Consider the following 55893-nt stretch of genomic DNA (forward strand, 5'->3'; position numbering starts at 1 on the left):
CGCGAAGTTCCAGGCATGGACCACACCGTCCGCCTCGCCGACATACTTGCGGCGTTGCGCCAGCTCGACGGCGATGATGACCCACCAGCGCCCGGCGGCGTTCCGATGAGGCTGCGGCGGCCTTGGGCCGCCGCAGCGGAGTGCCAGGCCATGCCGAGGGAAAGCCGGGATTGCGCTCGTCCTGCTCGGCCACGCATCAGCCGCGTGGACCATTCCCTTCCTCGCATCACGAGGCCTACGCGCCCACCCGTCGAATCCAGCAGCGCATCGGCCGCCAGAAGCCGCGTGGTGTGGTGAGTAGCCATGCGCCCTAACCCCCTCGGGGCCTGAAATTCTCGATCAGCCGCAGCAGCACGCGCGCGCCGGCATCGGCGTCTGCGGTGTCGACATGCTCGCTCGGGTTATGGCTGATGCCGCCACGACAGCGCACGACGACCATGCCGATGTCGGCGACATCGATCATCGCCATGCCGTCATGCCCGGCGCCGCTCGGCAATTCGAACACGCGGAACCCCTCGCCCGCAACGGCTTCTGCGATCTGCGCCGTCAGCCACGGCGCGCAGGGTGCGGTGCGGTTCTCGTGGGTGACATCGAGTTGCAGCGACAATTCCCGACGCGCGGCGATAGCCTCGATCCGCCGCATCATGGCGGTGACCGCGCGCTGGCGATGGACATCGGTCGGCGCGCGCATGTCGATCGTAAACGAGGCCTGTCCCGGAATCACATTTGCTGCGCCCGGCTCCGCGTCAATGCAGCCGACGGTCCCGACCAGGCCGTCCTCGTCGGCGCGGCAAAGCTCCTCCACCATGCCGATGCATTCGGCGGCTCCCGTCAGCGCATCGCGCCGCAATGCCATCGGCACCGTACCGGCGTGGCCGGCCATTCCCGTCAGCCTGGCGGTAAGACGGGTGGCACCGGCGATGGCGCTGACAACGCCGACCGGCAGGCCTTCCGCCTCAAGCACCGGCCCCTGCTCGATGTGCAGTTCGACGTAGGCGAGCAGTTCTCCGCGCGTCCGCGCGGCAGTACCGATGCGGTCCGGATTAAGACCGAACCGGGTGAGCGCCTCGCGCATCGAGATGCCATCCTTGTCCCGCGCATCGAGAACGCGCCGATCGAAGGTGCCGGCGACCGCACGGCTGCCGAGCAGCGTGGAAGAATAACGAACGCCCTCCTCGTCGGCAAAGCCGACGACCTCGACCGCAAACGGAAGCCGCTTTCCCCGGCGCCTGAGATCGGCGACGCAGGAGATCGCCGTGATCAGTCCGAGCGGGCCGTCCCATTTGCCGGCATCGCGAACCGTGTCGTAATGCGATCCGAGCATCAGGCAGGGCAGGTCCGGCCGCTCGCCCTCATAGCGGGCGCACACGTTTCCGATCGCGTCGAGATGCGCGCGCATGCCCGCTTCGCGCATCCAGGTGAGGATCAGATCGGCCGCCGCACGATGTTCCCTGGTGAGAAAGATGCGCGTGAGGTAGTCGGGGCTCTCCGAGATGGCGGCGAGTTCATTGATGCGACGAACGATTGCCTCGCCCAACGCGGAGCTCTGCACACCGGCGATAGCAGCCACCATTTGCTCTTGCTTTCCAATCCTTGAGCCACGCCTACCGCAGCTTCTTCGACTAGTCGATCAAGCCTCGCGCCGACACAATCTAGCACACGGGTTCGCGTCGACCATGACCCCGCGCGCAGCATTGCCAGCCAGGATAGTCAGCGGGTCCTAATCCAGATTGGCTTCGCCTGCCGCATGCCCCGCCGCCACTGCCTAGCCGATCACATGAGCGTCTTCGGCAAGGTGCGCGAGATTGTCATGCCAATGCCGGGCGATCTCGATACGCGTCGGCACCCAGACGCGTTCGTGCTTTCCGATGTAGTCGAGGAAGCGAATCAGCCCCGCCGCGCGGCCCGGACGACCGGCCAGCCGGCAGTGCAGCCCGACCGACATCATCCTGGGCGATGTCTCCCCTTCCTCATAGAGCACGTCAAAACTGTCCTTGAGGTAAGTGAAGAACTGGTCGCCATCGCCAAAGCCCTGCGGATTGATGAAGCGCATGTCGTTGGCGTCGAGCGCATATGGGATGATGAGCTGCTTGCAGTGCGGTCCCTTCACCCAGTACGGCAGATCGTCGGCATAGGAATCGCACAGATAGAGGAAGCCGCCTTCCTCCATCAGCAGCCTGATGGTGTTGATGGAGGAGCGGCCGGTGTACCAGCCGAGCGGACGCTCGCCGGTGGCCTCGACATGCACGCGGATCGCTTCCGCGATTTCGGCACGCTCCTGCGCCTCCGTCATTTCCTTGTGCTCGATCCACTTGAGGCTGTGGCTGGCGATGTCCCAACCCGCTTCCTTCATCGCGGCAACGATTTCGGGATTGCGCTTCAAGGCAGTGGCAACACCGAACACGGTCGTCGGCCACTTGCGTTCGGTAAAGATCCGCCATAGCCGCCAGAAGCCCGCACGCGAGCCGTATTCGAACATCGATTCCACGTTGGCGTGACGCTGACCCGGCCAGGGCTGCGCACCGAGCACATCGGTCAGGAACGCCTCGGACGCATGGTCGCCGTGGAGGATGTTGTTCTCGCCACCCTCTTCGAAGTTGACCACGAACTGCACCGCGATCCTGGCATGGCCGGGCCAGCGCGGATCGGGCGGGTTGCGGCCATAGCCGCGGAGGTCGCGCGGATAGTTCGTCTCGGCCATTTCTTACGCCATTTCGAAGCGGATCTTCTGAGCTCCTTGCCACAGCACCGTCTTGCCGAGCCTCGGCAGGTTCTCAAGACCCGAGGTCAGGGTGATGAAGTGGTTGCCGGCAAGCTGGCCCACCTTGCTGGCGAAGTGTACCCCGCCATAGGCGAGCAGGATTTCGGTTTCGCTGATGCCCCCCGGATAGAGGATGACCTGGCCCGGGGCGGGGTAGCTGGTGTGGTTCTCATAGCCGACGCCGAAATCGAGATCACCGAGCGGCATCCACACGGCCTCGCCGCTCCAGCGCACGTGAATGACCTGGCTGTCGAACGGCATGGCCTTGCGGAAGGCGGCGCAGGTCCTGGGCGCCAGTTCCTCCTCGAAGCGGGCATTGAAGGTGAAGTCACCGGCGTGGATAACGAATTGGCTCATCCATTCCTCTCATCATCGAAATTTCCCGCTTATCCATTGCAGCCGGAGCATTCGGAGGCAAGCAACATTCCAGCCCTGCGAGTGGAGACTTCCGTCGGCGAGAGGTCGGATCGCATGTTCCACGATATACCGTGACCCTTATCGCTTCGGCGCGACCTTCTCGGCGTATGGGGACGGATTGGAGCGCGCGGCTCTCCGCTCTCTTCCTTGCGAGCGAAGCGAAGCAATCCAGAGTCCATCGGCGGTGACAGTCTGGATTGCTTCGGAGCTTACGCTCCTCGCAATGACGCATGAGGCACAAGCCTACGTTCTCGCGGCATGTTCTGCCCGAGTTTTGCTCGTCCTCTTCACCCTCTTATCTAACCGAGGGCGCAGGGAAGGCCGGGTGCCGGCTGGCACCCGTGGTCCGTGCGCAGAACGCACACGGGTTGGACCACAGGGCAGCCGAGACATCCCGGCCTTCCCTGCGCGAATGGTTTTAACGGCTTATGTCGTGATCTCCCCGGTGAGACGAGCTCTATTGCCACCGTCGCCGCGCGGATTTCTTGGCGCCTCACACCCGGTCGGGGTGAATCGCCTCCGCGCCGCTTGACGCCAGCTTCGGGCGCCAGGACCACACGATTTGGCCGTCCGCGCACGTCCCCGCCAGGCGTTCGACGGCTGGCGTGTGCTCACCCTCGAAGCCTTGAGCGAAGACGCTTTCAGCGCCGTTCGTCCACGCGAAAGCCTTGCTCACGGACTTGAGGCCCGCCCTGCAACGCCACTTCGCGCACGACGCAGTCGCGTCCACCGCATCCCAAGCCCGCGTTTCGTGACGACGTACGACCGCCCCTCGTGCCGGGTGAGACGAGCGACCTATACGCCATTTCCGAATTCGGTAAAAGCGAAATATTTTCGTCGGCAGGGCTTGACAGGTTTTATGGTGATTTGCCCGGCAGGCAGAATTGCGGAGCTAACGCGCCAAGACTTCCCCGACTCCATATTTCGGCATTCGACCGAACATGTGAGGTAGCGGAGATGGCGCATTTACGCGAATAGAGGAGGTCAGCGACTTGCCCGATCTGGCGCGCGGACTCTTAAGATTGATCGAATTCGCTTACTCGATGTCCGCTATGCCCCGATAGCGACCAATTCCGCATCGCAACGAAAAGCAGAAGTGCTGCGTTCGGTATCGCACTAACGACCAAAGCCGCCTTTCGGATCGAAGACCGGCTGTGTTTCTCTCCTTTTGATCGTAGGCAATGCGCTGAGCCACGCCTGGGCCGAGCGAAACCAGTACTGATCACTCGGGACCATCTGGTCGCGCTGGCGGATAGTGCCGACGCGCAAGCTCACCACTTTTGCGCCGTTGCCGATGGGCCCCGAATAGATTGGTGTACCGCAGTTGGGGCAGAATGTCTGCTCCCGCTTGTTGCCACTTTCGCCGGTCTTGACGTAGACCTTCGGCGTGCCCGACAGCAATCTAAAGCTTCCCTCCCTTGTAGGCACGACAGTGCGGAAGGCCGAGCCGGACAGCGTCTGGCAATCGGTGCAGTGACAAATCACCACCGCGGCAGGATCAACCTCAGCCTCGAATGTGATGATGCCGCAGTGGCATCGTCCATCGATCTTCATTTGCCTAACCCCATTTGCAAGTACTGAATCAAGTCTATGGAGTATGACTTGAATTGGATAGAGCCCCGAATGGTCTGCGTCGAAGGACACCCCACCCTCGCCAGCAATGAACGCTGGCAAACATTTCGCCGAAACGAAATCGCAGGATTCCTGGCTGCTTCAGCCCGTATGTGTCGCACGCGCAACTTGATCGTAACGGCTCATTTCCCCGCGACCTGGGCGGGGGCTGCGGCGCCAAATACGGGTCGCGTGCTTTGGGATCGACGAGGCGGTAGGTCCGCCCGTTGGGGTGGATCAGATTTTGCCTGGCACTCAACGTCCTTGTGGCGCACCGAGCGTGTCGGCCATTGTCGCCCGGCGCGCGCCCATGGGCTTTGGAGAGCCGGTGGTCGTGTCACGCGCAGTCTGGTGCTCCATCTCCGCGTCGAGTTCAGCTCCGATCAGGATCACGATCGCGGATAACCAGATCCATGTCATGAAGCCAATCACGGCCCCAAGCGATCCGTAGGTCTCGTTGAACTTGCCGAAGTTCGCCGCGTACCACGAGAAGAGGATAGAGGCGACGAGCCATCCGAAAGCGGCAAAGGCGCTTCCCCAGGTGATCCAACGCCATTGCGGCTTGTCGCGCGAAGGCCCGTAGCGATAAATGAGCGCGAGCGCCAAAGTCACGATGACGAACAGCGCCGGCCACCGGGCGACCTGCACAACGAACTCGGTGATGTCCGACAGGCCGAAATATCTGAGGGCTGGTGGCAGTACGACCATGGCGCCGAGCGCGAGGAGCACGAAAAGGATTCCGCCTGCCGTAAAGACGAGCGAGACTGCGTTCAAGGCGATAAATCCGCGTTTCTCTCGCTCCGAATAGACGATGTTGAGCATATCGAAGAGCGATTTCATTGCGGCATTCGCGCTCCACAACGATACCCCAAGGCTCACGGCGAATGTCAATCCCAGTGTGCCTCCGGGCTGCGATGCGACCCGCGTGAGCTGATCCCTGATGATGTCGATCGCGCCGCTCGGCAGCATCCCGGACATCGCCTGAAGACGGACGCCGAGTGTCGCCGGGTCAGCGAACAGGCCGTAAATGGCAACGAGCGCGGCGATAGCAGGAAATATCGCAAGCAGGACATAGAACGTCACACCGGCGGCGAGCGAGACGACGCGGTGTTCGGGGATGTTCTGGTAGACCCGGAGCAGAATGTCCTTCCAACCGCGCGCGGGAATTTCGGAGGGCGAGTTCGCCAGCCGGCCGCGGCCGTCATCGGACATTGGACGGCCTGGCGCTGGGCTTCGGTTTGCTTCCATTGTCACTCCCTTTGCGTGGATCTGCCCTGAAGCAGGACAACGAGCGCGGGAACCAGCAGCACGGCCCCGCCGACAATAAGTCCGAGGCCACGCGCGATGCTCGCCATGTTATCCGACAGTTCTGTGCGGGCGAGTTGCGCTTCCTTGCGCAGCAGGGTGGTCAATTGCCCAAAGAGATCGCTCACGATCTCTGGCACGGAACGCTGTTGGTTTGGAACGGCCATGACTGGTTTCCTCAGCGTGGGTTGTGGGACGCGCTGCGCCTGGGGCTTCTTCAGTGAAAGCAAACAGAAATGGGGGCGACGATGTTCCGGAGCCCGTCAAAAAACCCACGTTGAATGTGCGGAAACGTGCGGAGAGGCTGAGAATAATGAACGCACCGAGGGGCGGAAGCAGCTTGGGACCTTGCAAACCCAGAGCGTTCTGCAGTGTGTAGAGAGGCCGTGCCCAGCCCCGGCCGGTCGATGCCCGGCCGCGCCACGTTAGCGCCACAAGCGGCTACGGATGCGTTCGTGGGACCACGATCAGCCCGATGAACCGCACCGGTCCCGGCTCAACGCCTACTCACAATACGTTCTGCCGCTGAAGGTGAAGCATCGACCGCTCCCGCGCCCGCCCGTGCGTGCCTTTGGCGCGGATTCGGTGCGTTTTTCGCAGGCGCCGCTGGAGTTGAGGAAGTGGCCGGTTGGACAGCTGATCTGGACGCAGCGATTGTCTTCGGCCCGTTGTCCCGTAGCACAGATCAACGGACAGACGCGATCCGTCTTGCCGCGCACTGCATCAAGCGCATCGAGACTTGCCACTTTCGCATTCACACGGGTCCTCGCATTCCGGTTGAAGAGGTCAAGTGCCTTCTTCGAACTGTCGTCCCAGTTTCCATCGGTATTGCCCGGGTCGCACCCGACGCGCTTGAGATGAGCCTGCAACAGGCGCGCGACGTCCCTGGAGTCCATCTGCGGCGGCTGTTGTGCCGGCTCCGCCGGCTCGGTCGGCGTGCTTAGGGCCAGCCGTTCGGCCTCCAGTTTCGCCCGGCGCTTTGCCTCCTCAACCCGCGCCCGGGCATCCGCCGCCGCCTGGCGCTGGACACGCTCGAGTTCCGCACGCGCTGCCTGCGCCTTTTGCTCCGATAACCTCGCCTGCTCCTTGGCCGCATCAAGTTCTTTCCTGGCCTGCTCGGCAGCCTGAAGGCGCGCCTCTTCGAGGTCCTTCTTCGCTTGCCCGGAGAGCTTCTGCTTTGCCTCCGCGGGCTGACGGGCGATCTGCTCCTCCACCTTCTTGCGAAACTCCTGAGCCTTCTGCGCAGCCTGCTCCTCCGCCTTTGTCCGCATCTCGTCGGCGCTTGCCAGAGACTGTTCGGCCGTCAGCAACTTGGCGTTCTGCGCGCGGGCCAGGTCCGCGTAGAAACCGGATTGATGGAGCTTCAGGAACGACTCCCACGCCTCTCTGGTCCCGACCTGAGCTGCGAGTTCGTAATCGACGCGCGCCGTTGCTTCCGGGTCGGCCGGCTTCGCCGTCTGAGGCACGAGCGCCATCGTGTCCCCGCCCAGCGAGCCGTACACGAACGGCTCCTGGCGGTTTCCGGTCGTCCGGAGAACCTCATCGCGCACCCGCCCGAAGGCAATACGCAAGTCAAGTCCGGGCTCGGCAATGTGTTTGACGAGCGCCGCCGCGAACGGACTGTTCGCGCCCTCCCCGTCATTGGCGAGCGCGCCCGCCTTCGCGGCAAACGCGATCAGCGTGTTCGCCACGTCGGGCTCGACCTTGGCGAGGCCGCGGCCGATTGCGCGGCTTGCGATCGTCCGCTTCATCGTCTTGGCAAAGGGATTGTCGCGGCACGCATCAAGAATGACGAGCCTCAGCCGCTTCACCGCGGAGAGCGCCCACATCACCCGATCGAGCGATATTGTCTCATCCTCGATATCGAAATCGCTGAGCAGCCTGGCGTCGGCCGGGATCAGATAGTTGGTTCCGTTGACCTCGATGCCATGGCCGGCGAAATAGACCACAGCGACGTCGGCATCTGCCGCCGTCAGGGAAAAATCCCTGATCGCCCGGCGCAACGCGGCGACGCCCAGATCATGCTGAATGGTGACGACGTCAAAGCCCGCCCTCTTGAGAAGACCCGCAACCAGGTCGGCGTCGTGCGCCGGATTTTCAAGGCGCGGCACATGCTGATATTCAGACATGCCAATGACGAGGGCGACGCGCTTGTCCGCGAAGGCCGCGTCCGCACACAGGCAGAACCACATACCCAAGAGCACCAGGAGAATGGGCCGCGCGAACGCCCGCATCATGCGATGTCCAAAGGCGCGGTCTTGTCGAGAACCCGTCACGTGCGCGGTCTCGCCGCTATTGGGCGCTGCAGCTCGTCTGCAGGACGCGGACGGCGCTGCAGTAATAGAACTTGTTGCCGTTCCACAGCGTATATTCCCTATGGCCCCGCTTCAGGGCGACCCTGATCGAAGCCGAACAGCTCGACCCGGAGGTGTTGATATCGATCATCAGGTCGTTGTTCGGCAGCGACCAGATGCCGCGCAAGGCATGCGGGTTCAGGACGCGCAGTTGTGAGCTGCCGCCGGGCGCGGGCTGGCTGCCACGCCCAAGGCGGGCATCGAAATGGACGACCGCAGAAAGACCGAACCCGCTGAATGTCAGATCCGCATTGGCCGAGCCGTCGCCGTTGAGGACACCGTCGAAGTTCACCCGGGCACTATAATTCCGCACCTGCATGGGGCGTTCGCAGTCCAGCGAGACCCGAATGTCGGAACGAATCCTGGTGCTCTGGGATTGAGCGGCCACAGCCATGGCCGGACTCAGCGTGATTGCAATGAGCGACAATAAGACAAGGCGAGATGCGCGCATTCCGGCCCCCAAGATAACCGGTCAAGAGAACGGATCACGGCAACCGACGTTCGTGAAAACGGAAAAACTCACCGGTCGCCGCAAGCTTGACCTTTCGGGAACGGCAGCCGCCCTTCCCCCGACACGCGCAGGCTAGAGGCGTTGGCCAATCCGCGTTTTGCGCGAAATCAAATGTTTGCGATCGTCACGAAGATCTCATCCACATTTCACCCGCGCGCAGTGGGGAGCGCACCCGAGGCACGGTCCCCACGCGGAGAGCCTAGTACGGCGAATAGTAATATCGGGGACCGTAATAATATGGCCGGGGCGCATAATAGGGACGCGGGCCATAATAATAGCCGTAGTTCTCGTAGTACTCGCGCCTCTGCTGCTCCGCGATCGCACCGGCCACCAGCCCCATCGCCATGCCCATGAAAGCCGCCCCGGCGGCATTGCCTCCTCGACGGTAGTACCGCCGGCGGACCGAGCTGAAATCCGTGACGTCATGTGAGGCGATGGCTACCGAGGTGTCCTTGGCCGCTGGCGCCGGGGAGGCAGCGAGTACCGGCGTCTGCGGTGTGACGAGGGCCAGAGTCGCGATCGTGGCCAGTACGACGCGACGGCCGGCCGGAGAGATCAAGCACTTGCACGTCAACATCTGAATCTCCTCTGGTAGCCAAAGTAGAAGTCTACAATCAACTGTCTACTTCGGGTTGATCAAGGTCAACTCCCCCGCGAGCTTCGGTTTCGAGGGCGCGATTTGTCGCATCGCCACAAACGACATCTGCAGGAGCCGCTTCGGCCCTACGACAGCGCGCCGAGCACGCCACGCGTTGCCTTGTCCATTTCCTCGACATAGCGCCGGCGGGCGAAGGACTCGGTCAAAAAGCCGATCACTTTGCGGCTGTCCGCCGATTCGACAACGGCAAGCACCTCCGCTTCCGCCTCGTCGAACACGCTCATGGCGGTCTTCACGTTCATTTCCGGCAGCAGCACGACGTCGGTAAACGTGGCGAGCTCCACCACCTGGATGTCGTCCGCGATGCTGTCGAGGTCGCCGGAGAACAGGTCCGGCAGCATGACCAGCCCGACATATTCGTCGGCGTTGCTGACCACGACGACAGCCTGGCGCGAACCCAGCACGAATTCGCGGCGGGTCGCGGCGATCGTGGTGGTGGACGGCACCTTGCCGACGTCGGGCCGCATCATCTGTTCGACCGTCAGGTTGCGCAGCCAACCGACGTCGTTGGCGCTGCGGATGGTCTCGCCGCGCAGATGCAGCCGCCAGGTCGAGAAGGAATGGCCGAAGAGGAAGCGGACGCAAATGCTGGTGACCATGCAGCCGGCCAGCACGACAGCGGTGACGTCGACGCTGCGCGTCATCTCCAGGACCAGGAACGACATCGTCAGCGGCCCGCCGACGATGGCCACCCCGAGCGTCGCCATGCCCGTCAGCATGCTGACGAGCGGATCGATGGCAAGGGACGGGCTCACCAGCACAAGAACGGCCGCGAAGAATTTTCCGAGCAGGCTGCCGACGAAGAGGGAAGCGAAGAACAGGCCGCCGCGGAAACCGGACGCAAGCGAAATCAGGCAGGCGATCAGCTTGAGCGCGACGATCATCGCGATCAGGCTCGCGGTCATGTCCTGATGCAGGTCCAGCACCATCGCGCCGTGCCCGGCCGCGAGCACCTGCGGTGTGATGATGGCCATGCCGCCGACACAAAGGCCGCCGATCACCGGCCTGATCCACAGCGGAAGCCACGGTTGCGCGAACAGACGCTCGACCACAGCCGAGCTTCGCATCACGGCAATCCCGACCCCCGCCGCAACCAATGCGAGTCCAATGAGCGCGAGATATTGCTCGACGCCGACCGCGCCGACCCGCGGCACCTCGAGCGAATATGGCGCGCCGCCGAGCGATTGCGCCGTCAGCGCCGCGGACAGCGAGGCGGCCAGGATCGGCGCCGCGCTGCTGACCGAGTAGACCCCGACGATCAGCTCATAGGCGTAGAACGCGCCGGTGATCGGCGCGCCGAATGCGGCGGCGATCGCGCCAGCGGCGCCGCAGCCAACCATCAGGCGAAGATCGGTGCGCCTCAAATGCAGGAACCTGCCGACCAGCGAAGCGAGCCCCGAACCGATCTGCGTGTAGCCGGCCTCCAGGCCGACCGAGGCGCCGCAGCCGTTCGAAATCAGCGTCTGCGCACTCACCACAGCGCTGTCGCGCAGCGACATCCGGCCGCCGCGCAGCGCATTGGCCTCGACGGGGTCGACCGCGTTTGCGATCTTCAGGCGGCGGCGCCACCACTCGATGAGGCCGATCAACAGGCCGCCGCTCGCCGGCGCGATCATCGCCGCCCACGGGTTGACCCAGGCGTTGGCGCTGAGACGAACGTCGATCGGGATGCCGTAGATCAGTACATGCGCGACCTGGGCGATCTCGGCCATCAGCGTCACGATCGCTCCGGCAAGGGCGCCTACCAGCAGCGCCAGCGGGATCAGATACAGTTCGTTGCCGCGCAGCAGCGCGCGGATGCGCATCAGGACCCGGTTCGATCCGCTGCGATCGACAATGTGCCTAATGCGCGCGTACACCGGATGCCTGTCCGTTACGTGTCCGAAAGCCCATAGCCGGCGAATTTCTGCCGAACACGCTCGATCTCGGCGCTGGTGAGGAGCGGAGGCTTACCGATCTGAAGGCAGCCGTGATATTGCCGCGCCAGGGTTTCGACCTCGACCGCCAGCCACAGTGCCTTCTCCAGCGACGCGCCGAGCGCGATCATGCCGTGATGGTCGAGCAGGCAGGCGAGGCGTCCCTCCAGCGCGTTGACCGCATGGTCGGATAGTTCCGCGGTACCGAACGTCGCATAGGGCGCGCAGCGGATCGTGTCGCCGCCGGCCGCCGCGATCATGTAATGGACCGCCGGGATCTCCATGCCCATGATGGCAAGAATGGTGGCGTAAGGCGGATGGGCGTGGACGACCGCGTTCACGTCGCCCCGTGCATGCAGGATGTCGAGATGGAACCGCCACTCGCTCGACGGCTTCTGGCCGGGCTCGAACGAGCCGTCCATCGCCATGAAGACGATCTGCTCCGGCGTCATCGCGTCATAAGGAACGCTGGTCGGGGTGATCAGCAACCCGTCCCGGTGCCGAACGCTGATATTGCCTGACGTGCCCTGATTGATGCCGAGCGCGTTCATGCGCCGGCAGGCATCGATGATGGCTTGCCGCTTCCTGGTCTCGTCCGCTGTCATCTGGCCGTCAACTTCATCCGTGTTGCGCCTTCGTGACCGACCTCGCAAAGCGGCCGGCCCGAGCGGCTGGCAAGCGAGCTCACGCCGGGAGCTTCCTTGCAAAGCAGCTACCCGCAACGTGGAAGGAAAGCAATGCAGGATCGTTCAGCCGCGGCCGGGAGACCGAGCTGCGCGTGGGACGAGCGTTCGAAAAAACGGAATCGCGGCACGGACCGGGCGTCCCGACCGCACGATCGGCGAATCGGGACAGCGGGCCCGACGAAGTCGAAATCAGCGTGACGAAGCCGACAAGGCGAAATCCCACCCCAGTCCCTTCCCGGCGGACGGTCTCACTTAGTGGATACGCCGTCCAATGCCGACAGGCACAGGAGGTTTGCCCGCCCCGCGCCTGTCCGGAACGATCGATGGCCGCCTGACTTAGCTCGCCAGGACACAAGGCGGAGTATGTACGATGAGTGACAGCGGGATAGGAATGATCCTCGGGCAAACCTCAGTGAATATGCTCTATCTCTGGGTGATCGGCGTCGTCGTGCTGGGCCTCCTTCTCGCCTACGGCGCCATCAAAGCCGGTCGCCTTCGCCGCGACGAACGCGCAAAGATTGACCGCAACACGCAGGCCGCCCAGCGGCGGGAAGATCCATATAAACGGCAGCTGTAGCCGCGGATCGGCAGGGCGCGTGCACGGCATCGTCTCGCGTGGGAACCTTTCGCCTCGCAAAAGCTTGATCGCCGCAGGGCGGAGGAAGGACATGCCTCCCCCATTCTCGACAGGAGGAGTTATGGCCAGACAAGCAAAGAAGAAGCGATCGACGGCGCGGCGGACGCGCCAATCTCAGAAAACGCTCAGCGATCTCTTCCATGAAACGCTGAAGGACATCTACTTCGCAGAAAACAAGATTATCAAGACCCTGCCCAAGATGGCGAAAGCGGCCCATTCCCGGGAGCTTGCGTCAGCCTTCAACAAACACCTTCGCGAGACCCAGGGTCAGGTGAAGCGCCTCGACCAGGTCTTCAAGATGATCGGCAAGCCCGCACGCGGCAAGCCCTGCGAAGCCATCAACGGCATCACCGACGAAGGCGCCGAGATCATGAAGGAATTCAAGGGAGCGCCGGCGCTGGATGCGGGCCTGGTCGCCGCCGCGCAGGCCGTCGAGCATTACGAGATCTCCCGGTACGGCACGTTGCGGACCTGGGCCGAGGAACTCGGAATGCCAGATGCGGCGGAGCTCCTTCAGGCAACGCTCGCGGAGGAAGAGGCAACCGATCACACCCTGACCGAACTGGCCACTTCCGTGATCAACCTCGAAGCCGAAGAAGAGCAGCGCGAGGCGGCCTAGGCCAGACTCGCCTTGGGTCCAGATTGCACCAAAGCAAAGCGCCGCGGCCGGTACCGCGGCGCTTCGCCTTTCGTGCAACGAGGGAGCCCCGGGCGGGGAATTGGGCGGCGATATCGGGAACGCTGAAGATCAAGCGCTCTAAGCCAGCGGGGTGTTTTCTTCAGAGCGGGACTGCTTGGTGCCGGTTGCATGGGGAACCAGGCTTCCTATCTAGAAGGCCATTCCGAGAGATCGCCCATGCCGTCCAAAGATCCCCTGAACTGGATGCTGTCCGAAGCCATCGACTCGCTGGCGCGCGCCGAACGGCTTCGTCAGCAGTTCTTCAACCTCAGGACCGCCGCCGCCGGCCAGGAAGCATCCTGGGAGCCGCCCATCGACGTGCTTGAGACCGATCGCGAGCTGCTCATTCTTGTCGCCCTGCCGGGGGTCGATCCCGACCAGGTCGAGACCGTGATCGACAACGGCATCCTGATCATCAGCGGGCATCGCACGCTGCCCCCCGAACTGCGCAGCGCCCGGATTCACCGACTCGAACTGCCGCAGGGCCGCTTCGAACGACGCATCGCCCTGCCCGCCGGCCGCTACGCCGTCAGCCGCTACGAGATGCACGGCTGCATCGCGCTGCGCCTCGCCAAGTCCCTGTGAGGTCGATCATGTCGCCCGAACAAGAAACGCCCGCAGCCACCCCGACCGAGACCGCCCGGATTCCGGATGACGCGCTGATCATCATTCCGGTCCGCAACACGGTGCTGTTTCCAGGCGCCGTCATTCCCATCACCATCGGCCGGCCGAAATCGATCGCCGCGGCCCAGCAGGCCGTGCGCGAGCAGCGGCCCGTCGGCATTCTGCTGCAGCGGAATGCCGAGACGGACGATCCAGGCCCCGACGAGCTGTACCGGGTCTGCACGGTCGCCAACCTTGTGCGCTATGTCACCGCGCCGGACGAAACCCATCACCTCGTCTGCCAGGGCGTGCAGCGCGCCCGCGTTCTCGATTTCCTGCCCGGCACGCCGTTCCCTACCGCACGCGTGCTGCACATTCCGGAGCCGACGACGACCTCGCCCGAGATCGAGGCGCGCTTTCTCAACCTGCAGCGGCAGGCGATCGAAGCCATCCAGCTGCTGCCGCAAGCGCCGCCGGAATTGGTCGCGATGTTCCAGAACACGACCTCTCCGGGCGCGCTCGCCGATCTCGCGGCCTCCTACATGGACATCAAGCCGCAGGACAAGCAGGAGATTCTGGAGACCGTCGAGCTTGCGCTGCGGATGGACAGGGTGTCGAAGCACCTGGCCGAACGGCTGGAGGTGCTTCGTATCACGAACGAGATCGGCCAGAAGACCAAGGCTGCATTCGACGAGCGGCAACGCGAGGCGATCCTGCGCGAGCAGCTTGCGACCATCCAGCGCCAGCTCGGCGAGGGCGAGGGCAAGGCCCAGGAAGTCGCCGAGCTCAATGACGCCATCGCCAAGGCAAAGATGCCGCCGGACGCGGAAAGCCACGCGCGCAAGGAATTGCGCCGCTACGAGCGCATGCCTGAGGCCGCCGCCGAAGCCGGAATGGTCCGCACCTATCTCGATTGGCTGATCGAATTGCCCTGGAGCCTGCCCGAGGAAAAGCCGATCGATATCGCCGAGGCTCGCCGCATCCTCGATCACGATCATTTTGGCCTCGAGAAGATCAAGGCGCGCATTATCGAGTATCTCGCGGTGCGCAAGCTCGCGCCCCACGGCAAGGCGCCGATCCTGTGCTTTGTCGGCCCTCCCGGCGTCGGCAAGACCTCGCTTGGCCAGTCGATCGCGCGCGCCATGGACCGCCCATTCGTGCGGGCGAGCCTCGGCGGCGTGCATGACGAGGCCGAGATCCGCGGCCACCGCCGCACCTATATCGGCGCCCTCCCCGGCAACATCATTCAGGGCATCAAGAAGGCCGGCACACGCAATTGCGTGATGATGCTGGACGAGATCGACAAGATGGGCCGCGGCATCCAGGGCGATCCCTCCGCAGCCATGCTGGAGGTGCTCGACCCCGAGCAGAACGCAAACTTCCGCGACAACTATCTCGGTGTGCCGTTCGACCTGTCGCGCGTGGTCTTCATCGCTACCGCCAACATGCTCGACACGATCCCGGGTCCCCTGCAGGATCGCATGGAGATCATCAGCCTGCCCGGCTACACCGAGGACGAAAAGCTGGAAATCGCGCGCCGTTATCTCGTACGCCGTCAGCTCGAGGCCAATGGCCTCAAGCCCGACCAGGCGGAGATCGACTCCGAGGCCCTGCGGCTTATCATCAAGGGCTATACGCGTGAAGCCGGCGTGCGATCATTGGAGCGCGAGATCGGCAAGATCTTCCGCCATGCAGCGGTTCAGATCGCGGAAGGGTCCTCGACCCAAGTGAAGGTCGCGGCCAAGGACCTCACCTCCATTCTCGGCGCGCCGCGCTTTGAGGGAGAGATCGCGCTGCGCACCAGCGTGCCGGGAGTTGCGACCGGACTGGCCTGGACGCCGGTAGGCGGCGACATCCTGTTCATCGAGGCAACGCGCGTCCCCGGCAAGGGCGGGCTGATCCTGACCGGACAGCTCGGCGACGTCATGCGCGAGAGCGCGCAAGCCGCCCTGACGCTGGTGAAGAGCCGCGCCTCGCAGCTCGGGATCGACCCGGCTGTGTTCGAGAAGAGCGACATTCACGTTCACGTCCCGGCCGGCGCGACGCCGAAGGACGGGCCGAGCGCCGGTGTTGCGATGTTCACCGCGCTCGCTTCACTGCTGACCAACCGCACGGCTAGGCACGACACCGCGATGACCGGCGAGATATCGCTGCGAGGAATGGTGCTGCCGGTCGGCGGCATCAAGGAGAAGGTGGTCGCCGCCGCTGCGGCAGGCTTGAAGCGTGTGATGCTGCCCGCCCGCAACCGCCGCGACTTCGACGACATCCCGCAAGGCGCCCGCGACAGGCTTGAGTTCATCTGGCTGGAGCGCATTGACGAGGCGATTGCCGACGCGCTGGAGCCGACAAGGACGCCGGCCGCCGCCGCGATCTGAGCTGTGATTTTGTCGCACGTTGATCCAGAGCAAAACACTACCGGAGACTTGTGCTTAGCTCCGACGCTTAGGGCGCAGCAAAGACCGGCTGCGTGGGTGCCGAAATGACAGAAATCCCCAACGAGACGCTAAAGGCTCTGCTGATGATCGCGTTGTTCGCGATGCTCGAAACGGCCATGGGCTTCCAGAACATCCGAAAGTTCCGGCGCGTATTGGACCGCGCCCTGACTCTGTCCTGGCATGCGGTCACGGCACCGCGTCGCGCCCTTCAGCTCGTCCCCCGTCCGGCGCAAAGATCGCAAACACTAAGTTCCTGAGCGGCCGAGGCGAGTTGGCGAACGCCGCGCTTGCTGCGAGGCGGAGCCGGCTACAACTTGGTGCCCAAGCTGCCCGGTGTCGCCATGACCGTCTCGCCCGAACTTCGCTCCGAGATCACCTGCCCGCACTGCGGGCACCGCAAGGTCGAGGAAATGCCTACCGAGGCTTGCCAATTCTTCTATGAGTGTGAGGGCTGTGGGACCCTGCTGCGCCCAAAGACAGGCGACTGCTGCGTGTTCTGCTCCTACGGATCGGTCCCGTGCCCGCCGATGCAGGTTGAGCGCCAGGGCGACAATCATGGGTGCTGCTCTCCCTGAACGACTTCCTCAACAACCTGCTGCAATTGGGATGCTTCGTCTGGCCGCCGAGGCCGGCAATGCCGCACGACGACTGTTCGAAACGCGTCCCCCGAGGGCCAAGCGCCACACCAGCAAATAAAAAAGGCCCCCATTAAGGGGGCCTTTGCTGTTTGGGCGGGGCCGTTAGGCGACCGAGTCCTTGGCGGCCTTGACCGGCCGGGCGCGGACGATCTTCCGGGCCGGCTTGGCCTTGAACATCATCTCTTCGCCGGTGAACGGGTTGGTGCCCTTGCGCGCCTTGGTCGCCGGCTTCTTGATCACGACGAACTTGGCAAATCCGGGCAGGAGGAAGAGTCCGTTCTTCTTCAGCTCCTTGTGGCCGACATCGGTCAGCGTTTCCATCACGCTCTTGACGTCACGCTTGGAAAGCTCGGTGGCGGTCGCAATCTTCTCAATCAATTGCGATTTGGTCATTTGGGCTGGCATCGTGTCTCCTCTGATTCGTTGCCGCATGCATATTAGACCAACCAGCATGGACAGAGAGGCTTCTGCACAGTTTTGTTGCCTTTTTTAGGGGTTTTTAGCCCACTGAAGCAAAAAAGCAGCATTTTTACCGGGAAAACGGCTTGTCCCAACCGAGCAGGGTGCTTTTAGCCCTGATTTCAAGGCTCGCGCGCCCTTCTCACCCGCTGGGAGCCTGCTTGATTCTGGTGACTGGTTGCGACTCGACGCGGCGACACTTGCGCGGTCGGCGCCAGGCTCGGGCTCCCGCGCGGAAGTGCCACTGGCAACCCAAGTCGGTAACGCTGCAGTCAGAAACAACCCTCCGTCACGCGCCGCCACGAGGCTTGAAGCTGATGGAGCTGGGGAAGCTTCACCCCCCAAGCGGCCGACGTGACGACAGCCCACGGCCGGAAGCCGGAGGGAGACGCGCTCTCACCGTAGTTTCAGCATCAACGTTCAGCGCCGGCGCATTTAAAGCCGTTCGATAATGATGGCCGGCGCCATGCCACCGGCGGCACACATGGTCACCAGCCCGCGCCTGAGGTCGCGACGTTCGAGCTCGTCCAGGACGGTGCCGATCAGGATCGAGCCGGTCGCCCCGATGGGATGGCCGAGGGCAATCGAGCCGCCGTTGACGTTGACCTTGGCGCGATCGAGCTTGAGATCGCGGATGTATTTCTCCGTCACCACCGCGAACGCCTCGTTGATCTCGAACAGGTCGATGTCGTCGAGCGTCAATCCAGCTTTTGCGAGCACCTTGCGCGTGGCGGGGACCGGCGCGTTCAGCATCAGAGTCGGGCAGTCACCCATGTTGGCCATCGCGACCACACGCGCCCGCGGCTTCAAGCCGTGCGCTTTGGCGTAGGCCGGCGAAGCGAGAAGGATTGCGGCCGAGCCGTCCACCACGCCGGACGAGTTGCCGGCATGGTGCACGAAATCGATCTCAAGACCCGGATATTTCTTCAGGATGAGACCGCGATAGGTCGTACCCTTGTCGTCGAGCTCATAGTCGGCAATCGCAGGGAACGCAGACTTCAGCGCGGCGAGCCCTTCCATCGTCGTCTGCGGGCGCGGATATTCCTCGTGATCGAGCGCAAGGCTGCCGTCCTCCCGGTAGACCGGCACCAGACTCTTCTTGAAATGGCCGTTCGCAATGGCGTTCGCGGCACGCTTCTGGCTCTCGAGGCCCAGCGCATCGACGTCCTGCCGGGTGATACCCTCCAACGTCGCGACGGCATCGGCACAAACGCCCTGGTGCGATTGCGGATGCTTCGCCCGCAGCCGCAGATTGCCGGCATCCATCATGAGCGGCCCCTCGCCGCGGCGGCCTTCCATGGACATCATCTCGGTGCCGCCGGCGATCACGAGGTCTTCCATCCCCGACATGATCGAGGCGGCCGCCATGCCGACGCTGGTAATGCCGGAGCCACAGAAGCGGTCCAGCGTCACCCCGCTCGCCCGGATGTCATAGCCGGCGTCGAGCGCCGACATGCGCCCGAGGTCGCCGCTCTGCGGGCCACGCTGGGAACTGCAGCCCCAGACGATATCGTCGACGTCGGCGGTATTGATGCCGGTTCGGTCGGCCAGAGCACGCAGAACCGTGCCCCCCAGTTGCTGCGGATGAATGCCGGAAAGCGCGCCCTTCCCGGCCTTGCCGATTCCCCGCGGCGTCCTGCAGGCATCGATGATCAGCGCGTCAACCATGGCGTCTCTCCCTAGTAGTTCTACTTCGGCAGCATCCCCAACGGGTGAACACCACCGATCTGCTTTTCGAAGGACAGCGACTACAATGATCCGGACAACGGGTCAAACAATTGACACGAGGGACCGTTGCGGATGAAATGCATGACAGGAAGCGCCGAAAATACCGAATGCCACAGCCTGAAGACAAACAACGAAGACAACGTCGCCCCATGCACCGGCGAACGGTCGAGTGTCAGGGATATCTCCGCGACGACGGGCTTTGGGAAATCGAGGCGCGGCTCGTCGACACCAAGCCGTTCGCGATGCAGGACCGCTTCCGCGGCTCGATGCAGGCGGGAGACCCTATCCACGAGATCTGCCTGCGGCTTGCGATCGACGACGAGATGACAATTCGCGAAGCCGAGACGTCGATGCTCGCGACGCCATATCCCACCTGCATCCATGTCCAGCCGCTCCTTGCGCGCCTGGTCGGCGAGAAAATCGGAAAAGGCTGGCGCGAGGTCGTCCGGCAGAAGATCGGGCGGCTCGAAGGCTGCACGCACCTGTCCGAGTTGCTGGCCACAGCGGCCACCGCCCTGTTTCAGACCATGTCCTACGGCAAGAGCCCGGACGGAGGCGACTCGCTCGACAGCCGCACCGGGTTGACCGAACGGCCCTATTTCGTCAACGGATGCTATTCCTGGCGTACCGACGGCCCGATCGTCGCGGAGATCTTCCCGCAATTCGCAACCAAGCCGAAGGCGAACCGTTAGCGCGTGATCTTCAATCACGCGCAGCCGCAGCCGATCCCTGTGCCGTCGCGAATTTGAGTTGGAATTGATCGGCCCGTGTCTCCGGCAGAAGGATGATACGTGATCAGGCGGGAGATTAAGCCTCTGATCGATGAGCTTACTGGCGAGGATCTGCCAGCCAGAGGGCTCTTATACCTTCACCATGAGCACGTCGGTAATCTCTATCCGAGCTTCCAACTGACGTTGAACTCATAATAGGATCTCTGACGACAAAGTGTTGAACATAAGGGCTGCCGCCTCCCGGTTTGGGCGGGAAGAAGGTGAGTTGGCGGGTGGGGCACATGAAGCTCAGCAAAGGCGGCGTGATATCGGCAGGCATCTACCTGGCGTTTCTTGTTCTGGCGATCGGAATGATGCTCCTTAGCGGCGACCATATGTACTTCGCGCTGGCGCTCCTTCCTGCGTTGATCACCGGTCTTCATGGGCTGATCCCCGACTCTTGGCCGGCGGGAGGGTATGCCGGCCTGGTGCTCAGCCTGCTCATTTCGTACGTTTTTGGTTGGTTCATCGGCGGCCTTGCGCGTGGCCTTTATCGGCTCAACGAGCGTCTGTTCAGACGCTCTGGATCGTAGCAAGCAGCTGACGGCGCAGCTTGGCCGCAACGATGAACGCGTGCACGTGCCGGCGAATGGGACTGTGGGATCAACTCGGACCGGGTCGCATCCGCGCCGTCGACCTCTCCCATTGGGAGAGGTTGGCGCGCGTCGCCGGGTGAGGGTTACGTCCTCAGGTGGGACCTGAGCCCCTTCCCCGATTTGCACCGGACGATGCTTCGCATCGCCGGGAGCAAATCGACCTCTCCCCGTCGGGGATAGGGAGGCCGAGTTCGTGGACGGACCGACCAACAAGAAGATCCCGCGTCAGACGCCCACGGCGTTGCGCGCGATCACGTTGCGATAGAAAGACACGCTGAGCTTCGGCGTCCGGCGCAGCGTCTCGAAATCGACGTGGTACAGGCCGAAACGCTTGTTGAGGCCGAACACCCACTCGAAATTGTCCATCAGGCTCCACAGGAAATAACCGCGAACGGGCACGCCCTCAGCGGTAGCGCGCTGCAACTGCGCCAGATAGTTGCGGAGGTACATGATGCGATCGGTGTCGTAGATCCTGCCGTCCGGTGCCGGCTCATCGACAGATGATGTCCCGTTTTCGCTGATGTAGATCGCATCAAGATTCCAGATCTTTGCTGCAAGTCGCGGCACCCAATAGATCGTCTCCGGTCCGATCCTCAGCCAATCCGAACTCATATGCGGGAACGAGGCCGGCATCGGCAGCACGGAAAAGCCCGGCGCGTGGTCGGCCGCGACGATGTATTGCTCCGGCGCATAGATATTGAGGCCGACGAAGTCGACGGGCGAGGAAATGATCCTCAATTCCTCGGCGGAGAATTTCGGCGCGTCGGCGCCGGCCCATTTGAGGAAAGCGTCGGTGTATTTGCCTTCCAGGACCACGTTCAGGAAGCTCGCGTTCATTTCCCGCAAGGCGATCTCGGCCGCGCGAACGTGTTCCGGCGCATCGAATGCGGGCAGGCAGGCTGCGATGTTCTCGGCGGGACCGATCTTGGTGCCGGCACGACCGCGGGCGCGGATCGCCTGCACGGCAAGACCGTGGGCCAGCGCGCTGTTGTGCCGGACCTGATTGACCTCCGCCTTGGAAAGCGTGAGGCCCGGCGCGTCGATGCCGCTGCCGTAGCCGAAATAGACGAACCTTCCGCTTTCGTTGAGCGTGAAGATGTGCTTGACGCGATCGGTGAGCCGCTCGGCCACAAAAGCGGCGTAGTCGGCGAACGCCTTGCAGGTCTCAGTCGACCGCCAGCCGCCGAACCGCTCCTGCAGGGATTGCGGCAGATCCCAATGATAGAGTGTCAGCCACGGCTCGATGCCGCTGGCAAGAAGCTCGTCAATAAGCCGGTTGTAGAAGTCGAGACCCTTGGGATTGGGCGCGCCGTCCCCTTGCGGAAACAGGCGTGGCCAGGAGACCGAAAAGCGGTAGGCCTTGGCCCCGAGCTCCTTGATGAGCCGGACGTCCTCCTTGTAGCGGTGATAGTGATCGTTGGCGCGATCGCCGGTGGTGCCGTCCAGGATCTTGCCGGGCGTGTGGCTGAAGACATCCCAGATCGAGCGTCCTCGCCCGTCCTCATCGACGGCTCCCTCAATCTGATAAGAAGATGTGGCGGTGCCCCACACAAAACCATACGGAAAGCCGCCTGCGGTGTGAGGATCGGGTGCTGACTTCATCTCTCGCTCCTTTGCCCCGGCTGCCGTCGCCGCGATCCCGAGCGCCGAAAGCCCGGTTGCACTGGCAAATTGACGACGCGAGAAAATCCCTACCATCCATGCCTCTCCGCTTTGCGGCTTCAGGATACCGGTATCGTAACCGGCTGCAAACGACCCGGGACGCCGGTCTTGGGGCGGAGATCATCTCCCACGGAAATAGAGCATGGCGAAAAGCGCCAGGCGGGTGTGACCGTTGCAGCAACGGCGCCGGCTCAGAACCTCGCCCTCAGGCCGGCGTAGAACGCACGCGGACGGGCCGGGCTGAGCGAGCGCGGATCCGAGAACGCCGCGCCGCCGCTGGTGAAGTTGGGCACGTCGTCGGTGTCGAAGAAGGTGCCGAGAGTCGAGTAGCGGTTGTCGAAGACGTTGTTGACGCGACCGTAGATCTGGAAGGTCTCGTTGATCTGGTAGAAGGTGTGCAGATTGAACACGGTATAGGACGGCAGCTTCGGAAACTGGTTGGACTCGTCGCCGACGAAATATTGGCTCGAGACGAAGAGCGCGTCGCCGCCGACCTTCCAGGCGTCGGTGACTGCGTATTCGACACTGGCCTTGACGAGATGGCGCGGCAGGCGGGGAATCTGGTTGCCCGGCAGGATCTGGATATTGCCGTCGGCGTCGGCGAAGGGGCTGTCCGAGCCGACCTGCAGCGCATCGAGGAAGCGCGCGTCCAGAAAGGCGTAGCTCGCCTGGAACTGAAGCACATTTGACTTGAGGCTCACCTCGGCTTCGATACCCTGCCTCCGCGTCGAGCCGACGTTCTGGAAGAAGCCGAATCCCGTTAACCCGGGAATCGGGATCGGGAGAATGTCATCGTGGTTGGTGGCGCGGAAGCCGCCGATTTTCCAGCCAAGCGAGCCGATGTTCAATTCCTTGGTGCCGCGAAAGCCCGCTTCCACGGTCTTGGATACGACCTGCTTCAATGGCGGATCGGAGATCAGGAACTGCCCAATCAGACAGGGATTCGCCGGATCAGCGCAACCGAGTTCAAGCGGCGTCGGCACGCGATTGGCTTCCGAATAGCCGGCATAGGCGGTCACTTCCGGCGTGATCTTGTAAGTGCCGCCGATGACCGGATTGAATCGATTGTAGGTATGGTCGCCATTGAGCGCGGTGCCGAGCTGGTCATGCAGCGTGATGCGGGCGGCGTTGAACCGGCCGCCTGCCGTAACCGAAAAGCGATCTGTCACGTTGAACGTATCGAGCACATAGAGCCCCTGATACTGGTTGACGGTGCGAAGCGACACCGGGCCGATCGATGTCGGAACGCCTGATCGGCCCAGAAATACCCCGCTTCCGGTCACGACATAGTTCTCGCCCACCGTTCCCAATTCGGAGGTGGCGTTAAAGCGCGTGCTGCTGACATCATAAGTTGCGCCGATCACGAAGCGATTCTCATGCCCGAAAAACTGATCGCTGTTGGTCCCCTGCCCGGATACGCCAAACGTGGTCGATCGCGTGCCGGTGCGATCGATCTGGCTAAGAATCGCATCGGGAGCAAACGGATCGGGAAGCTGCAGGCCGTTCAGGCCGAATGCGGGCGTCGTGTCGTCGCCGAAGCACAAAAAGCCTGCCGGCACGCTGCAGCGCTCGGTGTCTGTCGGGTTTCCGTCCACGGTCTTCTGACTGAAGCCCCGCACATGCGCGGTGCCATCAAAGGTCCAGGTCGGCGTTGCCTCGACCTTGCCGGTCAGGTTCAGATAGCCAACCTTGTTGGCAATGGTCTGCGGTGTCGTATAGGTCGCGCCCCAATATTGCTGGAGCAATTCGGCCGGAACGGTGCTAGGTCCCGCGAGGAAGTTGTTGGCGAGGCCGCCATTGAGGTGGAATTCCGTGCCCTCAAAGCGATACCCGATATCGCCGTAGAAGCGCCGCACGTCCGATGACGAGAAATTGCGGAAACCGTTGTCATGTGCGGCTTCGACAGCGCCATAGACCGCCCAATTGTCGACCTGCTTGCCCCATTGCGCCGAGCCCTGGATGCGGCCATATGAACCACCCATGATGTCGACCTCGGCCCCGTGATAGGTGAAGCCGTCCTTCATTTGAAGGTTTACGGCACCTCCGAGTGCGTTGAGACCGAAGGCGGGATTGTTGGTCACGATGGTGGCCGACCGGATCGCTGCGGTCGGAATCAGGTCCCAATTGACAATATCGGAAAACGCCTCGTTGATGCGCACGCCGTTCTGGTAGGCGGCAAGGCCCTGCGGCGTGCCGGCCAGAGGTGAAGCGACGAAGCCGCGAAACTGCACATCAGGCTGGAATGGATTGCCGGTCACTTCATTGATGCTGAGACCGGGCACGTACTGCTGCAAGGCATCGGCGATGTCCGGTGAGCGGGTGCGCCTGATCTGGTTTGAATCGACGGCGTTGATGCTGGCTGGAACCTTGTCGACATCGACGCTTGCACTCGTACCTGGTGTGGTCGGGTACACATAGACCCTGGTGCGTGGGCGGACCTGGCGAACTTCGCGCGTCGGGCCTCGCTGCCGAGCTTGCCTGGGCGCGGCTGCCGGCGCCACAACCTCCACCGGCGGCAGGTTCTGGACGTTCGTTTCTTCGTCCTGCGCGAAGACGGCGTCAGTCCCGAGCGCCAGCCCCGCCGAAATTGACGCCAACAGGAGACCTCGAACGCCCATTTGCTCCGTCCCAACCCCGCCCGGCCGTTGTGACGTCGCCGGTTCGGGAGAATGATAGTAGTCGGCGGACGATGCCGCGCCACCTGCAAAAGTCGGGTTGCCTTGCGGTCTTGTTCCCGAAATAGTCGGGAAAAACTCCCGACTGGGCAGTCACGCGCCTTTCCTCACTAAGGCCGCTTGGGAATTAGCGCCTCCACCGTAAAGCCGCCCTCGCCCGAGGCGATGGTCAGCGTGCCACCCAACGCCAGAATGCGCTCGCGCATGCCGGTCAGCCCCAGGCCTAGCTTGTGGTCGGGCTTCAGGCCTTGGCCGTTGTCGGCGACGCGCACGCGCGCGCAGTCGCGGTTGCCCCGGGGTCCTGTTTCCTGTTCAGCCGACTCGATGCTGACATTGACGGACGTCGCGCCGGCGTGACGGAAGACATTCGTCAGGGCCTCCTGAACCATGCGGTAGATCGTCAAGTCGGTGGTTTCTCCGGTCTCACCAAGAGACTGCGACACCCGTGTTTCGATCGCGACCTCGGGATGGGATTGCCGCCACAGGCGTCGTAGGGCTTCGATCGCCTCGACAAGCCCAAGCTCGGCGAGCCCAACCGGCCGCAGCTTCTCCAAAACCCTGCGGTTGAACTGCTGGAGCGCGTTGATCTGCTCCAGCATGACGCTGCCGTGCTTTCGTATCGCTTCGACGCTCGGCTCGCCGCCTTCGGAAAGCCGCGTCAGGGCGCTGGCATGGGCGCGAAGCGAGAAGAGATAGGGCCCGAACTCATCGTGCAATTCGCGCGCAATCTCCTTGCGCTCCAGATCCTGAAGCGACACCGCGCGCTCGGCAAGGCGACGCTTCTCCTCGACCGCCTCGCCCAACGTCGCCGCGAAATGGTTCAGCTTGGCACAGATTTCCGCCAGCTCCGGCGCGCCGCCCGGCCGTACCCGAGCATCGTAGCGCCCGCTTTCGATCTCGCTCATCGCCTGCGAAAGCGACTGAAGCGGCGCGAGCGCGCGATTGACCACGCTCATGGTCACCAGAAACAGCGCCAGCGCGACGACCGAGCCGACCTCGAGCTGGGTGACGATCCCGTCCCAGATCTCCGCCATTTCATCATCGGGATGCGAGGTGATCAGGAGCGAGCCGGGCTTGCCGCGGATGGCAACCGGTACGCTGACCGCGGTCTGTTCGGGATGAACCAGCGCGACGAACCAGGCGGGCGGCGATCGTCGGCCTTCGCTACCATCACGACGAACGCTCGTGAGCGGGTTTCCCGCTTCATCGCGCAACGTAACGCTGACATGCCGAAGCCGGCTCAGATCGCTTGCGAGCTGCGTCAGTTTCGCGTCCGGATCCGGCGCGTCCTTCAAATCCGCAACGATCATTTCGATGAATTCGCGCGCCAGCCGCGTCACGCTTTGATCTTCGGCCCGAACGCGCGGCGCGGCATCGAGGACCAGATGCGCCACGTTGACCGCAAGACCGAGCAGTAGCACGAGCGCCAGAAGTAGATTGATGCGCGCCCGCAACGAAAGTTTCTGCCACATCGAGTCGTCCCCACCCTACACGCTCGGTTCCGCACCCGGAGGAACGTTGACAGACCAGGGAACCGGCTATCTAATCCAACGTAGCGCAATCTCGCCAGAGATGCACAATGGGAGGAGTGGCGCGGCCACGTGTCTGCGCGGAGCGTGATGCGATGCAGCATCGCGCCCTTGCCGCCGTCGGGGATTTTGGCTCATGCGCGTCTTGATCGTCGATGACCACCCGATCGTCGCTTCAGGCTGCCGCGCCGTTCTTGCCGACGAACCGGATATCGTGATCCTCGAGGCCCATGACGCCGAAAGCGGCGAGCGCATCTTTGCCGCCGAGCATCCCGACATCTGCGTCATCGACATCAACCTGCCGACGATATCGGGGTTCGAGCTGGCCCGGCGCATTCTTTCCCGCGCCCCCGCGACCCGCATCATCATGTTCAGCATGAACGACGACCCGGCCTTCGCCGCCCGCGCGATCGAAATCGGCGCCAAGGGCTATGTCTCGAAAACCGGCGACCCCGACGACCTAGCGGAGGCCATCCGCCAGGTCGGCAAGGGCGAAACTTATCTTCCGCCCGCCATTGCCCGAAGCATTGCCTTCGCGGGGCCGGCGCTGGCGCAAAACCCGCTTTCCAAGCTGACCCCGCGCGAGATGGAAATCCTCCGCCTGCTCAGCGCAGGGAAGAGCCTGTCCGAGATCGCCTGGCTGGTTCAATCCTCCTACAAGACGGTAGCCAACACTTCTTCCATTATGCGTCAAAAGCTTGGCGTGCGCACTTCGACCGAATTGGTACGCCTGGCGATCGAGAGCGGCGTAACCTGACGACGCGCGGATGCTGGCAGGTCCGCCGTTCCGCCCGGCAAGTGCGCGGCCGCCGTCGAAACGGGCGGCAAAAATCAGCCACACAGCCGTTATAATTCGGCTTCGCTATAATCCCGCTTCGTTGAAGTGCCGGAGATTCACATGACTGTCCAAACCGTTTCGCTCAATAAATCGCATGGCGGCACGCAGGGCGTTTACAAGCACGCGAGCCTTCAGACCAAGACCGAGATGACGTTTTCGGTCTATGTGCCGGAGCATCAGGACGGCGTGCGACTTCCGGTGGTCTATTATCTGTCGGGACTGACCTGCACCCATGCTAATGTGACGGAGAAAGGCGAATACCGACGCGCCTGCGCCGAGCTCGGCTTGATTTTCGTCGCCCCCGACACCAGTCCACGCGGACCCGAGGTGCCGGGCGATCCGCAAGGCGCCTACGATTTTGGTTTAGGCGCGGGCTTCTACGTTGATGCGACCGAGCTGCCGTTCGCGCAACACTATCGCATGTGGAGCTATGTGACTGAAGAACTGCCGCAACTCGTTGCCGCGAACTTTCCGGTCGACCCGAAGCGGCATTCCGTCATGGGGCATTCCATGGGCGGCCATGGCGCATTGACCGTCGCGCTGCGCCTGCCCGACCGCTACCGGGCCGCCAGCGCCTTTTCCCCGATCGTGGCGCCATCCGTTGTGCCTTGGGGAACCAAGGCGCTCGCAGGCTACCTCGGCAACGACGAGGAGGCCTGGCGCAAGCACGACACCATCGCGCTGATCGAGGACGGCGCACGATATTCCGCGTTCCTGGTCGACTATGGCGATGCCGACCAGTTCCTGACCCAGCAGCTTCGCCCCGAACTGCTGCAAGCGGCCTGCGAGAAGACGAACATTCCGCTCACCCTGCGCTGCCAGGCGGGCTACGATCACAGCTACTACTTCATTTCCACCTTCATGAGCGATCATCTGCGCTGGCATGCGGCGCGCCTAAGCGCCTGATCCGTTTCGATATCACTGCGGCTGCGGGGCGTCGTAATTGGGGGCCAGCAGCCGGTTGCGCACGAGATAGGTGACCACGCGCGACCAGGATTCGTCGGTGTTGCCGCGCATGTCCGCGCTCGCGACAACAACCAGCTTTCCGGTATGAACGTCGCGCAGGTAGATGTTCATGTTGAGGATGAGGTTCGAGACTTTCTGCACGATGCCCGTCATGGCTAGATCGGCGCCGATCTGCGCGGCCAGGCGCACATCGCAACCGCCGCAGGCCTGCAGATTGCTGCCGTGCGCCGCAGCATTGACCGGCGAGATGTCGACAAGCTGGAACTTACCGGACTCGACCAGCTGCTTGCGCAATTGATCTGCCGCGCGCACCAGCCGCTCCTGCTCGGATCGCGACCCATACGCTTCGCCCTGCAGGCTGGTGTCGACGAGCTCGAAATCGAACACCGCAAGCCTGGGCGGGTCGGCGCACGCCGGCCCCGATAGCTCGAGCAGCAGCAGAACACCTGCCAGCAACGCTCTCATGATCGTGATCCCTCAACTCGACGACGGCGTCGACGACAAAATGCGGGGTTGCAAGCTAAGACAATTCAGTCATCTTTCAAGGCAAGAGTGGCTCAATCGGCGGTTCAGCCGAGGGTCAGGGACGGGAGGGTTCATGATCCGATGCTTGATCGGCGCAATCATCATGAGCGTGGCGGCCGGCCGTGCTCTTGCCGCCGATCCCATCGAAATCGGCATCGGCTATCTCAGCCATGCCGGCGTCAGATCGACCTTGTCGCTGGTCGAGCAGCCGGCGGAGAACGACGGCATCGCCGGCGCGCGCCTCGCGATCGAGGACAACAACACCACCGGCAAGTTCCTCAATCAGCACTTCACCTTGCAGGAGCATCGTCTCAAGGAGGGCGAAGACGCCGGCCAGGCGGCCACCGCGCTCGCCGAACGGAACGGCTTCATCATCGCCGAGCTGGGTCCCGACGCGCTGCTCAAGGCTGCCGACGCGCTGCGCGGCCGCGGCACGGTGCTGCTCAACGCGGGCGCGATCGACGACCGGCTGCGCGAACAGGATTGCCGGGCCAACATCATCCATGTGGCGCCGACGCGCTCGATGCTGGCGGACGCGCTCGGCCAATACCTCGTGTGGAAGCAATGGAAGCGCTGGCTGCTGGTGGTCGGCTCTCATGATCCGGACAGGCTGTACGCCGACGCGCTGCGGCGCGCCGCCACGCGCTTCGGTGCCAAGATCGTGCAGGAGCGAACCTTCGAAGATACCGGCGGCGCGCGCCGCACCGACAGTGGGGTCACGCTGATCCAGCGCCAGATGCCGGTCTTCACCCAGCAGGCCCCGAGCTATGACGTGCTGGTCGCGGCCGATGAAAGCGAGGTCTTCGCGGCCTACCTGCCCTACCGAACCTGGGACCCGCGGCCGGTCGCAGGCTCGGCGGGGCTCGTGCCGCGCAGCTGGGACGCCGCGCAGGATCAATGGGGCGCGATCCAGCTCCAGAACCGCTTCCTGAGACTGAATTCGCGGCGAATGACGGCGCTGGACATGCAGGCCTGGATTGCGGGGCGGATCGTCGGGGAAGCGACATCGCGCACCAACTCCGGCGATACCAGGACGGTATTCAAATTCCTCAGGGCACCGGATTTTTCGGTCGCCGCCTTCAAAGGTCAGCGCCTGACGCTGCGCGACTGGAACCTGCAGCTGCGCCAGCCCATTCTCCTCGTCGACGGGCGCATGGTGGTCTCGGTTTCGCCGCAGGAAGGCTTCCTGCATCAGGTATCCGAACTCGACACGCTCGGTCTCGACCGGCCGGAGACCAAATGCAAGCTGCAGTGAAAACGGAGAAATCGCGCATGAGGCGCCTTCGGCTGCTTTCGGCGATCGGGCTGTGGCTTATGGCCACGGCGCCTGCACATGCCTTCGTCGCCTACGTCTCGAACGAGAAGAGCAACACCGTTTCGGTCATCGACACCGACAGCTGGACCGTCATCAAGACCATCAAGGTGGGGCAGCGGCCGCGCGGCATCGAGTTCACACGCGACGGCAAGTTCGTCATGGTGGCGGTCGGCGACGACGACAGGATCGAGGTGATCGATACCAAGACCCAGGAGGTGGTCGACAGCCTTCCCTCCGGGCCCGACCCCGAACTGTTTACGCAGGATGCGGCCGGAAAGCTCCTCTATGTCGCCAACGAGAACGATAACACCGTCACCATCATTGATGTTCAGAAGCGAATCCGGCTCGGCGACATCCAGGTCGGCGTCGAGCCCGAAGGCATGACCATCAGCCCGGACGGCAAGACCCTGATCAACACATCCGAGACGACGAACATGGCGCACTTCATCGATATCGAGAAGCGCCAGGTCTTCGCCAACGTGCTGGTCGATGCGCGGCCGCGCTTTGCCGAATTCAAGCGCGACGGTTCCGAGCTGTGGGTCTCCTCCGAAATCGGCGGCACCGTCTCGATCATTGATCCGGTCAAGCACGCCGTCACCAAGAAGATCACCTTCAGCATCCCCGGCCTGCGCCGCGAGGCCATCCAGCCGGTGGGCATCGGCATGACCAGGGACGGCAAGACGGCGTTCATCGCGCTCGGCCCAGCCAACCGCGTTGCCATTGTCGACGCCGCCAGCCACGAGGTGACCAAATATCTGCTGGTAGGTCAGCGGGTCTGGCACATGGACTTCACCCCGGACCAAAAATACCTGCTGGTCACCAACGGCCTATCCAACGACGTCTCGGTCATCGATGTCGCCGCTCAGAAGGTAATCAAATCGATACAGGTCGGCGAACTGCCCTGGGGCATTACGATCGCGCACCCATGATCGCACATGACGCAGCCATAGCCGCAGAGCCGGCGTCGGACATCACCACGCGGCAAGATCACGCTGTGGCGCCGGCCTTGTCCATCGAAACCGTCAGCCATGCCTACGGCTCTCGACGCGCCCTTAGCGAGGTCAGCTTCACCGTCGCTCCGGCAAGCTTCACGGCGCTGCTCGGCCTGAACGGCGCCGGCAAGAGCACGCTGTTCTCGCTGATCACGCGCCTGTTCGGCATTCAGAGCGGACGAATCCGCATCATCGGCCACGACATCGGCGCGACCCCAGGTGAAGCGTTGCGGCTGATGGGCGTTGTGTTCCAGCCGCGCACGCTCGATCTCGATCTCTCGCTGATGCAGAACCTCCTCTATCACGCCGCCCTGCACGGCATCGCCCGCCGCGAAGCAACCGCGCGTGGGCGGGCACTGCTCGAGCGCATTGGTCTTGCCGACCGCGCCTTAAGCAAGGTGCGCGACCTCTCAGGCGGGCAGATGCGACGACTGGAGATCGCGCGCGCGTTGCTGCACCGCCCGCGCCTCTTGCTGCTCGACGAGCCCACCGTCGGTCTCGACGTCAAGGCCAGGGCCGACATCATCAGCCATGTCCGCCAACTCGTGACCGAGCAGGGCATCAGCGTGCTCTGGGCCACTCACCTGTTCGACGAGATCACTTCCAGCGACGACGTCGTGGTCCTGCATCAGGGCTGCGTGCTGGCGGGCGGACAGGTCGCGCGCGTGATCGCGGAAGCCGGCGCGCAGGACATCAACTCGGCCTTCATGCGCCTGACGGCAGGCACGACAAAACCGAGGAGCAGCGAAGCATGAGCTCCACGACGATCGACAGCCGCCGACGCGGCTTCTCGCTTTCGGAATACGCCACGTGCCTGACCGGGATCGTCTGGCGCGAGGGCCTCCGTTTCCTGCATCAGCGTGAGCGCTTCGTATCGGCGCTGGTGCGGCCGCTGGTGTGGCTCTTCATCTTCGCGGTAGGCTTTCGGCAGGTGCTCGGCATCTACATCATTCCGCCTTACGAGACCTACATTCTCTACGAGGTCTATATCGCCCCGGGCCTGATGGCGATGATCCAGCTCTTCAACGGCATGCAATCCTCGCTCTCGATGGTCTACGATCGCGAGATGGGTAACATGCGCACTCTGCTGGTGAGCCCGCTGCCGCGCTGGTACCTCCTGTTCTGCAAGCTTCTGGCCGGGACCGCCGTGTCGCTGCTGCAGGTCTACGCCTTCCTTCTGATCGCCTGGTTGTGGGACATCGCTCCGCCGCCGATCGGTTATCTGACCGTGCTGCCGGCGCTGGTCCTGTCCGGCCTGATGCTGGGTTCGCTCGGCATGCTTATTTCCTCCGGAATCAAGCAGCTGGAGAATTTTGCGGGGGTGATGAACTTCGTGATCTTCCCGATGTTCTTTGCCTCGTCCGCGCTTTATCCGCTGTGGCGCGTGCAGGAGGGCAGCCCGATGCTCTATTATTTATGCCAGGCGAACCCGTTCACCCATGCGGTCGAATTGATCCGGTTTGCGCTGTACGGCCATGTCAACTGGATTTCACTCGCGGTGGTCGGCTCCTGCACGATCGCCTTCATGATCGGTGCGATCTACGCCTACGATCCGTCGCGAGGTCTTGCCCGTCGCATGCCTCCGGGAGGCGAGACATGAGCTCGCGGATTTCGATCATTGCCCTGCTATTACTCGCATCATCGGCACAACCGGGACATCCGGCCAATCCGCGCGATCCCGATTGGCCGTGCGCCCAGGCCAAGGTGCCGGAAATCTCGCTGGCAGCGGTGTGGGCCGGTCCGCCGCTTGATGACGTCCAGGACAAATGGAAGGACGACGCCAACATCAGCAGCCTCGTCGGTAGGCTCGCCGCGAGGCGAACCCCGATGGAGGAGGCACAAAAGGAGATCACACAATATCTGGCCACCGCTACGGACAAGACCAGGGCCGCCAAGCTTCTGTTCGTCGGATTGTTCGACACGCTCAATGCGCAGCGGTTCTCGGTCATGAACGGGCTGGAACGCGCTACCCGGAAGCAGCGCGAGGCTGCAGACATGATCCGCTCCGCGACGATCGCGCTGCAGGCGCTGCAGGGCGCTTCTTCCCCGGATCAGCAGAAAGTCAACGAGCTCAGCAACCAATTGACCTGGGAGACGCGTATTTTCGAGGACCGCCGCCGCGTCGTCAAATTCGTGTGCGAGGTACCGACGACGATCGACCAGCGGCTGTTTGCCCTCAGCCGCATCATCCAGCAGGAGATCGAGTAGCGCCGGCCGGCGGTATCGCCGTCGTGCCAATCCACTGGTTCCGCATCATGAGTTGCGGTATCACAAAGCCGTGTGACGACTTTCGTGTCATGTTTTGGGTCGATTGGCGCGTTCTTGTCGCCGAAGCCCCACAAACGGGAGGCCGTCATGAGAATAGCAACGCTGATTCTGGCTGGCTCTGCAGCCGTCACCATGCTCGCGCCCGGGGCACTCGCCCAGCAAGGCGAGCGAGGCATGATCACCAAGATCGACCGCATCCACGGCACGATCGCAATCCAGGCGCAACAAAGCGGCACGGTGGGATCGAGCAACAGCGGCCCGCTGCAGGAGTTCAGCGTCAAGGATAGCCGCATGCTCGAGAACCTCCATGCTGGGGACAGGGTGACGTTTTCGGCCACGGGTAGCGGCGGCATGAAGACCATCACGGAAATCAAGAAGTAGTTGCGCGACGAGTAGGACGCGACGGGGCGATTGCTAGACGTCGCCTACTTCTTCTCACCGGGGTGCGGCTCGGGCTGCGCTTGCGTCGTCGGCAGGTCGGCCCGCTCCCAGCCGTCGGTGCCTTCCGGATACCAGGCCACGTTGCGATAGCCGTAAGACAATGCCCGCTTGGCCGCATTCCACGCCATCCAGCAATCGGCCTGGCAGTAGATCACGAGCAGCGCGGACATGTTGCCGCCGGACGCCCGCGCGAGACCCTGCTTTAGATAGTCTTCCGTCGCTGGGGCAAGCACGCCGTAGCCGGTGTCGGGCAGCCAAACGCTGCGGGGAACATCGAAGCGCGGCTTGTCGCGCCACACCGTACCTGCCGGCAGGTTCTGCGGCCTGGGTGGGCGCGGCAGGACGTCGATGAAGGCGCCGGACTTGTCGCGCCAGATGGCCTCGGCTTCGGCCGTTGAAAGCACGCGGGCGCCCGCAAGGGTCGCCGGCACCGGAGCGCGATAATTGTCGGTACGGTAGCCCTGGGGCTCCGGGACGTTCTGCTGCGCTAACGACGGAGCCGAGAGCGCGAGAGCGAGAAGGGTCGAACTCGCGAAGTGACGTTTCATGGCGACTTTGTCGCCGCCTCTGCACCGATCGGCCGATCATTCTCGTCGAGCAGGGGAACGCCGAAGTCGAGCAGGATCTTGTTGATGGCCGGCTGGTTTTCCTGAATCAGCTGGTTGAGCTGCCGCTTCCAGTTCTGGTCGGCGGGGCGCACCCCCATGCCGATGCGATAGACCAGATGCGGCCCCTTTGTCTCCTTGACCAGCGGCGTGACTTGCAGCGGCTGGCTTGCGTTCTTGGCGTAGAATCCGGCCATCGGACCCCACAGGACGGCGGCGTCGATCGTGCCTGACGTCAGGTCCTTGATCATTGCCTCGGCCGAGGAGGCGATACGGGTGTCGATCATCAGCGGATAGGGCTTGGCGTTCGCCATCAGGCCGGCGGCCGCCATATTGGTCGCTGGCGGGGTGCCGGCGACGATTCCGATGTGCTTGCCCTTTAACCGCTCGTCTTCCAGCGTCGTCACATCCTCAAGGCCGCTGCCCTGCCTCGCGATCAGAGCATAGGCCGTTCGGTAATACGGATTGGTTCCCTGCACCAGATCGCCGCCTTGAGGAAAGCCCATGATCACGTCGCAGCGGTGCGCGCCGAGCGTCATGCGAACGAAGCCGGTTGCCTGCGGGAAGTAGACGTAGTCGAGCTTCTTGTGAAGCTTGTCGGCAAACAGCTCCGCCAGCTTGTTTTCGAAGCCTTCGCCTTTCTCGTTGGAGAACGGCAGGTTGCGCGGATCGGCACAGACCCTGAAGACCTTCGGGTCCACCAGTTCGAACGACAGATCGCCGCTGTCGCTCGTCTGCGCCCGGGCCCACTCGCGATCCACAAGCATCGCTGCCGCCGTAAGAGCGGCGACAATCAAGAACCGGCGTCGTAGCTTGCTCTTTGTCATCGAAGGTCGATCCGGCCTGACGAACTTCAAGATAGTCAAAACCCTATGCGCCTCAATTGTGGCCAGTAGCACAAATAATGTTCACCATGCCTCGTTCCGCATGTTGCGACGCAACCTGATCGCCATCGAACATCTCTCCCGAAAGGCAAGACGAAAGGCATGGTCCGGCTCGCTTCGATTGCGATCTTCCTCGCCCTGCTCTGCGCATCCACCTCCGCGCAGGCGCAGCAACAAGCACTGGCCGTAACCGAGATCGCTCCCGGCGTCTTCGTCCATGAGGGCGTGACGGCGTTGATGACGCGCGAGAACGAAGGTGCTATCGCCAACGTCGGATTCATCATCGGCGACAGCGGGGTCGCCGTGATCGATACGGGGGGAAGCGTCCGCGAAGGCGAGCGGTTGCTAGCGGCCATTCGCGCCCGCACCGATGAGCCGATCCGTTACGTCATCAACACCCACGCCCATCCGGATCACGTGTTCGGTAACGCCGCCTTTGCGCACGAGGGAACCCTCTTCGTCGGCCACAGCAACTGCCCGCGCGCTCTCGCCACCCGCGGGCAGTTCTACATCGACAATTTCCGCCGGATCATGGGCCATGAGCTGATCAATCCCGTGCGGCTCATGGCCGCGACCGTGCTGGTCGACGGCACGCTCACGCTCGACCTGGGTTCACGGGCGCTTGTCCTGCGGGCCTGGCCAACCGCGCACAGCGACAACGATCTCACCGTCCTGGATGTGAAGAGTGGAACCCTCTTTGCCGGTGACCTCGTGTTCCTGAGGCATGTTCCGGTGCTCGACGGCAGTCTCCGTGGCTGGCTGAAGGCGCTGGACGAACTCTCCGCGATATCCGCGCAGCGTGTCGTTCCCGGTCATGGGCACGTAAGCGAATGGCCCGCAGCGCTCGCCGACGAGCGCCGCTATCTCCAGACCCTCCTATCCGACGTCCGCACGCTTTTCGCACGCGGTAGGCCGATCGCTGAGGCGGCCCGACAAGCAGCATCCTCGGAGCGCTCGCACTGGGAACTTTTCGACGACTACAACGCGCGCAACGCAACAGCCGCATTCTCCGAAATTGAATGGGAATAGCATACTGCATCGCCTATAGTGCGGCCGTTTCTTCCATCGTCGCGAGGAGAGTGCGCCCATGTTCAGAGCCTGCTTTCGCCTGCTCTGCACCGCCATGCTGAGCGTTATGCTCGGGACGCATCTCGCGCGCGCGGACAATACGGACGGTTACGATCCCTGGCCCGGCCTGGTGCAGGACATCTTCAATAATCGCCCGATGAATGACGGCGGCGGAGTCATCGCCATCGAAATGCCGTACCGCGCCGAGGATGCCGCGATCGTCCCGGTGAAACTCAGGACCACACTTTCACCCGACGATAGCCGCAGCGTCCGCACCATCACGCTCGTCATCGACCGGAACCCCGCGCCGATGGCGGCGAAGTTCGAATTGGGCCGAGACGCCAACGTCACGGAAATCTCAACCCGCGTACGGGTCAACAGCTACACCGACGTCCACGCGGTGGCCGAGCTGAGCGACGGCAAGCTCTATGTGGTCAAGACCTACGTCAAGGCATCCGGCGGATGCTCGGCACCGGCGGCCAAGAACGTGGAAGAGGCGAAGAACAGGCTTGGCCAGATGCGTTTCCGGCAGTTTGCAACGTCCGACCAGGACCGCGCGAAGGGCGTGCGAGAGGCCCAGATCATGATCGGCCATCCCAACAATTCCGGCCTGCAGATGGACCAGCTCACCCAGTTGTACATTCCGGCATTCTTCGTCGACCAGCTCAAGCTCTGGCAAGACGACAGCCTGGTGCTGGCGATGGAAGGCGGGATTTCCATCTCGGAGGATCCCAACCTCCGCTTCACATATGTGTCAAACGGCGCCAAGCGCTTTCGCGCCGAGGCCAGGGATACCGACGGGCACGTCTTCCGGAACGAGTGGGACATCGACAAGCCGGGCATCTGAAGCCGCGCCGGCGACGGCAGGCAGCGGACGCAGTCTCAGAAGCACCTCACCTCGGCTTCGGCCTGCGCCCGCCGCAACTCGTTGACGGCGCTCGTCGCCTGCTCGGACGTGCGAAACTGCGCACCCATATCCCCGCGCACCTGTGCCATGCTGAGCACGGTTTCCGCAGTGACATAGCGGTCGTACGGCATCAGCGAAGCAATCACGTCGATCGAACAGGAACAGTGCTCGATCGCCTGCCGGGTCTCCCCGTTCGCCTTCAGGCAGCCGAACACGTATTCCGCGCGCGCAGCGGTAGGATAGTCATTGATCTCGTCGGCCCGCACGAGACACATTGGAGACATCAACAGCAACACGGCGACAATTGGCCGTACCGGTCCGGGAAGCTTCACGGCGGTCCTCCCACTGGCATGGACTGAAACTATGCTATGAGTACATGGCTGAAAAGAAGACGCTCGAGGAAACGGCTCAAGAAATCATGATTGTGAATGCTCGCACGATGGCGGCTGCAGCTCTGCTTGTGGTGGCGCACATTGCGACGTGCCACGCCGCGGACACCATACGCCTTGCAGTGCAAAAAACCGGGACCGCCGCCTGGGAACTTGCCGTTGTACGCGCCCATGGGCTCGACAAGCGGGCCAACCTCGCGCTTGAGGTGATCGAGCTTGCGAGCCCCGAGTCCGGCAAGATTGCGCTGCGCGCGGGCACAGCCGACGTCATGATTTCCGACTGGCTATGGGTCTCGCGCGAGCGTGCGCTTGGCGCCAAGCTGACGTTCTACCCCTATTCGAGCGCGCTCGGTGCCATCATGGTCCCGGCATCCTCGCCGATTAAGACTCTGGCGGATCTCAAGGGTCGCAAGCTCGCAATCGCCGGTGGACCGATCGACAAGAGCTGGCTGCTGCTCCAGGCGCGCGCGAAGCAGGAGGGAATTGACCTCAAGTCGCAAGCGACGATCGTCTATGGCGCCCCGCCGCTGTTGGCTGCAAAGACCCTCGACGGCGAGATGGATGCAAACCTCAATTACTGGAATTTCTGCGCCGCGCTGGAAGCCAAGGGATTCCGCCGTCTCGTGAGCATCGAAGACATCCTGCCCCAGCTCGGCGCCAAGGGCCGCACCGCGATGATTGGTTATGCCTTCGACGAGACCTGGGCCGCCGCCAATCGCGACGTGGTCGCCCGCTTCATCGCGATGACGCGGCAGGCGAAGGAGATCCTGGCGAGTTCGGATGCGGAGTGGGACAGGATCGCGCCGCTGACCGGAACTGTCGACCCGCCAACGCTGAAGGCCTATCGCGACCGCTACCGCGAGGGAATTCCGCGCCGACCGGTCGAGGAGGAAGAGGCCGATGCGCGCGTCCTCTATCGTGTGCTCGCCTCGGTCGGAGGCCGCGAACTCGTCGGGTCAGCACCAGAGCTCGATGCCGGCACGTTCTATCGCGCGCCGCCCCGAGAGTAGAGCCGCCGATTTGAGATTCCTGCACTGGCCGGGCAAGGGTGCGGCGACATGATCCGAACTTTCGCAAGGGAACACTAGCGTGCTGCGTCTCCTGTCGTTTGTCTCGTTTCTCGCGATCTGGTGGGTCGCGGCGGCTTACGCGGACGGCACGAAATTGCCCTCCCCTCCCGCAGTGCTCGACGTCCTGCTCGCCGAAGCCCGATCCGGCGAGCTGTTCCTCCATCTCGGTGCCACGCTTGCTCGCGTCGCCCTCGCCTTTGCGCTGGCAATGACGCTGGGCGGTGCCATCGGCTATCTGATGGGCCGCGTCAGGCTTGCCAATCGCCTCGGCGATCCCTGGCTGATCCTGCTGCTGAATCTGCCGGCGCTTGTCGTGATCGTGCTCGCTTATATCTGGGCGGGGCTGACCGAGGTTGCGGCGATCGCCGCGATTGCGATCAACAAGCTTCCGACCGCGGTGGTCACCCTGCGCGAGGGTACGCGGGCGCTCGACCGCTCGCTCGACGAAATGGCGACCGTATTTGCGATGTCGCGCTGGCGGACCTTCCGGCACGTGATATTGCCGCAACTTGCTCCTTACGTTGCCGCGGCCGCACGTTCCGGACTTTCGCTGGTCTGGAAAATCGTGCTGGTCGCCGAACTGCTCGGGCGCCCCAACGGCGTCGGCTTCGAGATCGGCGTGGCGTTTCAGCTGTTCGATACCCCGCTGTTGCTTGCCTATTCGCTGACCTTCGCGGCGGTGGTCCTTATTATAGAAACTCTGCTCGTGCAGCCGTTCGAAGCGCGGGCATCCCGGTGGCGACCCCGTGCAGCTTGATGTCGACATCACAGGCAAGACGTTCCAGAACGCCGCAGGCGAGCGCCACGAGGTGCTCACGGGACTCAAGTTCTCGCTGCAGTCCGGGCAGGTCGCGGTGTTCTTTGGCCCGTCCGGCTGCGGCAAGAGCACCATGCTGCGGATCCTTCTCGGCCTCGACCACGATTTTCAGGGCCATGTTACGCGGCCTGCGAAGGCCCGCGCCGGCATGGTGTTTCAGGAGCCGCGCCTGCTGCCATGGCGATCGGTCGAAGAAAACGTCCGGCTGGCCGCCCCTGACATCGACGAGACCAAGCTTTCGGCGCTGTTCAAGTTGCTCGAGCTCGATGCCCATCGCAGCCACTACCCCGGCGAGCTGTCGCTCGGTCTCGCCCGGCGTGTGGCTCTGGCCCGCGCGTTTGCGGTCGAGCCGGACATCCTTGTCCTGGACGAACCGCTGGCTTCGCTCGATGACGCTCTTGCCAACAGGCTGCGCGAGGAAATCGCGATGTTGGTCAGCAGCCGCACCATGATCACGCTCCTCGTAACCCACAATCTGGACGATGCGGTTCGTCTCGCCGATCGCGTGTTTCTGCTGTCGGCTCGACCGGCTCGAATTCTGGCCGACCTGCCGGTACGCACGCCGCGCCACGCGCGTGGCGACGCGGAGATTGCGGCGATCAAGGCAAGTATCCTGCGGCGGGCCAGCATTGCGGTCGCCGATCGAAGTGTTTCATAGCCATGCGCGACAGGCGCATGCTAGAATGCGATTGACGATGATGCGGACGATTGCCTTAGCAACGCTCAGCCTCGGTCTTGTCGCAGTGACGGCGACCGCGCAGGACATGATGCGCGACGTCGATCTTTCATCGCCCGATATGGTCTCGGCGGAAATGTCGCGCAGCGACGTCGAGGCCGCGCTTGCCGGGGCGACCGTCGCCTCGCCCGCCGATTTCACCAGAAAAAGGTTGTCAGGCCTCGACCTCTCCGGGCTCGACCTCTCCAATGCGATATTCCGCGCGGCGCGGCTCAACAAGACGAAGCTCGTCGGCGCGAAGCTCGATCATGCGATCCTTGACCAGGCATGGCTGCTGGATGCAGACCTGACGGGGGCAAGCCTGAAAGGCGCCAGCCTGTTCGCCTCGCAGATGGCGCGCAGCCGCCTGGACCGCGCCGATCTTTCACGAGCGCGGATCGCAGCTGACCTTACCGGCGCGAGTCTCGTGGGAGCCTCGATCGCAGGCGCAAATCTCAGCGCCGACATGCGCAACCAGTCGATGGGCCTGATGCGGGCCGTTCTGAGATCCGCGAAGCTGGAGCGGATCGACGCACGCAACGCTGATCTCTCTCGCGTCGACCTCGAGTTCGCCTTTCTCAGGGGAGCCGATCTGACCGGCGCTTCCCTCAGGAACGCCCAGCTCGGTGGCGCCGACCTGACCGGCGCAACAATCGCCGAGGCCGATTTCGACGGCGCCGATGTCGCCTCGCTGAAGCTTGTTGCCCCGATCGGCCTCGACCGGGCCAGGAATCTCGATAAGGCGAAAAACCGCGACCGTCTGATAAAGCAATGACGGCGTTCTCGTCCGGAGGACGACTCGATGCGACGGATTATGGCCATAGCGGCGCTGCTTGCCGCCCCCGGCGATCTCTCCGCTCAGGGAAAGGGCATCCGCCTGTGGAATCTCACATCTTCGACGATTTCAGGCTTTCAGCTTTCACCGAGCGGAAAGAACGCCTGGGGACCCAACCAGACCCTGAACGACAAGGACAAGGAGGTCGACCACGACGAGCGCCTGCGCATCACCGCGATCGAAACCGGGGCGCTACGATGCCAGGGTGTCCTATCCGAACTCACGCCAGTGCCTGGTCCGAGATATCGAAATCAAGGCGGATGCGGTGTTTTCAATCGCCGACAAGGACTTGAAGGACTGCACCAACTAGCTTGCAGCGATTTCGCACACCACGCTCCAACCGGGGTGATTTTGCTCAACCGGATGATTTTGCGTGGCCATTATCAACCCTGTCATTGGTGTGCGGGTATTCGCACCGCCATTTGACGGCAGTCCACTTCGGATGCTCCCCCACCCACTGCGCGATATGGGGCGGGGCAGCCATGGCGCACTGGCGCAGCGAACCGTTGAAGGATAAGACCAGATGCGTGTCCTCGCATTGGGCCGGCGCGAGCACGGCGCATACCGTCACGATCAGGTTGACAGAATTCATGCGTGATATCCTCGCAATAGGCATTCAAAGTAGCACACGGGTTACGCTTTGCCGTAGGGCGAAGTTTCAGAAGCGCAGGAAAAAAGTGCGGCCCGGCAGCTCCCCGGCCACGTCCACTGAGCCATTTGGCGCTAGAAATTGACCCCGAAGACCAGCCGGGCCTGATGTCGTTCGAAATTCACGAGATCGAGAGCCGCGTTCGATCCCGCGGGCCGTCCCCACGCCTGCACACTCCACGTCGCCGTCAGGCGCGAGTGGTTCGATAATTGGAAGTAAGTCGTCGGGCCAACGAACAGCGCCTGCCCGGCAAATTCGTCCAGGCCTACTCCTTCATAATGTCTGAAGTAACGTACTTCACCGCCGACAAGAACGCCCGGCGTTACGCGGATCATCGCGCCAACTGCCGCCCCGACGAGAGATTCGTATTGCGCCGTTCCCGTTTCGACAACGCGCGTCCACTCCGGCTGATAAGTCAGGTTGAAAGCCGCGACGACGTTCGGAACCAGTTCCCGATCCAACGCGAGCGTGAATTCCGTCCCGTAGCTTCGAACCCTGGCTCCGCTGACAGCACCCACACGACTGACGTTGCTCTCTGCCGCGAAGGTCAGGCCGAAAGGCGCAGTATCACGTTCCATAAACCGGTAGCGGAGTTCGAGGGAGAGGCCCTGCCAGGCAAGTTGGCGACGATCCTCAATACCCGGAACCCCGTTGATATCGTGCCGCGCAAAAGCGGTTCCAACCTCGACGCGGAAGTTGGGTATCGGCACGAACTCCAATTCCAGTTGCTGGCCGATCGTTCGATATTTTCCATTATTCTTGCCGAAGCGCCCCGTCGTTTCGCTCTGGAATTCGCGCTCCCCGCGGCTTCCGACGTCGGTCCCGATCATAAAGCCGAACAGATGCTCGGTATCGAACCCCGTATCCCCGGCATGGCCGCAAGCTGGAAACAGCACGGACGCGAACGCAACTGCCGCCAGCGATTTCGTCACGCGCTCAAGCATTCGCGCTCCGCAGCAGCAGAGGAATGAGCAGGTATCGCCGGGCAAGAAGCCCTGGCGAACTGCAGGATGCGACAGAAGCCGCGCGCTTCACGGCCCGCAATCGTGAAATTCAGAAAGGAATGAATGTTCTCGCGCAGGTTGGGAACGCGCACGAAGGAGTGCTGCCTCGGCTCCGGCAGCTGCGCATGCCGAAGCCGGGGCAGATCGCGGCGATTATTTGCGCGCTGCGCAGGCGTACATGTTGATTTCCATGCCCACGGGCACTTCGACGATCTTTGGTGTTCTCCAGGTCATTCGGGTCTCCCTAGCTGAGCGCACCATCGCGCATGTCCAACCGTAAGACTGCATCCTGCTCTACGCAAGTGGCGCTCTCGCCTTGTGCGATGCACCGCGGAAATCAGCAGCCATCATCCGCCATCTTCTCGCCCGGCTTGGCTCCTTGGGCCTGCTGGGCAGCCGTAGGCTGACCCTGCATTTGCTTCTGCGCGTCCTGCGAGGACGTTGCCGTGGCATCGCTGGCGCGATTCATCGTGCTGGTGGGCGGATGCTCGCTGCTGCTGCTTCCTGCAGCTCCAGTGGTCTGCTGATTGTAACCGACCGTTGGTCCGGAACCCGCATCCCGTTCGCTGGCGGCGCGGCCCGTGGTGTCACACGGTCCGGCGAAAGCGCTGCCGATGCTCCAGGCGAGAATCGTGCACCCGGCCATCACTACTCGTCTCTTGCTCATTTCGCCTCTCCTTTCCTCCTGAGGCCTCCTGCGCTTGGCACAGGACACAGCGGGCAACCTGCGCGCAGGCCGCAGGTTCCGGGTGGCGAAATGAAATTCGAAGATATCAAATCAGATGGCGCACGCCCCAACGCATCTCGACGATCCCAGGGAGCGACCCATGAAAACGCATAAACTGCTGCTTGAGGTTCTCTTGTTTGTCTTCGGCTGCACAGCGCAGGCTGCAGCACAGGAAGGACCGATACTGGGTGCCGCGCCGGGGACCTCCATTCCCGCGCTGACAGGCAAGGAGCGGCTTGGCCCAAAATGGACCGACGAGCAACGAACCGACAACTGCAACGTCCCGATCGACAAACGTGGAGCCAAGGCCCGACCCCGGCAGCTGTCAGCGTGTCCCGGCGAACTGAATCTAGAGACGCGAAAAGGCGCAACAAACTGACGCGCGATCGAAGATCGCAAGACTCCCAAAGGACTTACCGAAACGAGTGGCCGCTCGCGTGCTGAACAAGCCCCTGCCGGGCAGGTTCTACTTTCGTATTGACGGTTTTGGGTTTCCGGCAGAGTGTTGAGACGCAGCGTCAAGATAGGCGCGCATATTGGGAGGATCGGATGAAACGCGTTGCGCTGGCCGCAGGCCTTGCGATTCTTGCATCACATTTTGCATCACATGGAGTGAATGCCCAGACCAATGAACAGTTGGTCAAAGGCGCGACCGACACATCAAACGTTTTGAATTATGGGATGGGCTACGATCTGCAGCGCTTCAGCTCGCTGAAGCAAATCAACAAGGAAACCGTCAAGAATCTCGTCCCGGTCTGGAACTACAGCTTCGCCGATGATCGCAGCGAAGAGTCGCAACCCATTGTTTATCAGGGGGTTATTTACGTCACGACGCATTCGGCGACGATGGCGGTCGACGCCAAGACCGGCAAGCAGATCTGGAAGACCAAGGTCGAGTATCCGCCGGAGACGCCCCGGATCGTCTGCTGCGGCATCATCAATCGCGGCGTCGCACTGTACGACGGCAAGGTCTTCCGCACCACGCTGGACGCCAATGTGATCGCGCTCGACGCCAAGACCGGCAAGGAATTGTGGCGCTCCAAGGCGGGCGACATCAAGGAAGGCTATTCGATGACGGTAGCCCCGCTGGTTGCCGACGGGGTCGTGATAACCGGCATCTCGGGTGCAGAGTTCGGCATCCGCGGCTTCATCGATGGTTGGGATCCGGCCACCGGCAAGCATCTGTGGCGTACGCACACGATCCCGAGCCCGGACGAGCCCGGCGGCGACACCTGGAAGGGTGACACCTGGAAGCTGGGCGGCGGGTCGACTTGGATCACCGGCTCCTACGATCCGGACCTGAAGACGGTGTATTGGGGCGTCGGCAACCCCGGACCGTTCAATTCGGCGGTTCGTCCCGGCGACAATCTCTACACCTGCTCGGTGCTGGCGCTCGATCCGAAGAGCGGCAAGATCAAGTGGCACTTCCAGTTCTCGCCGAACAATCCGTTCGACTATGACGCGGTCGCCGAGATGGTCCTCGCCGACATGAACATCGAAGGCAAGCCGACCAAGGCATTGATGAACGCCAACCGCAACGGCTTCTTCTATGTGCTCGATCGCACCAACGGGAAGCTGCTCGCGGCCAACCCTTACGTGAAGGTCAACTGGGCGACCGGCATCGACATGAAGACGGGCCGGCCGATCGAGACCGAGGTCAGCAAGGAAGCGCGCGAGGGCAAGAAGGTCACGGTCTATCCGTCGATCCTCGGCGGCAAGAACTGGGAACCGATGTCGTTCAACCCTCAGACCGGCCTCGCCTATGCCAACACGCTCGCGTTCGGCGGCCGCTACAAGACCGTGCCTGCCGTCTACAAGGCCGGCGAATGGTATCTCGGCATGGACCTGAGCGATCTCTGGGAGTGGGGCACCGGACCGCGCGGCCATCTCAAGGCGATCGATCCGATGACGGGCAAGGCGAAGTGGGAAGAGCCGAGTGATATTCCGCGCTTCTCGGGCGTGCTGTCGACTGCCGGCGGCGTCGTGTTCACTGGACAGCTGACCGGCGAGTTCGAAGCCTTCGACGCCGACACCGGCAAGACGCTCTGGCAGTTCCAGACCGGCTCGGGCATCGAGGGGCAACCCGTGACGTGGCAGCAGGATGGCGTGCAGTACGTCGCGGTGACCAGCGGCTATGGCGGCGTCTACTCCCTGTTCTCGGGCGACGAGCGGTTGGCCAACGTGCCGCCGGGTGGCTCGCTGTGGGTGTTCGCGCTCAAGCAATAACTGCAGGTCAGCCGTGCTCAAGAAGCCGAATATCAGGAAGACGGCGGCGATTCTCGCCGCTGTCGCGGTAGCGGCCGTCGCGCAGGTCGCGACGGCTCGCTCCGATGACACACAACAGGATGCCGCAGGCAATCAGATCCTGATCGATCAGGGCAAGACCACCTACGCGGAAAAATGTTCGCACTGCCACGGTCCAAACATGGTCAACTCCGGCACGATCACGCCCGACCTGCGCACGTTCCCGAACGACAAGACCCGGTTTGTCACCACGGTGAAGCAAGGCAAGAACGGCAGGATGCCGCCCTGGGGGGATCTCCTGAACGATGAAAAGATCGCGGAGCTTTGGGCCTACATATCGAGCCGGAGGAAACCATGAAGAGCGGCCGCGCGGCGTTCGCGTCGGCGCTTCTCCTTGCGGCCTCGGTAGTGACTGCCGCACGCGCGTCCGAGGATCCGTTGAGGATCTGCCTTGACCAGGATCTCCCGCCACTTTCCGCACATCAACGCGGCAAGCCGGACACCGGCTTCGACGTCGCGCTCGCCCGCGCGATCGCGGATCGCCTGGGCAGGCCGCTCAGGATCCAATGGTTTGAAAGCGAACTCGACGAGGACTCAAGCCCAGCGCTTGAAGTCAACGCCCTTCTTTCCGATGGACGCTGCTCGCTTGTCGGCGGCTATGCCCTGACCAAGGACTCCCTTGCCGTTCCCGGCGCAAAGACAGCAAAGCTTCCCGGATTCGAGGGCGCCACCCGGGACGATCGCCGCCGGCGCATCTCGATCGGCGTGCTGGCGCCGAGCCAGCCCTACATCTACTCGCCTCTCACCGTCGTCCTCGGCCCCAGGGCGCGCGAGCGCAAGATTACCGGGATCGGCGACCTTGCCGGGCTGCGACTCGTGATCGAAAGCGGCACGCTTGGCGACGCGATCCTGATGACGTTCGACAAGGGGCGCTTGATCGACAGCGTCACCCACCTGGTTCCCGGCCGGAACGATCTGCTTGGCGCGCTGAATCGCGGCGATTTCGACGCGACGCTGCTCGACTTGCGGCGGTTCGACGCATATCGCGCCACGCACCCGGAGACCGGCCTTACAGGCTCGGGATATTATTATCCTGTCGGAGCCAACCGCGGCTACGTGGGGCTGGCCAGCAACTCGGAGCTCCTTGCCGCGGTGAACAAGGCGCTCTCGGAGCTCCAGGCGGAAGGCACACTGGCCGCACTCGGCAAGTCGACCGGGCTTACCTACCTTCCTCCCCGCGAACCGGCCGTGCTCGGCGAAATCTGGATGAACATCATTCAGAAATAGCCGCAAAGTCTTCGGGGCTGGTTGCTGCGGCTCGCGCGGCGCTGATCTGGGATTTAGCGCGCGGCTGTCGGCAGGCTGGGGTGCTGCGCCTTGTGAATGGACGACGGCACCACGCCGAAATACTTCCGGAACACGCGGCTGAAATGCGAAGAGCTCGAAAAGCCCCATGAGAACGCCACGTCGGTGATCGTCTTTCCGGCGTGCATCTCCAGTTCTTGCCGGCAGTTCTGCAGCCTCGCCTGCCAGATGTAATCGCTCACCGTCGTGCCGCGTTCGCTGAACAGCATGTGCAAGTAACGCTTGGAGCAGCCGAGCTCCGCCGAGATTTGGTCGATGCAGAGGTCCGGATCACGCAAATGCTCGCGGATGAAGAATTGCGCCCGCACATACATGGCCTCAGGCCCGGAGCAATCGACGATTGTGTCCGCTTCGCGGAGCGGCAACAGCAACAAATCGATCAGCGTGTCGGCGACGCCCGCGGCACTGTTGGGCGACAGCTTCGCGGCCTCATCAAATGCCGCGTGCACGAAGTCGTGGGCGATGCGGCCCGTGCCGGTGCGCGCCGAGAGCTTGCACGCCGACATCTTGTGGAAGCGGAAGCCGCGTTCGTGCAGCAATTCCTTCGGAACGATCACGACTTCGTGCCGCGTAAAAGCGGGGCTGACGATCGTGTGCGGGCAAGATACGTCATAGGCAAGACAGTCGCCAGGCGTCAGCTCGATGTGGCGACCGTCCTGCTCAAAATACGAAACGCCGTAGGTCTGGAACAGGATCTTTACGAAGGGATGATCGCTGAGCCCTGACGATGAAGTCGTATGCGCAATGCGATGCTGGCTGACCTCGATCTGGCAGAGCTTCAGTCGGGACACGCCCGTGTGGTTAATTCGCCCTTCAAGCGAGGACGCCTCGAGCGGATCGACGTCGAACTTGCCGCAAAGATCGGTCAAGGCATCGATCCAGCACTGGATCTGCTGCTTCGATGTCATTCCGGAAGTGCTGAGCGAACAAATTCTATCGGCCATGATCCGTACCATCGTGGTCGTCGTCGCGCCACCTCAGGTCACATGGATCTACTTTTCCTTTGAATTGAGGCGATCTTTGGAGCGAGGCCCTGCTCCTAGATCTACAATCCTCCGCCTTACTCTTCGTCCCGTCAAGCCGGAACCGGAATACGCCCCGCTTACCGCTTCGCACAACGAGCGCGACGGAACCCGCTGAATTCGCTCGCATCGTGAAAAATTTGATCGGGCTTCGCTGTCGAGCAAAGCTGCTTCTCTCTTGGGCAAGTTTCCCTCCGCTGAACCGGCTACGCAATGGCTCAAACAAGAACAAGCGGACCGGTTCACGCGTCCCGCAGCTCACATCGGGAGGAGGAAATCGCACGGCACCGTTCTGGTCCCTCGAAGAGACCATTTGCATGGGCAATCCACCAGGCGATCGAGCACGGTGGGAGCTCGCGAACAACAAACAAGACCTAGGAGGAAACACAATGCGCAAGGTGCTTTTAGCAACCTGTCTTGGCTCTGTGGCGGCGTTTGCCGCCGGCGGCGCGTCAGCCAATGACGAGCTGATCAAGATGTCGCAGAACCCGAAGGACTGGGTGATGCCGACCGGCGACTACGCCAACACCCGCTACTCCAAGCTCAACCAGATCAACGCGTCCAATGTCGGCAAGCTCCAGGTCGCCTGGACGTTCTCGACCGGCGTTCTGCGCGGCCACGAGGGCGGACCGCTGGTCATCGGCAACATGATGTACGTCCACACGCCGTTCCCGAACAAGGTCTATGCGCTTGACCTTTCCCAGGACCACAAGATCGTCTGGAAGTACGAGCCGAAGCAGGACCCGAACGTCATCCCGGTGATGTGCTGCGACACGGTCAATCGCGGTCTTGCCTATGGCGACGGCAAGATCTTCCTGCATCAGGCCGACACCACGCTGGTCGCACTCGATGCCAAGACCGGCAAGGTCGAGTGGACCGCCACCAACGGCGATCCCAGCAAGGGCGAGACCGGAACCTCGGTACCTTACGTGATCAAGGACAAGGTCCTGGTCGGCATTTCCGGCGGCGAGTTCGGCGTGCACTGCCATGTGACAGCCTATGACCTGAAATCGGGCAAGCAGGTTTGGCGCGCTTACTCGCAAGGGCCGGACGACCAGCTCAAGTTCGACCCCGAAAAGACGATGTCGCTGGGCAAACCGGTCGGCAAGGATTCCAGTCTGAAAACCTGGCAAGGCGATCAATGGAAGACCGGCGGCGGCTGCACATGGGGCTGGATGTCCTATGACCCGCAGCTCGACCTCGTCTATTACGGCTCCGGCAATCCTTCAACCTGGAACCCGAAGCAGCGTCCGGGTGACAACAAGTGGTCGATGACCGTTTTCGCGCGCGATCCCGACGACGGGATGGCCCGCTGGGTATATCAAATGACGCCGCATGACGAATGGGACTTTGACGGCGTCAACGAGATGATCCTTTCCGATCAGTCGATCAATGGTCAGCCTCGCAAGCTCTTGACCCACTTCGACCGTAACGGCCTGGCCTACACCATGGATCGCACCAACGGCGAGTTGCTGGTCGCCGAGAAGTACGATCCCAAGGTCAACTGGACCACCGGCGTCGACATGAACAAGAGCTCGCCGACCTTCGGTCGTCCGAAGGTCGTCGATCAGTATTCGACCGACAAGCAGGGCGAAGACGTCAACGTGAAGGGCATCTGTCCTGCCGCGCTCGGCACCAAGGATCAGCAGCCGGCAGCCTACTCTCCGGATACTCAGCTGTTCTACGTTCCGACCAACCACGTCTGCATGGACTACGAGCCGTTCAGGGTGAGCTACACCGCGGGCCAGCCGTACGTGGGTGCGACGCTCTCGATGTATCCGCCTCCCGGTGAAAGCCACATGGGCAACTTCATCGCCTGGGACGGCAAGACCGGCAAGATCGTCTGGTCGAACAAGGAGCAGTTCTCGGTCTGGTCGGGTGCGCTTGCCACGGCTGGCGGCGTGGTGTTCTACGGAACGCTCGAAGGCTACCTGAAAGCGGTCGACGCCAAGTCCGGCAAGGAGCTCTACAGGTTCAAGACTCCCTCCGGCATCATCGGAAACGTCACCACCTACGAACAGGACGGCAAGCAGTACGTGGCGGTGTTGTCCGGTGTCGGTGGCTGGGCAGGCATCGGCCTCGCCGCGGGCCTGACCGATCCGACAGCAGGACTCGGCGCGGTCGGCGGCTATGCGGCGCTGAGCAACTACACGGCGCTCGGCGGCACACTCACGGTCTTCGCCCTGCCGCAGTAAAGCACAAAGAACTCGTTCCGGCGCGTGACATCGCTGCCACGCGCCGGGCCCACATCGGATGCCCGAGGACAAGAGCTTGCTCAGAATCAAATTTGCGGCTGCTGCGATCATCTTCGTAGCGGTCGGAGGAATTGCCTTCGCGACAGGTCCCGTCGACCCGACGGCGGTCAAGAACGAGGATGGCAAATATCTCGATAAGGAAGGAAACCCCACCTACAAGATCTCGGCCGATGGCATTGTGGATTGGTACACCTATTCCGGATTCCGCCGTTACCACTCGGATTGCCATGTCTGCCACGGTCCCGACGGCATGGGATCAACCTACGCGCCTGCGCTCAAGGACTCGTTGAAGACCATGAGCTACGGCGATTTTCTCAACGTCGTCGCGAGCGGTCGCAAGAACGTCAGCACCGCTTCGGAGAACGTCATGCCGGCCTTTGGGGACCATCCAAACGTCGCCTGCTACATGGATGACCTCTACATCTACCTCCGTGCCCGCGCCAACGACGCATTGGGCCGCGGACGCCCCGCCAAACGTGAGGAAAAGCCTGAAGCCTATATCGCGGCGGAGAATGCCTGCATGGGCAAACATTGAATGCACGGAGCGCGCATGACAACATGTCCTACCGTCTTCAAGAGGGAATGAGGAGTTGAAAATGAAGACTCGCGCCGCTGTCGCTTTCGAAGCAAAAAAGCCGCTTGAGATCATCGAAGTTGATCTGGAAGGCCCGAAAGCCGGCGAAGTCCTGGTCGAAATCAAGGCGACCGGTATCTGCCACACCGACGCCTACACACTCGACGGCTTCGACAGCGAAGGCATTTTCCCCTCGATTCTTGGGCATGAGGGCGCCGGTATCGTGCGCGAGATCGGCGCCGGCGTCACCTCGGTGCGACCCGGCGATCACGTCATCCCGCTTTACACTCCCGAATGCCGCCAGTGCAAAAGCTGCCTGAGCCAGAAGACCAATCTCTGCACCGCAATTCGAGCCACGCAGGGTAAGGGAGTAATGCCGGACGGGACCAGCCGCTTCAGCTACAAAGGCAAGCCGATCTACCACTACATGGGTTGCTCGACGTTCTCCAATTTCACCGTGCTGCCCGAGATCGCGGTGGCCAAGATCCGGGAAGATGCGCCCTTCGACAAGAGCTGTTACATCGGCTGCGGCGTGACGACCGGCGTCGGTGCCGTGGTGAACACCGCCAAGGTGACGCCAGGATCGAACGTGGTCGTGTTCGGGCTCGGCGGCATCGGGTTGAACGTCATCCAGGGTGCGAAGATGGTTGGAGCCGACAAGATCATCGGCGTCGACGTCAACGACTCCAAGGAGGAGTGGGGCCGCAAATTCGGCATGACCCACTTTGTCAATCCAAAGAGCGTCACTGGCGACATCGTCCAGCACCTCGTCACCCTGACAGACGGCGGCGCCGACTACACATTCGACTGCACCGGCAACACCACCGTGATGCGCCAGGCGCTCGAATGCTGCCATCGCGGCTGGGGCGTCTCCGTGATCATCGGCGTCGCAGAAGCCGGCAAGGAGATTTCCACCCGCCCGTTCCAGCTTGTGACGGGACGGGTATGGAAAGGCACCGCTTTCGGCGGCGCGCGCGGACGCACCGACGTGCCGAAGATTGTCGATTGGTACATGAACGGAAAGATCCAGATCGATCCGATGATCACCCACGTCCTCAAACTCGAAGAGATCAACAAGGGTTTCGACCTGATGCACGAGGGACAATCGATCCGTTCGGTCGTCGTGTTCTAGATCAAAGTCCAAAAGGAGGATCGACCCATGACTGTTCGTCTACACCCATCGATCGACAACGGCATCAAGCAGGGCACGGGCAATTTTGCCGGCGGCACCCTTGTCTGCAAATGCACGGACAAGCCGGTGAAGGTCGGCATCAAGGGCGACGTCGCGCACAACCACGCCTGCGGCTGTACCAAATGCTGGAAGCCGGAAGGCGCCATCTTTTCTGTCGTAGCCGTGGTCCCGCGCCAGAACGTCACCGTACTCGAGAACGGCGACAAGCTGAAGATCGTCGATCAGTCGGCGACGATCCAGCGCTACGCCTGCACGGGATGCGGCACGCACATGTACGGCCGCATCGAAAACACGGCGCACCCCTTCTACGGCCTGGATTTCATCCACCCCGAACTGTTCCAGGAAGGCGGATCGGCGGCGCCGGGCTTTGCGGCCTTCGTGTCCTCCGTGATCGAGTCCGGCGTGAAGCCGGAGCAGATGGGCGAAATTCGGTCTCGTCTCAAGGAACTCGGGCTCGAGCCGTATGACTGCCTGTCACCGGCCCTGATGGATGCGATTTCCACCCATGTCGCCAAAGCCAAGGCGGCATGACGGCAACAGCGCTCGCGCCGGTGGCGGAGATCGCCGCCGGCGGGCGAATGCCACGGGTTCCAGGGCTGTCTGCGTAAGTAATTGATGTCGTCGATGGACGGCATTGGCGTCAAGCTCCCTCCCAAACTGAGTGCTTCGTCCGCGTGAATGCAGGACGAAGCATTTCTTTTTCCTGCACCCCGCAAGGCAGGGTTCAGCGGTCAGCCTGTTTGTCTGCAGTAAACAGCGTCGGCGCTTGTCCGAGACGAGAAGCTGCGGCCCGCAAACAACAAATTACAACACACCGGGCTGTGATGTCGGCAGGTTCACCGATTCTGCTAGCATCACCGCTTCACATCGGCCGCACGAAGAACAGCTTAAGAAGAGCGAGGGACGAGCATGACCAAGATGAGAATCAACGGCCAGGAGCAGAACTGGGATGGCGATCCGGATCTTCCGCTACTCTGGTTCTTGCGCGACGAGTTGGGCCTGACTGGCACCAAGTACGGGTGCGGTCAGGCCCTGTGCGGCGTGTGCACGGTGATCGTAGACAAGCAAGCCGTACGCTCCTGCGTCACTCCGATGTCTGCGATGTCAGGCCGCGAAGTCACCACCATTGAAGGCCTTCACCCTGCCGGCGATCATCCGGTTCAAAAGGCGTGGCGCCAGCTCAACGTTCCCCAATGCGGCTTCTGCCAGACCGGACAGATCATGCCGCACTGCTGATGGACAATCCCAGGCCATCCCATGACCAGATCCGCGAGGCGATGTCAGGCAACATCTGCCGCTGTGGCTGCTACCAGCGCATCGAAAACGCGGTCCATCTCGCGTCGACGGGGGTGTAGTCATGAACTTCATCGCAAATTCCGGAAAGCTTCGCGGCTTTGAGAAAGCCATGAAGGTTGAGAACGTTTCACGTCGCAGCATCCTGAAAGGACTGGCATTGCGGGAGGCTTCGTGCTCGCCGCCCCCGTGATGCCGCGCCCGAGCTTTGCCTACGAGACCGGCGCGACCCAGATGCCGCACGGCACCGTGGTCGACCCGCGCGTGTTCGTGTCGATCGCCTCCGACGGCATGGTCACCATTCTCGCGCATCGTTCTGAAATGGGTACGGGCGTGCGAACCAGCCTGCCCCTGATCGTCGCCGAAGAGATGGAAGCGGACTGGTCGCGTGTCCGGGTCCAGCAGCCCCCTGGCGACGAAATCAAATACGGCAACCAGGATACGGACGGATCGCGCAGCACGCGGCATTACCTGATGCCGATGCGGCAGATCGGCGCCTCGGCACGCACCATGCTGGAAAAGGCCGCGGCCAAGCGCTGGGGCGTCCCGGCAAACGAGGTCAGGGCCGTCAATCATGAGGTCGTGCACAGTGCCAGTGGACGACGCGTCGGCTTTGGCGATCTCGCCGCGGATGCAGCGAAAGAGTCGGTGCCGAGCATCGAGGGGTTGAAGCTCAAGAATCCCAAGGATTTCCGCTATCTCGGCAAAGGCGAGATCAGCGTGGTCGATGTGCACGACATCACGACGGGCGCGGCGCGCTATGGGGCCGACGTTCGCCTGCCCGGGATGAGATACGCCGTCGTTGCCCGTCCGCCCGTCACCGGCGGCAAGCTGGTGTCGTTCGATCCCACTGCCGCCCTCAAGGTGTCCGGGGTTGAGAAGGTCATGCAGGTCAGGGGATGGCCATGGCCTGCCAAGTTCCAGCCGCTCGGCGGCGTTGCCGTGATCGCACGGAATACCGGGGCGGCGATCAAGGGCCGCGATGCGCTGAAGATCGTCTGGGACGACGGCCCCAACGGCAAATACGACTCGGTCGCCTACAGGGCCGCACTCGAGGAGGCCGCGCGCAAGCCGGGCCTGATCGTACGCAAGGAAGGCGACGTGGATGCCGCCTTGAAGATCGCCGACAAGGTGATTGTTGGCGAATACTATCTGCCGCACCTTGCTCACGTCAGCATGGAGCCGCCGGTCGCGGTGGCTGAGGTCAAGGGCAACAAGGCCGAGATCTGGGCGCCGGTGCAAAGCCCGGGCGGAACGCGCGAAGATGTCGCAAAGACGCTCGGCATTCCCGAAGAGAATGTCACCGTCAACGTTACGCTGCTCGGCGGCGGGTTCGGGCGCAAGTCTAAATGCGATTTCGTCCTGGAAGCCGCCCTGCTCTCGAAGGAACTGGGTACGCCGGTCACGGTGCAATGGACACGCGAAGACGACATCCATAACGGCTTCCTGCACACGGTTTCCGTCGAACGCATCGAGGCCGGCCTCGACGAGAACGGCAAGGTGATCGCATGGCGGCACCGCAGCGTGGCGCCCAGTATCGCCTCCACCTTTGAGGCGGGGGCGGTACACCAGGCCCCCTTCGAACTCGGCATGGGCCTGATCGACATGCCATTCGAGATCGCCAACGTGCAGTGCGAGAACCCTGAAGCCGCAGCGCATACGCGTATCGGCTGGTTCCGGTCGGTCTCGAACATCCCGCGCGCCTTCGCCGTGCAATCCATGGTCGGCGAACTGGCCCATGCGACGGGCCGTGACCAGAAGGAGATGCTGCTCGAGCTGATCGGCTCGCCGAGGACCGTCAATCTCTCCTCGGTAAAGGATCCCTGGAACTATGGCGAGCCCTACGCCAGCTATCCGATCGATACCGCGCGCCTTCGCAAGGTGGTCGAGTTCGTTGCGGATAAGGGCGAATGGGGACGTTCTGTGCCCAAGGGCCACGGGCTCGGCATTGCCGCGCACCGCAGCTTCGTCAGCTATGTCGCCACCATCATCGAGGTCGCGGTCGACGAGAAAGGGAAGATTACGGTGCCGCGGGTCGATACGGCCATCGATTGCGGCACCTACGTGAACCCCGAGCGCATCCAGTCGCAGATCGAGGGCGCCATGATCATGGGCCTCAGTCTCGCCAAATATGGCGAGATCACTTTCAAGGACGGCAAGGTACAGCAGAAGAATTTCGGCGACTTCCCGGTGATTCGGATCGACGAATCTCCTGCCGTGACGAACGTCTATATCGTGTCTCCCGGTCCCGATACGCCACCCAGCGGCGTCGGCGAGCCGGGCCTTCCTCCGTTCGCACCGGC

At 62.7% G+C, this 55893-nt stretch carries 55 protein-coding genes and 3 pseudogenes (2 of these 58 running past the window's edge); 33 read left to right on the top strand and 25 right to left on the bottom strand.

Features of this window, described 5'->3' with window-relative positions; all coding sequences use genetic code 11:
* Positions 1-297, top strand: partial view of a hypothetical protein gene (locus HY852_RS06020; protein WP_291603437.1) — the 3' portion only. It extends 174 nt beyond the left edge of the window; only the last 297 of its 471 coding nucleotides appear in the window; the start codon falls outside the window, past its left edge; the stop codon is at positions 295-297.
* A gap of 13 nt (positions 298-310) precedes the next feature.
* Here the strand turns inward: HY852_RS06020 and HY852_RS06025 are convergent, their stop codons facing one another.
* The 11 genes from HY852_RS06025 to HY852_RS06075 form a co-directional block, all read right to left on the bottom strand.
* A complete protein-coding gene (locus tag HY852_RS06025) occupies positions 311-1573 on the bottom strand; it encodes an allantoate amidohydrolase (protein ID WP_291603438.1) in 1263 nt (420 codons plus the stop codon).
* Positions 1574-1765: 192 nt separating this feature from the next.
* Positions 1766-2701: an allantoinase PuuE gene (puuE, locus tag HY852_RS06030; RefSeq protein WP_291603440.1), complete on the bottom strand. Its 936-nt coding sequence runs from the start codon at positions 2699-2701 to the stop codon at positions 1766-1768.
* Positions 2702-2704: 3 nt separating this feature from the next.
* A complete protein-coding gene (locus HY852_RS06035) occupies positions 2705-3118 on the bottom strand; it encodes a DUF3830 family protein (protein WP_291603442.1) in 414 nt (137 codons plus the stop codon).
* A 1176-nt stretch (positions 3119-4294) separates the two neighbouring features.
* A complete protein-coding gene (locus HY852_RS06040) occupies positions 4295-4732 on the bottom strand; it encodes a GFA family protein (RefSeq protein WP_291603444.1) in 438 nt (145 codons plus the stop codon).
* 312 nt (positions 4733-5044) lie between these two features.
* Positions 5045-6001, bottom strand: a complete 957-nt coding sequence (locus tag HY852_RS06045) for a YihY/virulence factor BrkB family protein (RefSeq protein WP_367116326.1) — start codon at positions 5999-6001, stop codon at positions 5045-5047.
* Positions 6002-6039: 38 nt separating this feature from the next.
* On the bottom strand, positions 6040-6261 hold the full coding sequence (locus HY852_RS06050) for a phage holin family protein (RefSeq protein WP_291603447.1): 222 nt from the start codon (positions 6259-6261) through the stop codon (positions 6040-6042).
* Between the two features lie 336 nt (positions 6262-6597).
* Positions 6598-8331 carry a caspase family protein gene (locus HY852_RS06055; protein ID WP_291603449.1) on the bottom strand — a complete coding sequence of 578 codons (1734 nt, stop codon included), beginning with the start codon at positions 8329-8331 and terminating at the stop codon, positions 6598-6600.
* Positions 8332-8386: 55 nt separating this feature from the next.
* Positions 8387-8767 carry a hypothetical protein gene (locus HY852_RS06060; RefSeq protein ID WP_291603451.1) on the bottom strand — a complete coding sequence of 127 codons (381 nt, stop codon included), beginning with the start codon at positions 8765-8767 and terminating at the stop codon, positions 8387-8389.
* Positions 8768-9158: 391 nt separating this feature from the next.
* A complete protein-coding gene (locus HY852_RS06065; protein ID WP_291603453.1) occupies positions 9159-9536 on the bottom strand; it encodes a hypothetical protein in 378 nt (125 codons plus the stop codon).
* A gap of 146 nt (positions 9537-9682) precedes the next feature.
* Positions 9683-11476 (bottom strand): chloride channel protein, encoded by a 1794-nt coding sequence (locus tag HY852_RS06070; protein ID WP_291603454.1) that lies wholly within the window; start codon positions 11474-11476, stop codon positions 9683-9685.
* A 14-nt stretch (positions 11477-11490) separates the two neighbouring features.
* Positions 11491-12138, bottom strand: a complete 648-nt coding sequence (locus HY852_RS06075; RefSeq protein WP_291603457.1) for an L-fuculose-phosphate aldolase — start codon at positions 12136-12138, stop codon at positions 11491-11493.
* 451 nt (positions 12139-12589) lie between these two features.
* On the opposite strand from HY852_RS06075, the gene HY852_RS06080 reads away from it, so the two are divergent.
* From HY852_RS06080 to HY852_RS06100, 5 genes are all read left to right on the top strand, one after another.
* Positions 12590-12796 (top strand): hypothetical protein, encoded by a 207-nt coding sequence (locus HY852_RS06080; RefSeq protein WP_291603459.1) that lies wholly within the window; start codon positions 12590-12592, stop codon positions 12794-12796.
* A gap of 121 nt (positions 12797-12917) precedes the next feature.
* Positions 12918-13475, top strand: a complete 558-nt coding sequence (locus HY852_RS06085; RefSeq protein WP_291603460.1) for a ferritin-like domain-containing protein — start codon at positions 12918-12920, stop codon at positions 13473-13475.
* Positions 13476-13712: 237 nt separating this feature from the next.
* The gene (locus HY852_RS06090) at positions 13713-14120 is read left to right on the top strand and encodes an Hsp20/alpha crystallin family protein (protein ID WP_291603462.1); all 408 of its coding nucleotides are present in this window, start codon (positions 13713-13715) and stop codon (positions 14118-14120) included.
* A gap of 8 nt (positions 14121-14128) precedes the next feature.
* Entirely contained in the window at positions 14129-16513 is a 2385-nt protein-coding gene (gene lon, locus HY852_RS06095) for an endopeptidase La (protein ID WP_291603463.1), read from the top strand.
* Positions 16514-16914: 401 nt separating this feature from the next.
* Positions 16915-17148, top strand: coding sequence for a GDCCVxC domain-containing (seleno)protein (locus tag HY852_RS06100; RefSeq protein ID WP_291603529.1), 234 nt, complete (start codon positions 16915-16917; stop codon positions 17146-17148).
* 165 nt (positions 17149-17313) lie between these two features.
* Here HY852_RS06100 and HY852_RS06105 read toward each other — a convergent pair whose 3' ends face one another.
* Together HY852_RS06105 and HY852_RS06110 are read right to left on the bottom strand one after the other, a co-directional pair.
* Positions 17314-17616, bottom strand: a complete 303-nt coding sequence (locus tag HY852_RS06105) for an HU family DNA-binding protein (RefSeq protein ID WP_291603464.1) — start codon at positions 17614-17616, stop codon at positions 17314-17316.
* A gap of 489 nt (positions 17617-18105) precedes the next feature.
* Positions 18106-19338, bottom strand: coding sequence for an acetyl-CoA C-acetyltransferase (locus tag HY852_RS06110; protein ID WP_291603465.1), 1233 nt, complete (start codon positions 19336-19338; stop codon positions 18106-18108).
* A gap of 209 nt (positions 19339-19547) precedes the next feature.
* Between HY852_RS06110 and HY852_RS06115 the strand changes: the two genes are divergently transcribed.
* Together HY852_RS06115 and HY852_RS06120 are read left to right on the top strand one after the other, a co-directional pair.
* Complete coding sequence (locus HY852_RS06115) at positions 19548-20090, top strand: DUF2889 domain-containing protein (protein WP_291603467.1); 543 nt, start codon at positions 19548-19550, stop codon at positions 20088-20090.
* Between the two features lie 320 nt (positions 20091-20410).
* On the top strand, positions 20411-20701 hold the full coding sequence (locus HY852_RS06120; protein ID WP_291603468.1) for a hypothetical protein: 291 nt from the start codon (positions 20411-20413) through the stop codon (positions 20699-20701).
* Positions 20702-20989: 288 nt separating this feature from the next.
* Here the strand turns inward: HY852_RS06120 and HY852_RS06125 are convergent, their stop codons facing one another.
* The 3 genes from HY852_RS06125 to HY852_RS06135 form a co-directional block, all read right to left on the bottom strand.
* Positions 20990-22462 (bottom strand): GH1 family beta-glucosidase, encoded by a 1473-nt coding sequence (locus tag HY852_RS06125; RefSeq protein ID WP_291603469.1) that lies wholly within the window; start codon positions 22460-22462, stop codon positions 20990-20992.
* Between the two features lie 155 nt (positions 22463-22617).
* The gene (locus tag HY852_RS06130; RefSeq protein ID WP_291603470.1) at positions 22618-25044 is read right to left on the bottom strand and encodes a TonB-dependent receptor; all 2427 of its coding nucleotides are present in this window, start codon (positions 25042-25044) and stop codon (positions 22618-22620) included.
* 167 nt (positions 25045-25211) lie between these two features.
* Entirely contained in the window at positions 25212-26573 is a 1362-nt protein-coding gene (locus HY852_RS06135; protein ID WP_291603471.1) for an ATP-binding protein, read from the bottom strand.
* A gap of 193 nt (positions 26574-26766) precedes the next feature.
* Between HY852_RS06135 and HY852_RS06140 the strand changes: the two genes are divergently transcribed.
* Entirely contained in the window at positions 26767-27387 is a 621-nt protein-coding gene (locus tag HY852_RS06140; RefSeq protein ID WP_291603472.1) for a response regulator transcription factor, read from the top strand.
* Between the two features lie 141 nt (positions 27388-27528).
* Positions 27529-28374, top strand: a complete 846-nt coding sequence (gene fghA / locus HY852_RS06145) for an S-formylglutathione hydrolase (RefSeq protein ID WP_291603474.1) — start codon at positions 27529-27531, stop codon at positions 28372-28374.
* Between the two features lie 12 nt (positions 28375-28386).
* Here fghA and HY852_RS06150 read toward each other — a convergent pair whose 3' ends face one another.
* Positions 28387-28899 (bottom strand): DUF3280 domain-containing protein, encoded by a 513-nt coding sequence (locus HY852_RS06150; protein ID WP_291603476.1) that lies wholly within the window; start codon positions 28897-28899, stop codon positions 28387-28389.
* Between the two features lie 133 nt (positions 28900-29032).
* On the opposite strand from HY852_RS06150, the gene HY852_RS06155 reads away from it, so the two are divergent.
* From HY852_RS06155 to HY852_RS06180, 6 genes are all read left to right on the top strand, one after another.
* The gene (locus tag HY852_RS06155) at positions 29033-30214 is read left to right on the top strand and encodes an ABC transporter substrate-binding protein (RefSeq protein ID WP_291603477.1); all 1182 of its coding nucleotides are present in this window, start codon (positions 29033-29035) and stop codon (positions 30212-30214) included.
* Positions 30199-31203 carry a YVTN family beta-propeller repeat protein gene (locus HY852_RS06160; RefSeq protein WP_291603479.1) on the top strand — a complete coding sequence of 335 codons (1005 nt, stop codon included), beginning with the start codon at positions 30199-30201 and terminating at the stop codon, positions 31201-31203. The genes HY852_RS06155 and HY852_RS06160 overlap by 16 nt, the downstream gene beginning before the upstream one ends.
* Complete coding sequence (locus HY852_RS06165) at positions 31200-32021, top strand: ABC transporter ATP-binding protein (protein WP_291603481.1); 822 nt, start codon at positions 31200-31202, stop codon at positions 32019-32021. The genes HY852_RS06160 and HY852_RS06165 overlap by 4 nt, the downstream gene beginning before the upstream one ends.
* Positions 32018-32866: an ABC transporter permease gene (locus HY852_RS06170; protein WP_291603483.1), complete on the top strand. Its 849-nt coding sequence runs from the start codon at positions 32018-32020 to the stop codon at positions 32864-32866. The genes HY852_RS06165 and HY852_RS06170 overlap by 4 nt, the downstream gene beginning before the upstream one ends.
* On the top strand, positions 32863-33474 hold the full coding sequence (locus HY852_RS06175) for a hypothetical protein (RefSeq protein ID WP_291603484.1): 612 nt from the start codon (positions 32863-32865) through the stop codon (positions 33472-33474). Before HY852_RS06170 ends, HY852_RS06175 begins: the two co-directional genes overlap by 4 nt.
* Positions 33475-33621: 147 nt before the next feature.
* Positions 33622-33915: a copper-binding protein gene (locus tag HY852_RS06180; RefSeq protein ID WP_291603485.1), complete on the top strand. Its 294-nt coding sequence runs from the start codon at positions 33622-33624 to the stop codon at positions 33913-33915.
* Positions 33916-33959: 44 nt separating this feature from the next.
* Here the strand turns inward: HY852_RS06180 and HY852_RS06185 are convergent, their stop codons facing one another.
* Together HY852_RS06185 and HY852_RS06190 are read right to left on the bottom strand one after the other, a co-directional pair.
* Positions 33960-34523 carry a PQQ-dependent catabolism-associated CXXCW motif protein gene (locus HY852_RS06185; RefSeq protein ID WP_291603486.1) on the bottom strand — a complete coding sequence of 188 codons (564 nt, stop codon included), beginning with the start codon at positions 34521-34523 and terminating at the stop codon, positions 33960-33962.
* Positions 34520-35407 carry a substrate-binding domain-containing protein gene (locus tag HY852_RS06190; RefSeq protein WP_291603487.1) on the bottom strand — a complete coding sequence of 296 codons (888 nt, stop codon included), beginning with the start codon at positions 35405-35407 and terminating at the stop codon, positions 34520-34522. The genes HY852_RS06185 and HY852_RS06190 overlap by 4 nt, the downstream gene beginning before the upstream one ends.
* 159 nt (positions 35408-35566) lie before the next feature.
* On the opposite strand from HY852_RS06190, the gene HY852_RS06195 reads away from it, so the two are divergent.
* Positions 35567-36493 (top strand): quinoprotein relay system zinc metallohydrolase 2, encoded by a 927-nt coding sequence (locus HY852_RS06195; RefSeq protein WP_291603488.1) that lies wholly within the window; start codon positions 35567-35569, stop codon positions 36491-36493.
* A 94-nt stretch (positions 36494-36587) separates the two neighbouring features.
* On the top strand, positions 36588-37379 hold the full coding sequence (locus HY852_RS06200) for a quinoprotein dehydrogenase-associated SoxYZ-like carrier (RefSeq protein ID WP_291603530.1): 792 nt from the start codon (positions 36588-36590) through the stop codon (positions 37377-37379).
* 35 nt (positions 37380-37414) lie between these two features.
* Here the strand turns inward: HY852_RS06200 and HY852_RS06205 are convergent, their stop codons facing one another.
* Entirely contained in the window at positions 37415-37771 is a 357-nt protein-coding gene (locus HY852_RS06205; protein WP_291603489.1) for a hypothetical protein, read from the bottom strand.
* A gap of 86 nt (positions 37772-37857) precedes the next feature.
* Between HY852_RS06205 and HY852_RS06210 the strand changes: the two genes are divergently transcribed.
* The 5 genes and pseudogenes from HY852_RS06210 (at position 37858) to HY852_RS06230 (ending at position 41575) form a co-directional block, all read left to right on the top strand.
* Positions 37858-38838 carry an ABC transporter substrate-binding protein gene (locus HY852_RS06210; protein WP_291603490.1) on the top strand — a complete coding sequence of 327 codons (981 nt, stop codon included), beginning with the start codon at positions 37858-37860 and terminating at the stop codon, positions 38836-38838.
* Positions 38839-38917: 79 nt separating this feature from the next.
* Positions 38918-39655, top strand: a complete 738-nt coding sequence (locus HY852_RS06215) for an ABC transporter permease (RefSeq protein ID WP_291603491.1) — start codon at positions 38918-38920, stop codon at positions 39653-39655.
* Entirely contained in the window at positions 39645-40373 is a 729-nt protein-coding gene (locus HY852_RS06220; RefSeq protein WP_291603492.1) for an ABC transporter ATP-binding protein, read from the top strand. The genes HY852_RS06215 and HY852_RS06220 overlap by 11 nt, the downstream gene beginning before the upstream one ends.
* 37 nt (positions 40374-40410) lie before the next feature.
* On the top strand, positions 40411-41205 hold the full coding sequence (locus tag HY852_RS06225) for a pentapeptide repeat-containing protein (protein WP_291603493.1): 795 nt from the start codon (positions 40411-40413) through the stop codon (positions 41203-41205).
* 27 nt (positions 41206-41232) lie between these two features.
* Positions 41233-41575: pseudogene (locus tag HY852_RS06230) on the top strand (hypothetical protein).
* A 45-nt stretch (positions 41576-41620) separates the two neighbouring features.
* Here the strand turns inward: HY852_RS06230 and HY852_RS06235 are convergent.
* Together HY852_RS06235 and HY852_RS06240 are read right to left on the bottom strand one after the other, a co-directional pair.
* Positions 41621-41857, bottom strand: a complete 237-nt coding sequence (locus HY852_RS06235; protein ID WP_291603494.1) for a hypothetical protein — start codon at positions 41855-41857, stop codon at positions 41621-41623.
* 131 nt (positions 41858-41988) lie between these two features.
* Positions 41989-42858 carry a hypothetical protein gene (locus tag HY852_RS06240; RefSeq protein ID WP_291603495.1) on the bottom strand — a complete coding sequence of 290 codons (870 nt, stop codon included), beginning with the start codon at positions 42856-42858 and terminating at the stop codon, positions 41989-41991.
* Between the two features lie 23 nt (positions 42859-42881).
* Here HY852_RS06240 and HY852_RS06245 point away from each other — a divergent pair, with 23 nt between their 5' ends.
* Positions 42882-43103, top strand: coding sequence for a hypothetical protein (locus HY852_RS06245; RefSeq protein WP_291603535.1), 222 nt, complete (start codon positions 42882-42884; stop codon positions 43101-43103).
* Here the strand turns inward: HY852_RS06245 and pqqA are convergent.
* Together pqqA and HY852_RS06255 are read right to left on the bottom strand one after the other, a co-directional pair.
* Complete coding sequence (gene pqqA, locus HY852_RS06250) at positions 43072-43152, bottom strand: pyrroloquinoline quinone precursor peptide PqqA (protein WP_291603531.1); 81 nt, start codon at positions 43150-43152, stop codon at positions 43072-43074. The genes HY852_RS06245 and pqqA overlap by 32 nt on opposite strands.
* Positions 43153-43255: 103 nt before the next feature.
* Entirely contained in the window at positions 43256-43585 is a 330-nt protein-coding gene (locus HY852_RS06255) for a hypothetical protein (RefSeq protein WP_291603496.1), read from the bottom strand.
* Between the two features lie 609 nt (positions 43586-44194).
* Here HY852_RS06255 and HY852_RS06260 point away from each other — a divergent pair.
* From HY852_RS06260 to HY852_RS06270, 3 genes are read left to right on the top strand one after another with little or no spacing between them, the layout of a single operon-like run.
* Positions 44195-45871, top strand: a complete 1677-nt coding sequence (locus HY852_RS06260; protein WP_291603497.1) for a methanol/ethanol family PQQ-dependent dehydrogenase — start codon at positions 44195-44197, stop codon at positions 45869-45871.
* A 13-nt stretch (positions 45872-45884) separates the two neighbouring features.
* The gene (locus HY852_RS06265; RefSeq protein ID WP_291603498.1) at positions 45885-46247 is read left to right on the top strand and encodes a cytochrome c; all 363 of its coding nucleotides are present in this window, start codon (positions 45885-45887) and stop codon (positions 46245-46247) included.
* Entirely contained in the window at positions 46244-47176 is a 933-nt protein-coding gene (locus tag HY852_RS06270) for an ABC transporter substrate-binding protein (RefSeq protein WP_291603499.1), read from the top strand. Before HY852_RS06265 ends, HY852_RS06270 begins: the two co-directional genes overlap by 4 nt.
* Positions 47177-47229: 53 nt before the next feature.
* On the opposite strand, the gene HY852_RS06275 is transcribed toward HY852_RS06270, so the two are convergent.
* Positions 47230-48198 carry a helix-turn-helix domain-containing protein gene (locus tag HY852_RS06275; RefSeq protein ID WP_291603500.1) on the bottom strand — a complete coding sequence of 323 codons (969 nt, stop codon included), beginning with the start codon at positions 48196-48198 and terminating at the stop codon, positions 47230-47232.
* A 467-nt stretch (positions 48199-48665) separates the two neighbouring features.
* Here HY852_RS06275 and xoxF5 point away from each other — a divergent pair, with 467 nt between their 5' ends.
* From xoxF5 to HY852_RS06305, 6 genes and pseudogenes are all read left to right on the top strand, one after another.
* A complete protein-coding gene (xoxF5, locus tag HY852_RS06280) occupies positions 48666-50471 on the top strand; it encodes a lanthanide-dependent methanol dehydrogenase XoxF5 (protein ID WP_291603501.1) in 1806 nt (601 codons plus the stop codon).
* A 106-nt stretch (positions 50472-50577) separates the two neighbouring features.
* The gene (locus tag HY852_RS06285) at positions 50578-51066 is read left to right on the top strand and encodes a c-type cytochrome, methanol metabolism-related (RefSeq protein WP_291603532.1); all 489 of its coding nucleotides are present in this window, start codon (positions 50578-50580) and stop codon (positions 51064-51066) included.
* Between the two features lie 61 nt (positions 51067-51127).
* Positions 51128-52237, top strand: a complete 1110-nt coding sequence (locus HY852_RS06290; RefSeq protein WP_291603502.1) for an S-(hydroxymethyl)glutathione dehydrogenase/class III alcohol dehydrogenase — start codon at positions 51128-51130, stop codon at positions 52235-52237.
* Between the two features lie 27 nt (positions 52238-52264).
* Positions 52265-52828, top strand: coding sequence for an S-(hydroxymethyl)glutathione synthase (gene gfa / locus HY852_RS06295; protein ID WP_291603503.1), 564 nt, complete (start codon positions 52265-52267; stop codon positions 52826-52828).
* Positions 52829-53206: 378 nt separating this feature from the next.
* Positions 53207-53652 (top strand): annotated as a pseudogene (locus tag HY852_RS06300) ((2Fe-2S)-binding protein).
* A gap of 2 nt (positions 53653-53654) precedes the next feature.
* Positions 53655-55893, top strand: a pseudogene (locus HY852_RS06305) (molybdopterin cofactor-binding domain-containing protein); it runs 76 nt beyond the window's last position.

The organism is Bradyrhizobium sp. (assembly GCF_016213215.1).
GTDB lineage: Bacteria > Pseudomonadota > Alphaproteobacteria > Rhizobiales > Xanthobacteraceae > Bradyrhizobium.

What these genes read in the sequence shown, in the direction of transcription:
- HY852_RS06160 (WP_291603479.1), top strand. Translation starts at nt 30,199, where the DNA reads ATGCAAGCTGCAGTGAAAACGGAGAAATCGCGCATGAGGCGCCTTCGG.
- HY852_RS06170 (WP_291603483.1), top strand. Translation starts at nt 32,018, where the DNA reads ATGAGCTCCACGACGATCGACAGCCGCCGACGCGGCTTCTCGCTTTCG.
- HY852_RS06155 (WP_291603477.1), top strand. Translation starts at nt 29,033, where the DNA reads ATGATCCGATGCTTGATCGGCGCAATCATCATGAGCGTGGCGGCCGGC.
- HY852_RS06245 (WP_291603535.1), top strand. Translation starts at nt 42,882, where the DNA reads ATGAGCAGGTATCGCCGGGCAAGAAGCCCTGGCGAACTGCAGGATGCG.
- fghA (WP_291603474.1), top strand. Translation starts at nt 27,529, where the DNA reads ATGACTGTCCAAACCGTTTCGCTCAATAAATCGCATGGCGGCACGCAG.
- lon (WP_291603463.1), top strand. Translation starts at nt 14,129, where the DNA reads ATGTCGCCCGAACAAGAAACGCCCGCAGCCACCCCGACCGAGACCGCC.
- xoxF5 (WP_291603501.1), top strand. Translation starts at nt 48,666, where the DNA reads ATGCGCAAGGTGCTTTTAGCAACCTGTCTTGGCTCTGTGGCGGCGTTT.
- HY852_RS06075 (WP_291603457.1), bottom strand. Translation starts at nt 12,138, where the DNA reads ATGACAGCGGACGAGACCAGGAAGCGGCAAGCCATCATCGATGCCTGC.
- HY852_RS06060 (WP_291603451.1), bottom strand. Translation starts at nt 8,767, where the DNA reads ATGCAGGTGCGGAATTATAGTGCCCGGGTGAACTTCGACGGTGTCCTC.
- HY852_RS06135 (WP_291603471.1), bottom strand. Translation starts at nt 26,573, where the DNA reads ATGTGGCAGAAACTTTCGTTGCGGGCGCGCATCAATCTACTTCTGGCG.
- HY852_RS06140 (WP_291603472.1), top strand. Translation starts at nt 26,767, where the DNA reads ATGCGCGTCTTGATCGTCGATGACCACCCGATCGTCGCTTCAGGCTGC.
- HY852_RS06185 (WP_291603486.1), bottom strand. Translation starts at nt 34,523, where the DNA reads ATGAAACGTCACTTCGCGAGTTCGACCCTTCTCGCTCTCGCGCTCTCG.
- HY852_RS06120 (WP_291603468.1), top strand. Translation starts at nt 20,411, where the DNA reads ATGAAGCTCAGCAAAGGCGGCGTGATATCGGCAGGCATCTACCTGGCG.
- HY852_RS06050 (WP_291603447.1), bottom strand. Translation starts at nt 6,261, where the DNA reads ATGGCCGTTCCAAACCAACAGCGTTCCGTGCCAGAGATCGTGAGCGAT.
- HY852_RS06100 (WP_291603529.1), top strand. Translation starts at nt 16,915, where the DNA reads ATGACCGTCTCGCCCGAACTTCGCTCCGAGATCACCTGCCCGCACTGC.
- HY852_RS06200 (WP_291603530.1), top strand. Translation starts at nt 36,588, where the DNA reads ATGCTGAGCGTTATGCTCGGGACGCATCTCGCGCGCGCGGACAATACG.
- HY852_RS06150 (WP_291603476.1), bottom strand. Translation starts at nt 28,899, where the DNA reads ATGAGAGCGTTGCTGGCAGGTGTTCTGCTGCTGCTCGAGCTATCGGGG.
- HY852_RS06040 (WP_291603444.1), bottom strand. Translation starts at nt 4,732, where the DNA reads ATGAAGATCGATGGACGATGCCACTGCGGCATCATCACATTCGAGGCT.
- HY852_RS06165 (WP_291603481.1), top strand. Translation starts at nt 31,200, where the DNA reads ATGATCGCACATGACGCAGCCATAGCCGCAGAGCCGGCGTCGGACATC.
- HY852_RS06190 (WP_291603487.1), bottom strand. Translation starts at nt 35,407, where the DNA reads ATGACAAAGAGCAAGCTACGACGCCGGTTCTTGATTGTCGCCGCTCTT.
- HY852_RS06225 (WP_291603493.1), top strand. Translation starts at nt 40,411, where the DNA reads ATGATGCGGACGATTGCCTTAGCAACGCTCAGCCTCGGTCTTGTCGCA.
- HY852_RS06125 (WP_291603469.1), bottom strand. Translation starts at nt 22,462, where the DNA reads ATGGTAGGGATTTTCTCGCGTCGTCAATTTGCCAGTGCAACCGGGCTT.
- HY852_RS06055 (WP_291603449.1), bottom strand. Translation starts at nt 8,331, where the DNA reads ATGATGCGGGCGTTCGCGCGGCCCATTCTCCTGGTGCTCTTGGGTATG.
- HY852_RS06065 (WP_291603453.1), bottom strand. Translation starts at nt 9,536, where the DNA reads ATGTTGACGTGCAAGTGCTTGATCTCTCCGGCCGGCCGTCGCGTCGTA.
- gfa (WP_291603503.1), top strand. Translation starts at nt 52,265, where the DNA reads ATGACTGTTCGTCTACACCCATCGATCGACAACGGCATCAAGCAGGGC.
- HY852_RS06080 (WP_291603459.1), top strand. Translation starts at nt 12,590, where the DNA reads ATGAGTGACAGCGGGATAGGAATGATCCTCGGGCAAACCTCAGTGAAT.
- HY852_RS06260 (WP_291603497.1), top strand. Translation starts at nt 44,195, where the DNA reads ATGAAACGCGTTGCGCTGGCCGCAGGCCTTGCGATTCTTGCATCACAT.
- HY852_RS06270 (WP_291603499.1), top strand. Translation starts at nt 46,244, where the DNA reads ATGAAGAGCGGCCGCGCGGCGTTCGCGTCGGCGCTTCTCCTTGCGGCC.
- pqqA (WP_291603531.1), bottom strand. Translation starts at nt 43,152, where the DNA reads ATGACCTGGAGAACACCAAAGATCGTCGAAGTGCCCGTGGGCATGGAA.
- HY852_RS06255 (WP_291603496.1), bottom strand. Translation starts at nt 43,585, where the DNA reads ATGAGCAAGAGACGAGTAGTGATGGCCGGGTGCACGATTCTCGCCTGG.
- HY852_RS06090 (WP_291603462.1), top strand. Translation starts at nt 13,713, where the DNA reads ATGCCGTCCAAAGATCCCCTGAACTGGATGCTGTCCGAAGCCATCGAC.
- HY852_RS06035 (WP_291603442.1), bottom strand. Translation starts at nt 3,118, where the DNA reads ATGAGCCAATTCGTTATCCACGCCGGTGACTTCACCTTCAATGCCCGC.
- HY852_RS06110 (WP_291603465.1), bottom strand. Translation starts at nt 19,338, where the DNA reads ATGGTTGACGCGCTGATCATCGATGCCTGCAGGACGCCGCGGGGAATC.
- HY852_RS06085 (WP_291603460.1), top strand. Translation starts at nt 12,918, where the DNA reads ATGGCCAGACAAGCAAAGAAGAAGCGATCGACGGCGCGGCGGACGCGC.
- HY852_RS06130 (WP_291603470.1), bottom strand. Translation starts at nt 25,044, where the DNA reads ATGGGCGTTCGAGGTCTCCTGTTGGCGTCAATTTCGGCGGGGCTGGCG.
- HY852_RS06275 (WP_291603500.1), bottom strand. Translation starts at nt 48,198, where the DNA reads ATGGCCGATAGAATTTGTTCGCTCAGCACTTCCGGAATGACATCGAAG.
- HY852_RS06105 (WP_291603464.1), bottom strand. Translation starts at nt 17,616, where the DNA reads ATGCCAGCCCAAATGACCAAATCGCAATTGATTGAGAAGATTGCGACC.
- HY852_RS06180 (WP_291603485.1), top strand. Translation starts at nt 33,622, where the DNA reads ATGAGAATAGCAACGCTGATTCTGGCTGGCTCTGCAGCCGTCACCATG.
- HY852_RS06235 (WP_291603494.1), bottom strand. Translation starts at nt 41,857, where the DNA reads ATGAATTCTGTCAACCTGATCGTGACGGTATGCGCCGTGCTCGCGCCG.
- HY852_RS06290 (WP_291603502.1), top strand. Translation starts at nt 51,128, where the DNA reads ATGAAGACTCGCGCCGCTGTCGCTTTCGAAGCAAAAAAGCCGCTTGAG.
- HY852_RS06210 (WP_291603490.1), top strand. Translation starts at nt 37,858, where the DNA reads ATGATTGTGAATGCTCGCACGATGGCGGCTGCAGCTCTGCTTGTGGTG.
- HY852_RS06240 (WP_291603495.1), bottom strand. Translation starts at nt 42,858, where the DNA reads ATGCTTGAGCGCGTGACGAAATCGCTGGCGGCAGTTGCGTTCGCGTCC.
- puuE (WP_291603440.1), bottom strand. Translation starts at nt 2,701, where the DNA reads ATGGCCGAGACGAACTATCCGCGCGACCTCCGCGGCTATGGCCGCAAC.
- HY852_RS06045 (WP_367116326.1), bottom strand. Translation starts at nt 6,001, where the DNA reads ATGTCCGATGACGGCCGCGGCCGGCTGGCGAACTCGCCCTCCGAAATT.
- HY852_RS06025 (WP_291603438.1), bottom strand. Translation starts at nt 1,573, where the DNA reads ATGGTGGCTGCTATCGCCGGTGTGCAGAGCTCCGCGTTGGGCGAGGCA.
- HY852_RS06115 (WP_291603467.1), top strand. Translation starts at nt 19,548, where the DNA reads ATGCACCGGCGAACGGTCGAGTGTCAGGGATATCTCCGCGACGACGGG.
- HY852_RS06195 (WP_291603488.1), top strand. Translation starts at nt 35,567, where the DNA reads ATGGTCCGGCTCGCTTCGATTGCGATCTTCCTCGCCCTGCTCTGCGCA.
- HY852_RS06175 (WP_291603484.1), top strand. Translation starts at nt 32,863, where the DNA reads ATGAGCTCGCGGATTTCGATCATTGCCCTGCTATTACTCGCATCATCG.